Annotated in this window: 52 protein-coding genes; 20 read left to right on the forward strand and 32 right to left on the reverse strand. The window is 52.9% G+C overall.

Annotated elements, in window-relative coordinates:
- Positions 1-231 precede the first annotated feature (231 nt).
- Entirely contained in the window at positions 232-834 is a 603-nt protein-coding gene (locus NNN64_RS09955) for a helix-turn-helix transcriptional regulator (RefSeq protein ID WP_271441274.1), read from the forward strand.
- Positions 835-846: 12 nt separating this feature from the next.
- Here NNN64_RS09955 and NNN64_RS09960 read toward each other — a convergent pair whose 3' ends face one another.
- Positions 847-1203, reverse strand: a complete 357-nt coding sequence (locus tag NNN64_RS09960; protein ID WP_271441319.1) for a glycoside hydrolase family protein — start codon at positions 1201-1203, stop codon at positions 847-849.
- Between the two features lie 412 nt (positions 1204-1615).
- Here NNN64_RS09960 and NNN64_RS09965 point away from each other — a divergent pair, with 412 nt between their 5' ends.
- Positions 1616-3205, forward strand: coding sequence for an STY4199 family HEPN domain-containing protein (locus NNN64_RS09965; protein WP_271441275.1), 1590 nt, complete (start codon positions 1616-1618; stop codon positions 3203-3205).
- Positions 3206-3243: 38 nt separating this feature from the next.
- On the opposite strand, the gene NNN64_RS09970 is transcribed toward NNN64_RS09965, so the two are convergent.
- Positions 3244-4893: an alpha,alpha-trehalase gene (locus NNN64_RS09970; protein ID WP_271441276.1), complete on the reverse strand. Its 1650-nt coding sequence runs from the start codon at positions 4891-4893 to the stop codon at positions 3244-3246.
- Positions 4894-5319: 426 nt separating this feature from the next.
- On the opposite strand from NNN64_RS09970, the gene NNN64_RS09975 reads away from it, so the two are divergent.
- Entirely contained in the window at positions 5320-6714 is a 1395-nt protein-coding gene (locus NNN64_RS09975) for a cytochrome-c peroxidase (protein ID WP_271441277.1), read from the forward strand.
- A 110-nt stretch (positions 6715-6824) separates the two neighbouring features.
- Here the strand turns inward: NNN64_RS09975 and NNN64_RS09980 are convergent, their stop codons facing one another.
- The gene (locus NNN64_RS09980) at positions 6825-7547 is read right to left on the reverse strand and encodes a hypothetical protein (RefSeq protein ID WP_271441278.1); all 723 of its coding nucleotides are present in this window, start codon (positions 7545-7547) and stop codon (positions 6825-6827) included.
- 191 nt (positions 7548-7738) lie between these two features.
- Here NNN64_RS09980 and NNN64_RS09985 point away from each other — a divergent pair, with 191 nt between their 5' ends.
- Complete coding sequence (locus tag NNN64_RS09985; protein ID WP_271441279.1) at positions 7739-8167, forward strand: hypothetical protein; 429 nt, start codon at positions 7739-7741, stop codon at positions 8165-8167.
- Between the two features lie 18 nt (positions 8168-8185).
- On the opposite strand, the gene gorA is transcribed toward NNN64_RS09985, so the two are convergent.
- Both gorA and NNN64_RS09995 read right to left on the reverse strand, forming a co-directional pair.
- Positions 8186-9538, reverse strand: a complete 1353-nt coding sequence (gene gorA, locus NNN64_RS09990) for a glutathione-disulfide reductase (RefSeq protein ID WP_271441280.1) — start codon at positions 9536-9538, stop codon at positions 8186-8188.
- A gap of 104 nt (positions 9539-9642) precedes the next feature.
- Positions 9643-10485, reverse strand: coding sequence for a 23S rRNA (adenine(2030)-N(6))-methyltransferase RlmJ (locus tag NNN64_RS09995; protein ID WP_271441281.1), 843 nt, complete (start codon positions 10483-10485; stop codon positions 9643-9645).
- A gap of 207 nt (positions 10486-10692) precedes the next feature.
- Here NNN64_RS09995 and prlC point away from each other — a divergent pair, with 207 nt between their 5' ends.
- Both prlC and rsmJ read left to right on the forward strand, forming a co-directional pair.
- The gene (prlC, locus tag NNN64_RS10000) at positions 10693-12735 is read left to right on the forward strand and encodes an oligopeptidase A (protein ID WP_271441282.1); all 2043 of its coding nucleotides are present in this window, start codon (positions 10693-10695) and stop codon (positions 12733-12735) included.
- An 8-nt stretch (positions 12736-12743) separates the two neighbouring features.
- A complete protein-coding gene (rsmJ, locus tag NNN64_RS10005; protein WP_271441283.1) occupies positions 12744-13493 on the forward strand; it encodes a 16S rRNA (guanine(1516)-N(2))-methyltransferase RsmJ in 750 nt (249 codons plus the stop codon).
- A 274-nt stretch (positions 13494-13767) separates the two neighbouring features.
- Here rsmJ and NNN64_RS10010 read toward each other — a convergent pair whose 3' ends face one another.
- The gene (locus NNN64_RS10010; protein WP_271441284.1) at positions 13768-14967 is read right to left on the reverse strand and encodes an NAD(P)/FAD-dependent oxidoreductase; all 1200 of its coding nucleotides are present in this window, start codon (positions 14965-14967) and stop codon (positions 13768-13770) included.
- Between the two features lie 231 nt (positions 14968-15198).
- On the opposite strand from NNN64_RS10010, the gene NNN64_RS10015 reads away from it, so the two are divergent.
- Entirely contained in the window at positions 15199-15702 is a 504-nt protein-coding gene (locus tag NNN64_RS10015) for an RrF2 family transcriptional regulator (protein ID WP_202037490.1), read from the forward strand.
- Between the two features lie 86 nt (positions 15703-15788).
- Here the strand turns inward: NNN64_RS10015 and dtpB are convergent, their stop codons facing one another.
- Both dtpB and uspA read right to left on the reverse strand, forming a co-directional pair.
- Positions 15789-17261: a dipeptide/tripeptide permease DtpB gene (dtpB, locus tag NNN64_RS10020; protein ID WP_271441285.1), complete on the reverse strand. Its 1473-nt coding sequence runs from the start codon at positions 17259-17261 to the stop codon at positions 15789-15791.
- A 281-nt stretch (positions 17262-17542) separates the two neighbouring features.
- Positions 17543-17980, reverse strand: a complete 438-nt coding sequence (uspA, locus tag NNN64_RS10025; protein WP_137382013.1) for a universal stress protein UspA — start codon at positions 17978-17980, stop codon at positions 17543-17545.
- 393 nt (positions 17981-18373) lie between these two features.
- Between uspA and uspB the strand changes: the two genes are divergently transcribed.
- The gene (gene uspB, locus NNN64_RS10030) at positions 18374-18709 is read left to right on the forward strand and encodes a universal stress protein UspB (RefSeq protein ID WP_003023371.1); all 336 of its coding nucleotides are present in this window, start codon (positions 18374-18376) and stop codon (positions 18707-18709) included.
- Between the two features lie 64 nt (positions 18710-18773).
- On the opposite strand, the gene pitA is transcribed toward uspB, so the two are convergent.
- Positions 18774-20273 (reverse strand): inorganic phosphate transporter PitA, encoded by a 1500-nt coding sequence (pitA, locus tag NNN64_RS10035; protein WP_137382012.1) that lies wholly within the window; start codon positions 20271-20273, stop codon positions 18774-18776.
- Positions 20274-20502: 229 nt separating this feature from the next.
- Between pitA and NNN64_RS10040 the strand changes: the two genes are divergently transcribed.
- A complete protein-coding gene (locus NNN64_RS10040) occupies positions 20503-21696 on the forward strand; it encodes an NAD(P)/FAD-dependent oxidoreductase (RefSeq protein ID WP_271441286.1) in 1194 nt (397 codons plus the stop codon).
- Between the two features lie 143 nt (positions 21697-21839).
- Positions 21840-22511, forward strand: a complete 672-nt coding sequence (locus NNN64_RS10045) for a FadR/GntR family transcriptional regulator (RefSeq protein ID WP_271441287.1) — start codon at positions 21840-21842, stop codon at positions 22509-22511.
- 10 nt (positions 22512-22521) lie between these two features.
- On the opposite strand, the gene NNN64_RS10050 is transcribed toward NNN64_RS10045, so the two are convergent.
- From NNN64_RS10050 to NNN64_RS10065, 4 genes are all read right to left on the reverse strand, one after another.
- Positions 22522-23994 carry a fructuronate reductase gene (locus NNN64_RS10050; protein WP_271441288.1) on the reverse strand — a complete coding sequence of 491 codons (1473 nt, stop codon included), beginning with the start codon at positions 23992-23994 and terminating at the stop codon, positions 22522-22524.
- Between the two features lie 105 nt (positions 23995-24099).
- Positions 24100-25284 (reverse strand): mannonate dehydratase, encoded by a 1185-nt coding sequence (gene uxuA, locus NNN64_RS10055; RefSeq protein ID WP_271441289.1) that lies wholly within the window; start codon positions 25282-25284, stop codon positions 24100-24102.
- A 20-nt stretch (positions 25285-25304) separates the two neighbouring features.
- Positions 25305-26330, reverse strand: a complete 1026-nt coding sequence (locus tag NNN64_RS10060; protein WP_202037499.1) for a zinc-binding dehydrogenase — start codon at positions 26328-26330, stop codon at positions 25305-25307.
- Entirely contained in the window at positions 26302-27591 is a 1290-nt protein-coding gene (locus NNN64_RS10065; RefSeq protein ID WP_048213619.1) for an MFS transporter, read from the reverse strand. The genes NNN64_RS10060 and NNN64_RS10065 overlap by 29 nt, the downstream gene beginning before the upstream one ends.
- A gap of 563 nt (positions 27592-28154) precedes the next feature.
- On the opposite strand from NNN64_RS10065, the gene NNN64_RS10070 reads away from it, so the two are divergent.
- The 10 genes from NNN64_RS10070 (at position 28155) to NNN64_RS10115 (ending at position 41806) form a co-directional block, all read left to right on the forward strand.
- Positions 28155-29630 (forward strand): MFS transporter, encoded by a 1476-nt coding sequence (locus NNN64_RS10070; RefSeq protein ID WP_271441290.1) that lies wholly within the window; start codon positions 28155-28157, stop codon positions 29628-29630.
- Positions 29627-31171, forward strand: a complete 1545-nt coding sequence (locus NNN64_RS10075) for an FGGY family carbohydrate kinase (RefSeq protein WP_271441291.1) — start codon at positions 29627-29629, stop codon at positions 31169-31171. Before NNN64_RS10070 ends, NNN64_RS10075 begins: the two co-directional genes overlap by 4 nt.
- A complete protein-coding gene (locus tag NNN64_RS10080) occupies positions 31168-32847 on the forward strand; it encodes a glycerol-3-phosphate dehydrogenase/oxidase (RefSeq protein ID WP_271441292.1) in 1680 nt (559 codons plus the stop codon). Before NNN64_RS10075 ends, NNN64_RS10080 begins: the two co-directional genes overlap by 4 nt.
- Positions 32844-34403 carry an FAD-binding oxidoreductase gene (locus NNN64_RS10085; protein ID WP_271441293.1) on the forward strand — a complete coding sequence of 520 codons (1560 nt, stop codon included), beginning with the start codon at positions 32844-32846 and terminating at the stop codon, positions 34401-34403. The genes NNN64_RS10080 and NNN64_RS10085 overlap by 4 nt, the downstream gene beginning before the upstream one ends.
- On the forward strand, positions 34400-34975 hold the full coding sequence (locus tag NNN64_RS10090) for a glycerol-3-phosphate responsive antiterminator (protein WP_271441294.1): 576 nt from the start codon (positions 34400-34402) through the stop codon (positions 34973-34975). Before NNN64_RS10085 ends, NNN64_RS10090 begins: the two co-directional genes overlap by 4 nt.
- An 18-nt stretch (positions 34976-34993) precedes the next feature.
- Positions 34994-35308 carry a putative quinol monooxygenase gene (locus tag NNN64_RS10095; RefSeq protein ID WP_271441295.1) on the forward strand — a complete coding sequence of 105 codons (315 nt, stop codon included), beginning with the start codon at positions 34994-34996 and terminating at the stop codon, positions 35306-35308.
- Positions 35309-35341: 33 nt separating this feature from the next.
- Positions 35342-36508, forward strand: a complete 1167-nt coding sequence (locus NNN64_RS10100; RefSeq protein ID WP_271441296.1) for an iron-containing alcohol dehydrogenase — start codon at positions 35342-35344, stop codon at positions 36506-36508.
- 362 nt (positions 36509-36870) lie between these two features.
- Complete coding sequence (locus NNN64_RS10105; RefSeq protein WP_202037506.1) at positions 36871-37938, forward strand: HlyD family secretion protein; 1068 nt, start codon at positions 36871-36873, stop codon at positions 37936-37938.
- Positions 37935-40682, forward strand: coding sequence for a ribosome-associated ATPase/putative transporter RbbA (rbbA, locus tag NNN64_RS10110; RefSeq protein ID WP_271441297.1), 2748 nt, complete (start codon positions 37935-37937; stop codon positions 40680-40682). Before NNN64_RS10105 ends, rbbA begins: the two co-directional genes overlap by 4 nt.
- Positions 40682-41806 carry an ABC transporter permease gene (locus tag NNN64_RS10115; protein ID WP_271441298.1) on the forward strand — a complete coding sequence of 375 codons (1125 nt, stop codon included), beginning with the start codon at positions 40682-40684 and terminating at the stop codon, positions 41804-41806. The genes rbbA and NNN64_RS10115 overlap by 1 nt, the downstream gene beginning before the upstream one ends.
- Positions 41807-41889: 83 nt before the next feature.
- On the opposite strand, the gene nikR is transcribed toward NNN64_RS10115, so the two are convergent.
- From nikR to NNN64_RS10210, 19 genes are read right to left on the reverse strand one after another with little or no spacing between them, the layout of a single operon-like run.
- Positions 41890-42291 carry a nickel-responsive transcriptional regulator NikR gene (gene nikR / locus NNN64_RS10120; RefSeq protein ID WP_005121550.1) on the reverse strand — a complete coding sequence of 134 codons (402 nt, stop codon included), beginning with the start codon at positions 42289-42291 and terminating at the stop codon, positions 41890-41892.
- A 49-nt stretch (positions 42292-42340) separates the two neighbouring features.
- On the reverse strand, positions 42341-42919 hold the full coding sequence (gene acpT, locus NNN64_RS10125; protein WP_271441299.1) for a 4'-phosphopantetheinyl transferase AcpT: 579 nt from the start codon (positions 42917-42919) through the stop codon (positions 42341-42343).
- A gap of 1 nt (position 42920) precedes the next feature.
- The gene (locus NNN64_RS10130; RefSeq protein ID WP_271441300.1) at positions 42921-44150 is read right to left on the reverse strand and encodes a beta-ketoacyl-ACP synthase; all 1230 of its coding nucleotides are present in this window, start codon (positions 44148-44150) and stop codon (positions 42921-42923) included.
- Entirely contained in the window at positions 44147-44878 is a 732-nt protein-coding gene (locus NNN64_RS10135; protein ID WP_271441301.1) for a 3-ketoacyl-ACP reductase FabG2, read from the reverse strand. The genes NNN64_RS10130 and NNN64_RS10135 overlap by 4 nt, the downstream gene beginning before the upstream one ends.
- Positions 44875-45351, reverse strand: a complete 477-nt coding sequence (locus tag NNN64_RS10140) for an ApeP family dehydratase (RefSeq protein WP_271441302.1) — start codon at positions 45349-45351, stop codon at positions 44875-44877. The genes NNN64_RS10135 and NNN64_RS10140 overlap by 4 nt, the downstream gene beginning before the upstream one ends.
- Positions 45348-46517 (reverse strand): beta-ketoacyl-[acyl-carrier-protein] synthase family protein, encoded by a 1170-nt coding sequence (locus NNN64_RS10145; protein ID WP_271441303.1) that lies wholly within the window; start codon positions 46515-46517, stop codon positions 45348-45350. Before NNN64_RS10145 ends, NNN64_RS10140 begins: the two co-directional genes overlap by 4 nt.
- Before the next feature lies 1 nt (position 46518).
- A complete protein-coding gene (locus NNN64_RS10150; protein ID WP_271441304.1) occupies positions 46519-47187 on the reverse strand; it encodes a DUF3261 domain-containing protein in 669 nt (222 codons plus the stop codon).
- Positions 47184-49502: an MMPL family transporter gene (locus NNN64_RS10155; RefSeq protein ID WP_271441305.1), complete on the reverse strand. Its 2319-nt coding sequence runs from the start codon at positions 49500-49502 to the stop codon at positions 47184-47186. Before NNN64_RS10155 ends, NNN64_RS10150 begins: the two co-directional genes overlap by 4 nt.
- Positions 49471-50076 carry a LolA family protein gene (locus tag NNN64_RS10160; protein ID WP_202037513.1) on the reverse strand — a complete coding sequence of 202 codons (606 nt, stop codon included), beginning with the start codon at positions 50074-50076 and terminating at the stop codon, positions 49471-49473. Before NNN64_RS10160 ends, NNN64_RS10155 begins: the two co-directional genes overlap by 32 nt.
- A complete protein-coding gene (locus NNN64_RS10165; RefSeq protein WP_045448568.1) occupies positions 50073-50495 on the reverse strand; it encodes an acyl-CoA thioesterase in 423 nt (140 codons plus the stop codon). Before NNN64_RS10165 ends, NNN64_RS10160 begins: the two co-directional genes overlap by 4 nt.
- Before the next feature lie 3 nt (positions 50496-50498).
- Positions 50499-52190 carry a glycosyltransferase family 2 protein gene (locus NNN64_RS10170; protein ID WP_271441306.1) on the reverse strand — a complete coding sequence of 564 codons (1692 nt, stop codon included), beginning with the start codon at positions 52188-52190 and terminating at the stop codon, positions 50499-50501.
- Positions 52181-52534 carry an ApeI family dehydratase gene (locus NNN64_RS10175; protein WP_271441307.1) on the reverse strand — a complete coding sequence of 118 codons (354 nt, stop codon included), beginning with the start codon at positions 52532-52534 and terminating at the stop codon, positions 52181-52183. The genes NNN64_RS10170 and NNN64_RS10175 overlap by 10 nt, the downstream gene beginning before the upstream one ends.
- A complete protein-coding gene (locus NNN64_RS10180; protein WP_271441308.1) occupies positions 52521-53882 on the reverse strand; it encodes an AMP-binding protein in 1362 nt (453 codons plus the stop codon). Before NNN64_RS10180 ends, NNN64_RS10175 begins: the two co-directional genes overlap by 14 nt.
- Positions 53879-54460, reverse strand: a complete 582-nt coding sequence (locus tag NNN64_RS10185) for a hypothetical protein (RefSeq protein ID WP_202037516.1) — start codon at positions 54458-54460, stop codon at positions 53879-53881. Before NNN64_RS10185 ends, NNN64_RS10180 begins: the two co-directional genes overlap by 4 nt.
- Positions 54461-54466: 6 nt before the next feature.
- Positions 54467-54718 carry an acyl carrier protein gene (locus NNN64_RS10190; protein WP_005121566.1) on the reverse strand — a complete coding sequence of 84 codons (252 nt, stop codon included), beginning with the start codon at positions 54716-54718 and terminating at the stop codon, positions 54467-54469.
- A gap of 12 nt (positions 54719-54730) precedes the next feature.
- Positions 54731-54988, reverse strand: a complete 258-nt coding sequence (locus NNN64_RS10195) for a phosphopantetheine-binding protein (protein ID WP_048213596.1) — start codon at positions 54986-54988, stop codon at positions 54731-54733.
- A complete protein-coding gene (locus tag NNN64_RS10200; RefSeq protein WP_137381985.1) occupies positions 54969-55784 on the reverse strand; it encodes a lysophospholipid acyltransferase family protein in 816 nt (271 codons plus the stop codon). Before NNN64_RS10200 ends, NNN64_RS10195 begins: the two co-directional genes overlap by 20 nt.
- Positions 55781-56503 (reverse strand): beta-ketoacyl synthase chain length factor, encoded by a 723-nt coding sequence (locus NNN64_RS10205; RefSeq protein WP_271441309.1) that lies wholly within the window; start codon positions 56501-56503, stop codon positions 55781-55783. Before NNN64_RS10205 ends, NNN64_RS10200 begins: the two co-directional genes overlap by 4 nt.
- A gap of 40 nt (positions 56504-56543) precedes the next feature.
- A complete protein-coding gene (locus tag NNN64_RS10210) occupies positions 56544-57605 on the reverse strand; it encodes a class I SAM-dependent methyltransferase (protein ID WP_271441310.1) in 1062 nt (353 codons plus the stop codon).
- Positions 57606-57671 lie beyond the last annotated feature (66 nt).

Genomic DNA, 57671 nt, shown 5'->3' on the forward strand with positions numbered 1-57671 from the left:
ATTAATAAGAGGTTCTGACCCGCGATAAATGAGGAATATCTCAGAAATCTATCCTGTTCTGCCCGCTTTGTGTAATCCTTTTTTTTGAGCTGTAACTATTCATAACTCCTGCTTCTTTATTCTTCTGTTATCGGTAGAATGACCCCTGCCAAATGGTGAGTTCTTATTTTTCCTCGTGAATAATACCCTTTCACGTCTCAAAGCCACTATTTTTCAGACGGAGAGTTAATAATGCAGGTAATAATGTTTGACAGGCAGTCAATATTTATTCATGGAATGAATGTAAGTTTGCAGCAACGAATTCCAGGAGTGAATGTTCAGGGTGTCAGTCAGGCAGATGACCTTTGGCAAAAACTGGAAAACACCCCAGATGCGCTGCTCATGCTGGATGGCGATCTCGACGGTGTGTTTTGCTGCGGCTTGTTGCAACAGATTGCACACTCTTTTTCAACGGTGAAGGTGCTGATCTCTGCCACTGATTGCAGTAAGAAATGGCTGCAGGATGCGATGCAATTAAACGTGCTGGCCATTGTGCCACGTGACTCTGATGCTGAAACCTTTACTCTGGCGCTTAACAGCGTTGCGATGGGCATGATGTTTCTTCCCAGGGATCACTTAGCGACAAACGATAGCAGCAGGCAAAATATAAAAACATTAAGCGCCCGCCAGCGAGAGATCCTGACCATGCTGGCGGCTGGTGAGTCAAATAAACAAATTGGTCGGCTGTTAAATATCAGTACCGGAACGGTAAAAGCCCACCTTGAGTCACTTTATCAGCGCCTGGAAGTTAAAAACCGTACTCAGGCGGCAATGATGTTAAATGAATTTCTATAATTGATATTTATTTCACGGCCAGACGCTATCTGGCTGTGAAATATTAACTGACCACATTTCTGCGTGACAAAAGCGCGTTATCCCAACACTTAGCATCCACGCAATAAAGGCCTCTTGTTGAAACGGGTCGTTAAGCTGAGGTTTATTTGTGCGTATTAATGCTTTGCAGATATCCAGATCCGCGAGCAGCAGAGCCTCTGCCTGCGCCATTGAAATGGGGGTAACAAAGGTTTCATCGGGTGTAATTTCATGCCCGTAGCCAATGACCCATACACCATTTTTATCCTGATACTTTTCCAGCGACAGGCCCTGCCATTGCTTGATAAATGCAATACCGGCGGGGGTAAAATGAGCGGCGCAATGCGGCATAATGATTTCTCTTAAAAGAAAAACAGTATAAAGATAATTATCAGCAGACGTAGTTGCCATATGGCCATTTTTGGCCATAAACGCCTTACGACTTAAGGGGTGGCATTCACGTTTTTACCGGCTGAACATCCTGTCATCTCAGGCACTTTTCCCGATATGCTATTGCGTATCACCAGACATAGCCAGTCACTCTCCGTCATTGTGAGGCGGTCGCGCTGTTTTCAACACAGACACGGGTTTATCTCCAGAATAAATTTCAATGATTTTGCCGTTGTCACTGCAAAACACATTTATTTGTTATATGAATGTGTTCTAGTGTGCTGCGGCGCTATTCTGCGCAGTACCACGTTTATAAAAAGATAACGAAATACATCGTGAGGCCGCACCTTTCTGGGCTCTTTTAGGGAAGATAATGACCAATAGCGCGTTACAGGCGACATGTGCGCCATTTGAACACTGTTTGGGGATCATCCGTCAGGCGTCGGTGGAAATTTTGCTGCTGTTAGGCGTACATGTGGCAGAGGGCAAAGATCCGCGTTGGTTTCTGGAGCAACTCGATCAGGCCAGACTGAATCTGGGCGGTTGGGGGGCTGTCGCCAGACGTTTGCAGATGAATGATGCGCAACTCAGTCAGTTCACGTTGCGCTTACGCCATCTTCAACAGAGTGTGCCTCAGTATGAAAGTGGCCAGGATGTCAGTGAAAACCAGCTGATTTCCGCGCTGCGTTTTGTAGCGGCACTGGAGCAATTACGCCAGCAACAACCGCTCCTGAACTATCAAACCGATATCGAAATCGGGGGGCCAGATGCGCAGATGCGGGCGCAGCGTCAGCTTCGCGCAATAGAGTTAACGCTCAAAGCCCTCGTCGCTCGGGTATGGCCAGATCAGCATCCGCTAAACAGTTTCCTGAAGCAGCACTTTGGCGCTGAACGCTTGCGTCGCTGGTTAAAGCTGGGCGAAGGGCGTGATGCGCTGGACGGCATGTTGTTTAGCGAACTGGCGTTGATGGTGGTCGATAAGAAGCTATTTGTTCGTCACTTTACGCAGATTTTTAATGATACGTCAGTGTTGATGCTGTTTGTTGAACCGCGCTTAACGCTGCGGATGTTTCTGGATGATTGCCGACTGGCGCGAAACGCTGTCATTGCTCAGCAACCGCTGACGTCAGTACAGCTGATGCTGTTAAATTACCAGTATCAACAAATTACGCATTCTGTGCAGCGGGCGTTTGAAGAGCGCCGAACGCGTATCAATCCCGCATCATATCTGGACTCTGATGAGTCGACGGTGCGTCAATTCTGGGAAACGGCAAGGCAAAAAGACGAGCAGGCTGGAGGCGATAAAATGGAAATTGCCGACAGTATCGATCCTCCTGAAAAGCGAGCGCAGCGCACGGCCGAAGAGCGCGAACAGCTGATTTCCGGCATGCTGTGGGCGGCTGTCGGTGTCATGGTACTGGCTATCTCTCTGGGCGCTTTCTGGCTATTCAATGCATCTGCACCGCAAGCATCTTCAGGGCAAACTGTTGAGATAGTACAGGAGGAGCCGCGGCGTGATGCGCCTTCCGCGCGAGAATCGGTGACCCGAATGGGCATTACATGGGATACCTTTAATATGCGGGCGGCTATCGATCGCAACGATACCCGCGTCACGTCGCTGTTCCTGCAAGGCGGTATGGACTGGAAGCTGGCGTGGACGGAGCAGGCATTTTCCGCGGGGAATACCGCCGTTCTGAAGCTTCTGCTGCGATATCCCTCACAGATGGATGAGGCCAGGCCCTGCCAGCAGTTTATGAATACGCTCAGCCATGCCATGTCGAATGGCGCATCACTAACGTCACTGCATAAAAGCTACCTACACAGTTTCTGCTCTACACCGGAGGTCGTTGCTCGTCAGCAGTATGATGTGGAACAGGCCCAACTGCGTGTGCGTGCAGATCCCAATGCAGAGAACAAGAAATGGCAGAAAATCCACACCGCGCTGTACGATGCCATTAACTAACGGCCTGATGCATTTCGTGGCATCAGGCCGTCAGACATTTACGGTTCACCGTACAAACCGATTAATCGGCGCACCACGCCATTCGTCCAGCCAAATCCGTCCTGCAGCGGATATTCCCCACCGCCGCCTTCGCGCGGCGTGCCGTCAGCGATATGGTACTTTTCAATTAGCTTGTGGTGTTCCTGATAAAAAATATTAACCGTCTTCAGCCAGTTACGGGCAATCTCATCGCCGAGATGGTCATCGCCATACAGTTTAAACCCCTGAATCGCCATCCACTGCAACGGTGCCCAGCCGTTGGGTTTATCCCACTGTTCACCGGTTTCATACTCGGTTGCTAAAATGCCGCCTGGCGTGAGTAAGCGACTGCGTACCGTGTTGGCGAGTCGGTCAGCTTGTTCATGGGTCGCCATGCCGACATACAGCGGAACGATGCTGGCAGCAGAGAAGAGGGCCATCTGCTCACGTCGCCAGTCGTAATCGCGATAGCAGCCATTTTCATCGTCCCACAAATAGCGGTTCACGGCGGCACGGCGGTCGCTGGCTTTCTGGCGAAACAGTGCTTCGGTATCTCGCTCTCCCTTTAATGCAGAAATGTTCGCAATCGTACTTTCCAGTTTGTAGAGGAATGCGTTCAGGTCAATCGGGATGAACTGAGTGGTGCGGATGCTGGCGAGGCGACCGGCATCGCGCAACCAACGTGATGAATAATCCCAGCCGGAGGCCGCACCCGCACGTAGATCCCGATAAACCTCATTTGGTGGTCGACCTGAATGCTTAGCCGTTTCTACATCTTCAAGCCAGGACTCATCGCGCGGGGTATCACGATCGTCCCAATAGCGGTTGAGCAGAGAACCGTCCGGCATTCTGATAACATGACGGTACGCCTGATTAAGTACCAGCGAGTCGGCACCATCCATCCAAAACGCGTACTCCATTTTGAGATGATCAAGATAGCGACGAGCGCCGCGTACGCCATCTTCTTCGAACAGTTCGACCATTAGCGCAAAGACCGGTGGCTGGGAGCGGCTCAGGTAGTAGGTGCGGTTGCCGTTCGGGATGTGACCATAGTTTTCGATCATCCAGGCAAAGTTATCTGCCATACATTTCAGTAAGTCTTCCCGGCCACTCTCTGCAAGACCCAGCATGGTGAAGTAGGAATCCCAATAGTAGGTTTCGCTAAAGCGTCCGCCTGGCACGATGTATGACTGCGGTAGCGCCAGCAGCGAAGACCAGGGAATATGATCCTGCGGCTCGCGAGTCAGCACTGGCCACAGTTGATCAATATGCTCTTTCAGCGAGCTTTCAGGGTCGGAAACATATTCGCTGGTGGGGGGGGCCGGCAGCCAAAAGTGGTTCTCGACAAAGCGTTGTAGGTCAAAGTCCCGGTGTCGTTTGACTTTACGATAGCGAATCAAAATATCCAGTGGGTCCATTCTGGGGGCGCAGTCGGGAAAGGTTTTGCTATCAGCAAACAGTTTTGAGGACTGGACGTGCTCGAACAGTTCGAGGTAACGATCGGCGGGGGTTAACGCGTCCGAGGCGGGAAGTCCCTCAATCATTTCCGGTTCAGGCTCCGCCTCAATCATTTCATCCAGCTTTAACTCGCACGGATCCATTTCATAAAGTAGATCGACGTCGATCGTCAGTTCTTCTGAAGGGGCGTGGGGTAGTTTCTGGTTGAGCATAATGAGAAAGACCTCCGGTAACGGTTGAAATGCTAAGGCTATTGCCTGGTCGTCTGTTAAGCGTAGACATTCGCTTCGGTGCCGGGTGAGTAAAGCGTGCGGTCGATCACGTTTTTATGCTTATCAATAATAAAGAAATAAAACTATCCCAATGATAACAATGGGAAAATTATAATTCTTCGCAATCTAAAACTATTTCATTTTCAGAACATTCGATTGCAACGAGGTGTGAATAGAACCAGGTAACGGCTCATTCTTATAATAGGCGCAGGCTATTCTATCGATAGTTCCCGCCCATGTAATTGATTGATACTTATCAAAAAAGTAATCCCTCCATTTCCTATGATGGTCAGGTCTGACAAAGACTGTGCATTAATTATTCTAATTTTCTGGGTCACAATAACTCACAACAGTGAGGGTAAAATAATGAAAATCATTACCCGTCTTACCGCGATTGCTATAGCAGGCATCGTGATTTGTTATTTTGGATTATCCGGTTATGTGTGGTATCACGATAATCAACGTAGTAAACAAGCTGATGTTCAGGCTTCTACGCTGGAAGAAAATAATAAAGTATTAGGGTTTTTACGCGAAAAAGGATGCGATTATTGTCATACCCCTTCAGCGGAATTACCTTTCTATTCTTCTTTTCCTGTCGCTAAACAGTTGATGAATTACGATATTCAACTGGGATATAAATCCTTCAATCTTGAAGCCGTGCGTGCGGCACTGGTCGCGGATAAACCCGTTTCGCAAAGCGATCTGAATAAAATTGAATGGGTGATGCAGTACGATACTATGCCGCCAACGCGTTATACCGCGCTGCACTGGGCCGGTAAGGTTAGTGATGCTGAGCGCAAAGAGATTCTTGGCTGGATCGCAAAACAACGCGAGCAGTACTACGCCAGCAGTGATACGGCAGCTCAACATCGCAACGAACCGGTGCAACCGATACCGGAAAGTATCCCGACAGATGCCCGTAAAGTGGCGCTCGGTTTCTCGCTCTATCATGATCCACGGATTTCCGGCGATAGCACGATTTCTTGTGCGCACTGCCATGCCCTGAATGCGGGCGGCGTGGATGGCAGAAAAACGTCAATCGGCGTGGGGGGCGCCGTTGGACCGATCAATGCGCCGACGGTCTTTAACTCGGTGTTTAACGTGGAGCAATTCTGGGATGGACGTGCGCCGACGCTGCAGGCGCAGGCCGGTGGCCCACCGTTAAATCCGATTGAAATGGCCTCGAAATCCTGGGATGAAATTATCCAGAAACTGGATAAAGATCCGCTTCTGAAGCAACAATTTATCGCGGTTTATCCGCAGGGATTCAGTGGTGACAATATTACTGACGCGATTGCTGAGTTTGAGAAAACGCTCATTACGCCAAATTCGCCATTTGATAAGTGGTTACGTGGCGATGAAACGGCGTTAACTGCCCAGCAAAAACAGGGCTATCAGTTGTTTAAAGATAATAAGTGCGCGACCTGTCATGGCGGTATTATTTTAGGTGGACGCTCATTCGAGCCTCTGGGGCTGAAAAAGGACTTTAATTTTGGCGAAGTCACCGCGGCAGATATTGGCCGGATGAACGTCACGAATGAATTACGTGACAAGCTGCGTCAGAAAGTACCGGGTCTGCGTAATGTTGCGCTAACTGCACCTTATTTCCATCGTGGCGATGTACCGACGCTTGATGGCGCAGTGAAACTGATGCTGCGTTATCAGGTGGGTAAAGAACTGCCACAGGAAGATATCGACGATATCGTGGCGTTCCTTGAAAGCCTCAACGGGGTATATACGCCGTATATGCAGGGTAAATAATTCCTGGCGTTATCCAGCCTGACACGTTATGCAGGCTGGATAATTTTCCTCAATGAACGGGTATAACATGCCCGCTCGGTTGCAACAGCACGTCGATATCAGGCGATAAGTTAAGCTATTTCTTGCTCTTCTTCCTGCACGTAGCCTTCCTGTGCTTGTGCAAATATTTCGTTGGAGGAAACGAGAGCATGGTATCCCTGACCTTCAGGTTGAATAACAATCTTCAACGATTGAGAAAGGGGAACGCCGTTGTCTTTTTTGTTCTGGCCGATGATTGCGCCGGGCGCAAAAGGCGCGACGGCAGCAGCGAAAGCCTGAACCATTTTCTCGCGACTAGCGTAATGTGATTTCTTGATGCTGAGGGCGTTACTGATGATAGCGCAGTCAATCATCGTTCCGGTCAACCAGTCGCATGATGAAGAGTAACCTGCACACCAACGCAAACCACTTCCCTGAGTGTGCTCTTTCAACAGTTGAGTTTTGGTTCCTGCAAAACACGATCCCAGCATCAACCCGCTGATGTTATTGTCTGCGGCTTTTTCTCTGACTGCTTGAAGAATATCTTTGAGCAGAATGCCACTGATGTGTGATTCGCTACCATGTGCTGCCACGTAAACAATCGTATTGCGAAAAACCTGCATACAAAGGCATTCAAGGGCAATTTCGAAGCTCTTTTTATTGTAGAAATTCAGAAAATAGACCTCAGTATCGCCCTGAAGTCTGGCGATCCCTTGAATAAAGGGAACGACCGAAGAACGATTTGAATCATGATCATCCAGTTTCCAGGGGGATTCAATGACCAGGATACAATTGCTGCTTTTACTTTTTGGCATGAAATATACACCTAAGTGAAATTATTCTTTTTTATTTGTGTAATAACTGTGTTTTTGAACTTTTATCTCGCCAGGCAACTCTGCAAATAATTGGACAAAAACGGTCTTGTTTCCAGGTAGTTAAACAGGTCATTTAAAGGTCCCTCTTATTTGTTATCCGTCCGGATAACGTCACAATTATTGGAATCTTTATGAACCTTAACGCTAAGCGTCAGGGGGCTACCCCTTTGTATTTGCAAAATACTCGTGAGAAGAATACTTTGCAACATCAAGGAGATAAACCCACGAAATTTGCTGTGTATGGCTTGCAAGAACACCAGCAATTTATAGACCAGCATATTCAGAGTCAGCCCGTAAAAGCGATTTTCTTTCGCAGTAATTTAATTAACAGTAGTTTCAAAAATATTCTTTTCGCAAATTTAACACTTAATCGTTGTTATCTCGAAAATCTTATTTTCGAAGATTGTGTCATGCGAAATGTTTGGTTTTCATACTGCGTGATCACACAGCCTGTGGTTTTACGACGTTGCAATGTGGCGGGAATGCGTCTGCTGAATGTGCATCGGAGGATGTTTGTTTTTGAAGAGTGTACCGGTGTCGGGGAATTACTCATTTCCTGACACCGGCCATTCGGGCGGTTAACGCATAGTGACGAATTCTTCAGCCGCAGTTGGGTGGATCGCTACGGTGTTGTCGAAATCTTTCTTAGTCGCGCCCATTTTCAGTGCTACCGCGAAGCCTTGCAGCATTTCGTCCATGCCAAAGCCGATACCGTGAATACCGACAATCTTCTCTTCTGGTCCAACGCAGACCAGCTTCATGCGGCACGGTTGGCGGTGAGAGGTAACGGCGGTATACATCGCGGTAAACGATGATTTATACACTTTTACCTGATCATCACCGTGCTGTTCGCGCGCCTGCTGCTCGGTTAACCCTACAGTACCAATTGGCGGATGGCTGAAGACCACGGTTGGAATGTTGCTGTAGTCCAGATGCTCGTCCGGCTTGTTATTAAACAGACGTTCGGACAGACGACGGCCTGCGGCAACCGCAACCGGCGTCAGTTCAACGGCACCGGTATTATCGCCGACCGCATAAATACCAGGAACGCTGGTATTCTGGTATTTATCAACAACGATGTACCCTTTTTCGTTGGTTTTCACACCTGTTGCCGCCAGGTTGAAGTTGTCGGTTGCCGGTTCACGACCAATCGCCCAGATCAGGCAATCTACCGTTTCGCTACGACCATCTTCCAGTTGCAGAGTCAGGCTGCCGTCTGCATTTTTAACCACGGCTTTTGGAATAGCGTGGGTATGCAGAGTTGGACCTTCAGTGTTCATCACTTCAACCAGTGTCTCGACAATCATCGGATCAAAGCTACGCAGCGGTGCGTGTTTACGCACAAAGAGATGTGTTTGCGCGCCCAGACCGTTGATGACACCCGCCAGTTCAACGGCAATGTAGCCTGCGCCAACGACTGCCACGCGTTTCGGCAGTGCCGGCAGTTCAAAGAAACCATCGGAGTCGATACCGTATTCCACACCCGGAATGTCTGGATGGCTTGGGCGGCCGCCGGTGGCAATTAAAATATGATCGGCAGTGATCGTTTCACCGTTCACTTCAATGGTTTTAGCATCAACGAAGCGGGCAAAGCCTTTAATAACATCGACATTATTTTTACCCAACACATTATCGTAAGAGGTATGAATGCGATCGATATAGGCGGTACGGCTGGCGATCAGTTTATCCCAATCGAACTTATTAATAGTGGTGTCGAAACCATAATCCGGGCCATACATATGAATAGCTTCGCGGATCTGCGCGGCATGCCACATCACTTTCTTCGGTACGCAGCCAACGTTGACGCAAGTGCCGCCTAACGCTTTGGCTTCAATCAGTGCGCATTTCTGGCCGTACATTGCCGCACGGTTAATGGAGGCAATACCGCCGCTGCCGCCGCCGATAGCGATGTAATCATAGTGCTTGGTCATGACCGCTCCTTCATGTTCATTGTAGGGCGGAGAAGCGTTATGCCATCCGCCAAAATATTCGCGATTGTATACCTGAAATTAAAAGGTTCCACCGATGGCTGCGATTACTCCGGCACGATCCAGCTGACGGAAGTGTGCCCGGTTCCTGCCGGAACCAGTTTGCTGTGTAGCCACGGCAGGACGTTGTTCATCTGCTGTTCCAGCTTCCACGGCGGGTTAATCACAATCATGCCGGAAGCCGTCATACCGCGCTGATCGCTGTCCGGGCGAACCGCCAGCTCAATTTGCAGGATGCGACGAATGCCGGTGTCTTCCAGATCATGAATCATACGTTTGATTTGCTGACGCAGGACTACCGGATACCACAGTGCATAGGTACCGGTTGCGAAACGTTTGTAACCTTCGCTGATGCCGGCAACGACGGCCTGATAGTCGGACTTAATTTCGTATGGGGGATCGATAAGGATCAATCCGCGGCGAGAAACCGGCGGTAATTTTGCTTTTAACTGCTGATAGCCGTCGGCTTTAGCGACGCGCGCACGTTCGTCTTTCTGGAACTCGGAACGCAGTAGCGGAAAATCGCTCGGATGCAGTTCTGTCAATTGCAGGCTGTCCTGCTCACGCAATAACTGGCGGGCAATCAGCGGAGAACCCGGGTAGTAGCGCAGCTGACCACTCCGGTTGAAATGTTGCACGACCGAAATATAGGGTTCCAGTTCAGCAGGTAAATCGTCCTGCTGCCAGATACGGGCGATGCCTTCCAGATATTCACCGGTGCGTTCGGCATGCTCACTGCTCAGCTGATAACGGCCAGCCCCGGCATGGGTGTCCAGATAGAGAAACGGTTTTTCTTTCTCTTTGAGCGATTCAATGATCAGGCTCTGAACGGTGTGTTTAAGGACGTCGGCGTGGTTGCCTGCGTGATAACTGTGGCGATAACTGAGCATGGGTAATGAAATTCCGCTGAAATGACGATTTGCCACAGTTTACAGCAGATCGGCACAGATTACCCGTAGGCCCGGTAAGCGCAGCGCCACCGGGCGTCTTTCCATCACGGTTAGCATTGAAATCCTCTACACTTAACCCCATTCTACAAATAATATGCACAGCGCCGGATACGCGCTTCATTCACTCTTTTCAACAGGACCGCGCTAATGACCAATCCATTGCTGACTCCCTTCGAACTGCCGCCGTTTTCTAAAATTCAGCCTGAGCACGTCGTGCCCGCTGTGACTAAGGCGCTAAACGATTGCCGCGAAAACGTTGAACGCGTGGTTGCGCAGGGCGCGCCGTATACCTGGGAAAATCTTTGCCAGCCATTGGCGGAAGTGGACGATGTCCTGGGGCGTATTTTCTCTCCGGTCAGTCACCTGAATTCGGTGAAAAACAGCCCGGAGCTGCGCGAAGCCTACGAACAAACGCTGCCGCTGCTGTCTGAATACAGTACCTGGGTTGGGCAACATGAGGGGCTGTACAAAGCCTACCGCGATCTGCGCGATGGCGATCATTACGCCACCCTGAATACCGCACAGAAAAAAGCGGTCGATAACGCACTGCGTGATTTTGAGCTGTCTGGCATTGGTTTGCCGAAAGAAAAACAGCAGCGCTATGGCGAAATCGCGACCCGTCTGTCTGAACTGGGTAACCTGTACAGCAACAACGTGCTGGATGCGACTATGGGCTGGACCAAACTCGTCACCGACGAAACTGCGCTTGCCGGGATGCCGGAAAGTGCGCTGGCCGCCGCTAAAGCTCAGGCCGAAGCCAAAGAGCAGGAAGGTTATCTGCTGACGCTGGACATCCCGAGTTACCTGCCAGTAATGACCTACTGCGATAACCAGGCTCTGCGTGAAGAGATGTACCGCGCTTATTCCACCCGTGCATCTGACCAGGGGCCAAACGCGGGCAAATGGGATAACAGCCCGATAATGGAAGAGATCCTCGCGCTGCGCCACGAACTGGCTCAACTGCTGGGCTTTGAAAGCTACGCCTTTAAATCTCTCGCCACGAAAATGGCGGAAAACCCGCAGCAGGTGCTCGAGTTCCTGACGGATCTGGCCAAACGTGCGCGTCCGCAGGGTGAGAAAGAGCTGGCCCAACTGCGCGCCTTCGCGAAAGCGGAATTTGGCGTTGATGAGCTGCAGCCGTGGGACATCGCGTACTACAGCGAGAAGCAAAAACAGCACCTTTACAGCATCAGCGACGAGCAGTTGCGTCCTTACTTCCCGGAAAACAAAGCCGTTAACGGCCTGTTTGAAGTGGTTAAGCGCATTTACGGGATTACCGCGAAAGAGCGTACTGACGTAGACGTCTGGCATCCGGAGGTTCGCTTCTTTGAACTGTACGATGAAAACAACGAGCTGCGCGGCAGTTTCTATCTGGATCTGTACGCGCGTGAACACAAACGCGGTGGGGCGTGGATGGACGACTGTGTCGGCCAGATGCGTAAAACCGACGGTACGTTGCAAAAACCGGTCGCTTATCTGACCTGTAACTTCAACCGTCCGGTGAACGGTAAACCGGCGCTGTTCACCCACGATGAAGTGATCACCCTGTTCCACGAGTTTGGCCACGGCCTGCACCACATGCTGACCCGCATCGAAACGGCCGGCGTTTCGGGTATCAACGGTGTGCCATGGGATGCCGTTGAACTGCCGAGCCAATTTATGGAGAACTGGTGCTGGGAGCCACAAGCGCTGGCGTTTATCTCCGGTCACTATGAAACCGGTGAACCGCTGCCGAAAGAATTACTGGATAAAATGCTGGCGGCGAAAAACTACCAGGCGGCGCTGTTTATTCTGCGTCAGCTGGAATTCGGCCTGTTTGATTTCCGTCTGCACGCTGAGTTTAACCCGCAGCAGGGGGCCAAAATCCTTGAAACACTGGCAGAGATTAAAAAGCAGGTTGCTGTGGTGCCAGGGCCGACATGGGGTCGTTTCCCACACGCTTTCAGCCATATTTTTGCCGGCGGCTACGCAGCGGGTTATTACAGCTATCTGTGGGCTGATGTCCTGGCGGCTGACGCGTTCTCTCGCTTTGAAGAAGAGGGGATTTTCAACCGCGAAACCGGACAGTCGTTCCTGGATAGCATCCTGACTCGTGGGGGTTCTGAGGAGCCAATGACGCTGTTCAAACGCTTCCGTGGCCGCGAGCCGCAACTGGATGCGATGCTGGCGCATTACGGCATCAAGGGCTGATTGTTCGCGTGAAAATTTGTTTACTGGATGAAACGGGCGCCGGAGACGGCGCCTTATCTGTCCTGGCCGCCCGCTGGGGGCTGGAGCATGATACAGACAACCTGATGGCGCTGGTGATGACGCCGGAACATCTGGAACTGCGCAAGCGAGACGAACCTAAACTCGGCGGCATCTTCGTTGATTTTGTCGGCGGGGCGATGGCGCACCGACGTAAATTCGGCGGCGGTCGCGGCGAAGCGGTGGCGAAGGCTGTCGGCATTAAAGGCGATTATTTGCCGGACGTGGTCGATGCGACCGCCGGACTGGGACGCGATGCGTTTGTGTTGGCCTCCGTTGGCTGCCATGTACGGATGCTGGAACGTAATCCGGTGGTGGCGGCGCTGCTCGACGATGGCCTGGCCCGTGGTTATGCCGACCCGGAAATCGGGCCGTGGTTGCAGGAGCGATTACAACTGATCCATGCGTCCAGTCTGACGGCGTTGACCGATATCACGCCGCGCCCGCAGGTGGTGTATCTCGACCCGATGTTCCCACATAAGCAGAAAAGTGCGCTGGTGAAAAAAGAGATGCGCGTGTTTCAGTCGCTGGTGGGGCCAGACTTAGATGCCGATGGGTTGTTGATGCCAGCACGTCAGCTGGCGACTAAACGTGTTGTGGTGAAGCGCCCGGATTACGCGCCGCCGCTCGCGGATGTGGCGACACCCAATGCGGTAGTCACCAAAGGGCATCGCTTTGATATTTACGCCGGGACGGCGTAACGTGTTGGCCGCATCCTGTTTGATGCGCTGAATCGCCTGATGGCGCTACGCTTATCAGGCCTACGGCTGAGTGTGGTTTGAAAGCCGGATAAGGTGTTACCGCAGTGGTGTCGATAATCGCCTGATAGTTTGTAGGCCGGATAAGGCGTTACCGCAGTGGTGTCGATAATCGCCTGGTAGTTTGTAGGCCGGATAAGGCGTTACCGCAGTGGTGTCGATAATTGCCTGGTAGTTTGTAGGCCGGATAAGGCGTTAGCCGCATCCGGCGATTCGACTACACGAATGGAGCCAGCGGATCGGCAATCTCAAACGCCACGGTCTTGTCAGCCTTCGGTGGATATATCAACTCACTGACAATTGAGACCTTCAGTTTTTTCGCCTCTGCACGCGTCAGTTTCACTTGCTGATCCCACCCTTCGGTATACACCGCGCCCCATGCACCAAGATCCAGACAGGTAACGTAGTTTTCCTGACGGTACGGCAGTGGCGCAACGTTTAGCAAGCTGGCTGCCGCGTTATTTCCGGCAAATTTGCCCAGTAAAATAGCGTGCTGACAGGTCATTAGCGCGTGATTGCCTTTGTCATCGGTGGCGGCGTAAGCCACATCGCCGGTGGCATAGATATCATCATGGCCGATGACCTGAAGGTTAGCGTCCACATGCAGGCGGCCCTGGCGATCGCGCGGTGCGTCAATTTGCGCCGTTAACCCGTTTGCCTGGACGCCAACCGTCCAGATAACGGTCTGTGAGGCGATGGTCTGCCCATCTTTCAGCGTGACGCCGGAGGCATCCACGCACTCCACTTCCGCATTGACCCGCCATTCGACGCCCAGTTCAGCGGAGGCTTCGATAATGACGTCACGTAATTCCGGGCTCCAGCGCCCGCCTGGTTGAGCGCCGCGTTCAACTACGACAACTCTGGTCTTAGCATCAGCACCCAATATTTCGCGCAAACGCCCCGGCAATTCCAGCGCCATCTCAATCCCGGTAAAGCCGCCGCCACAGACTACCACGGTATTGCGCGCGTCACTTTCCGGTTTCTGTGCCAGATCTTTCAGGTGTTGTTCCAGTACAGCTGCACTTTCCAACTGATCGAGGTCGAAGGCGTGTTCGGCAGCACCGGTAACCCTGGTGCGGTCGACATGGCTACCGCTGGCGAGAACCAAACGGTCGTAATGGCGCAAGTGGGTTTCACCGTTGACGTCTTTCCAGCTGACTTCTTTAGAGGCCGGGAGGATCTGCTCAACGTGACCTTGCAGGAAGTTAACGCCGGTAGCGTCGAATAAGGGTTGCAGCGGGGCGACCAGCGTGTGGACCGCGCTTTCATAAAAACGCGGGCGTACACGCAGCTCTGGCTGTGGCGCAATCACCGTAATATCAATGGTCTGCTGGTTTTTCTCCGCCAGACGTGCGGCGCTCAATGCTGCCCACATACCGGCAAAACCGGCACCCACGATCAGAATTTGTTTCTGCATTAGTTTTATCTCACTGGTGACTACGATTTATTTACTCGGATTTTATTGGTCGTAGTTATGAATTGCAATGCGATCCTGATCCTTTTTTCATTATTGTGCCGGGATGTTTTGTTATCTATTTGATAAATATCTATTTATATTTTTATTCTCATGCGAGGTTACTCTGTTCTCTGGAATGCATTAGATGAAAAAGCTACAATAAACTCAGATTCATTTTGGCTGAGATAAAAAATGGCATTTTACAGTTCCGGGGTTGAGTACGGCATCCATAGCCTGATGTGTATGGTCGACAGCAAAGGCGACGCGCGGGATATGAGCGTGCGAGAAATTGCCGAACTACAAAGCGTGCCGTATGACTATCTGGCAAAAATCTTCACTCGTCTGTCGAAAGCAGGTCTGGTGCGCAGTATCGAGGGTAAGGGCGGCGGGTTCCAGTTGGCCAAACCCGCGGAGGACATCACTGTGCTGGATGTGGTCAATGCCATAGATGGCGATAAGCGTATTTTTGAATGTCGTGAAATTCGTCAGCGTTTAGCCGTTTTTGAGGAGCATCCGCCACAGTGGGCTTGTGAAGGCATTTGCGGCGTGCGTTCGGTAATGGACATGGCGCAACAGCGCATGGAAGAAGCACTTGGCCAGCATACCATTCTGGATTTGGCTCGTAAGATGTACCGCAAAGCGCCGGACACCTTCGTAGTGGAAGTACAGGAGTGGATTGCCGCGCGCAAAGGGTAATGCATTGAAAATGCCCAATAGCGAAAAGCGATCGGGCATGTTGAATGTAGGCCGGATAAGGCGTAAGCCGCATCCGGCACTGAAGATTATTGCTCGGTACTCGGCGTATTAATCATCCGGTTCAGCCATGGCACCATAATCGCCATCACAACCGTTACCGCCAGGGTCACCAGGCCTATCTTACTGAACACGTTGGTGTAGATAGGCAGGGTCTGGAGTGGATCGGTAATGTTTTCCGGTACCGCGGTGAACGTTGCGACGTAACCCCCCATCAGGAAGGCTGCTGCCTGCGTCAGGAACCACATCCCCAGAATAAAGCCCATCAGGTGCTGTGGCACCAGCGCGGCGACCATTGCCAGTCCCAGGGCGCTAATCAGCAGTTCACCCAGACTCTGGAACAGATACACCAGCACGATAAACCACGGAGACGTCAAACCCTGAGCATCGGCAAACCACATTCCGGCTGCGGCGGCAGTCAGGAAGCCTAGTGAGCACAGGAACATGCCAAGCGTAAACTTCATCGGCATGGTCAGATCTTTGCCTTTGTTACCCAGACGGGTATAAATCGCGGCCAGGACCGGGCTTGCCAGTACTACCCAGAAGGGGTTCAGCGCCTGGAAGCTCACCGGGTTGATGGTAATACCGAGAATTTCATGGTGCACGTTATTGATGGCAAAGAAGTTAAGTGACGTAGGCATCTGTGCGTACAGCACATAAAACACTACCGCTTCCAGCATCAGGATAAAGGCCACGAACATCTTATTGCGCCCGGTTTTATCCAGTTTGAAGGCCTGACGAAAGAAGATGATCGTCACGGCAATCGACAGGACGATCAGCACCAGGTTGGCAACTTTAACGTTGTGCATCAGCCAGGCGCAGATAAATACCATCACTATCGTACCGGCCAGCACGTAGAATAGATTACGGAAATTCAGCGGCTTATGATCGGGTTCAGAACCGATATTCTTTACCATTCCACGGCAGGCAAAGTAGACCAGTAGTGCAACGATAAGCCCGGCACCGCACAGGTTATAGGTAACGGCGTAGCCAAACTTATCGGCAATCACCGGTGCCAGCGACAATGACAACAGCGAACCGATGTTGATCGACATATAAAACAGGGTAAAAGCACCGTCCAGACGTGCGTCTTTCGGGGGATAGCATTTTGACAGCAGGCTTGCCGGGTTGGCTTTAAACAGCCCGTTACCCACGGCAATGGTACCCAGTGCGACAAAAATCAGGTCGGGCTTGAGCAGTGACATCCCGGTCATGAAGTAACCAAGTGCCAGCACGATAGCGCCAAGCACCAGCGTGCGTTTGGTCCCTAAAAGATGGTCGCCGACATAGCCGCCGATGGAGATCAGGCCGTATACCAATGCAGCAAACGCGCCAAAGGTGACAAATGCCTGTTCCTGAGAAAATCCGAGTTGCTTAACAAAAAATACCGCCAGGATGCCCTGAACGCCGTAATAGCCAAATCGTTCCCATAATTCCACAAAGAAGATCATGAAGAACGGACGAGGTTGCTGCAGCAAGCCCGTAGGTGCAGTTTTATTCATATTCCATCGCCTTTCAAAGCCATCCCGAAAAGTATGAACGCGTATGCTTAAACGCGCCGAAAAAGTCTTGTTTTGTTATAGACTGCGGCGATTAGCCGTAAGGGTAGATTATTATAGAGATAGTTTTCGATCCAATTAGTTGATCACACTAATTATGATTTATTTGTTGGATTGATGTACTAATTGTGTCCGAATGATAAAAACAAAAACGCCCGCATAGGCGGGCGTTTACAGGCTTTAATGCTTGCAGTGGGCCGGGTTATTCCCCGGCAGCAAGTATTTTATGCTTCTTCTTCGTCACGCAGCGGAACAATCAACATGTCGACGTGAACGGTGTTGATCAGTTGACGCGCGGAGGACATCAGTTTGCTCCAGAAATCCTGGTGGTGGCCACAAACGACGAGATCCATGTCGTATTTTTTGATGGCATCGACCAGGACCTGGCCCAGGTCACCGCTACCGCTCAGGGTTTCGGTGATTGGGTAGCCTGCATTGGTGGACAGCTCGGTTAACGCGTGGTGGGTTTCTTCAGAAATGCGTTTCTGCATGTCGCCCAGATTCACGTCGATTAGCCCGGTGTACAGGTCGGAATAGTTTACGTCAACGTGGATAAGGGAGACTTTCGCATTGTAAGGCCGCGCCATAGAGACCGCTTTTTCAACCAGAACTTTGCTTTCTGGAGAAAGATCAACCGCGATAAGAATGTGTTTATAAGCCATAGTGTTACTCCTTCCATAAGTTGTCGATGACTAGCCTGCTGGCGTTCATTTGCCGCCGCGTCATCCGCGTCCTGCGAACTTTGTGCGCGGGGCTAGCCCAGTCGTAAAAACGTACCTTTTAAGGACTATCCTTACATTATAGCGACCGGGATAATCCGTCAATCCGCCTTGCTTGCCAAGTAGTTAAACAAATTTTTTAGTTAATTGCATTGATAGTGATTAACCTTCTGGCAAAAAAATTAACTAATCTCCTACACTATTTAGAGAGGCGTTCGGATGCGTGACACTAACACGAGCGGTTTCGGTTGTACTCTTCACTGAATGGTTTGGCAGGGTATCGGGGAGCGGTAGTCCCGGAAAGGAGTTCCGTGGGCGGGTCGCCGGGGAGGAGATATGATAAGCACCATTGCGTTATTCTGGGCTTTATGTGTCGTTTGCATTGTTAATATGGCGCGTTATTTTTCTTCGCTACGCGCACTGTTAGTGGTACTTCGTGGTTGCGATCCATTACTTTACCAGTATGTCGATGGGGGCGGCTTTTTTACCTCGCATGGGCAACCTAACAAGCAGATGCGTCTGGTGTGGTATATCTACGCTCAGCGTTACCGTGATCATCATGACGATGAGTTTATTCGCCGCTGTGAGCGGGTTCGCGGTCAGTTCATCCTTACCAGCGCGTTATGTGGGCTGGTGTTAATCAGTATGGTCGCGCTGATTATCTGGCACTGATTTCTACGACAGATATAAAAAAAGCGGGTCAGTTTCCTGACCCGCTTTTTTACTGTGCATGCGCTTAGATTAGCTTCAGGGAGAGCCAGTACAGCACCCCGGAAAGGATAATCGCTGCTGGCAGGGTGAAGACCCAGGCCATCAGAATGCTGGTTACCGTTTTACGCTGCAAACCGCCACCGTCAACAACCATCGTCCCTGCAACAGAAGAGGAGAGAACGTGTGTGGTGGAAACAGGCATACCGGTGTAACTGGCGAGACCGATAGAGACTGCGGCAGTCATCTGTGCCGACATCCCCTGAGCATAGGTCATGCCTTTCTTACCGATTTTCTCACCGATAGTGGTCGCCACGCGACGCCAGCCAATCATCGTACCGCAGCCCAGAGCCAGGGCAACAGCCATGATAATCCAGACGGGGGCGTACTCGATGGTGCTCAGCATGTCGGTTTTCAGTTTCTTCAGCAGACGCTGATCGTCGCTGCTTACGCCAGGCAGTTTCACGACTTTATCGGTCGTATCAGAAATGCACAGCATAATGCGACGCAGCTGGCTACGCTGCTCAACGCTTAACTTGTCGTAGGTTTCCAGGTTCGCCAGCATACCTTTCGCACGCTCAAGCGCGTTGATGGTATTTGCCGGGTGACAATGGAACTCTGCCGGTGTCGTTGTCGCCGTTTCCGTCGGAGACGGAATCAACTGATCAACACCGGTCGCCTGTTTGAGCAGATCAGGACGCTGCTGGAAGTAGGTTTCGACGTTATTGATAGCATCACGGGTACGCGTAATTTCGTAACCAGAAGCATTCATATTCACCACGAAGCCTGCAGGCGCTACGCCAATCAGTACCAGCATTACCAGACCAATACCTTTCTGCCCATCGTTAGCGCCATGAGAGAACGCCACACCAATAGCGGAGAGGATCAGCGCGATACGCGTCCAGAACGGCGGCTTTTTCTTACCGTCTTTCTTTTCACGCTCTGCTGGAGTCAGGTGAATACGCGCCCGCTTCTTGGTGCCGTTCCAGTAACGACGCAGCAAGAAGATCAGACCGCCAGCGAACACCAGACCGACAATAGGGGAAATGATCAGTGAACCGAAAATATTGAGCACTTTCGGGATGTTAAGTGCATCCACCACTGAAGTCCCGTTCATCAATGCATTGGTTAAACCAATACCGATGATCGCGCCAATCAGCGTGTGGGAGCTGGATGCAGGCAGACCAAAGTACCAGGTACCGAGGTTCCAGATAATTGCCGCCAGCAGCATGGAGAACACCATGGCGAGGCCATGTGAAGAACCCATGTTGAGCAGCAGATCCGTTGGTAGCATATGCACGATGGCATAAGCTACGCTGAGACCACCCAGCAAAACACCAAAGAAGTTGAACAACGCAGCCATGACCACCGCCAATTGCGAACGCATTGCACGGGTATAGATCACGGTTGCGACAGCATTGGCTGTATCGTGGAAGCCGTTAATTGCTTCGTAGAACAGCACAAAAGCCAGAGCAAGCAATAATAAAAGCCCGGTATGTAAATCCAGGCCAGCAAACAAATGTAGCATAGGACGTTACGCCATTTTGAGGACATGAACGCGGCGCATTATCAGTGACTTTGGCGGCGCGGGCAAAGTGAAATATAGAGTTTTTTTGATTTGTCTCCTGCTTTGTTTTACACCACTAAAGAATTATCCTATAGAATTCAGATAAATACCTATTATTGATAGTTTGGTGCTGGTGCGACCACTGAGGAATCTTTACAATTCACGCCCGCTTTTTAGAGAGGATCGCAACGTGGAAAGGTTTGATACCGTTATTATAGGCGCTGGCGCAGCGGGTATGTTCTGTGCCGCGCAGGCAGGGCAAGCAGGCAGTCAAGTACTGCTGATTGATAATGGTAAAAAGCCTGGACGTAAGATCCTCATGTCCGGCGGAGGGCGCTGCAACTTTACCAATCTTTATGTGGAACCTGCCGCATATTTGAGTCAAAACCCGCATTTTTGCAAATCGGCGCTGGCTCGCTATACGCAGTGGGACTTTATCGATCTGGTGGGGAAACACGGCATTGCCTGGCACGAAAAAACGCTCGGTCAGCTGTTCTGCGATGATTCGGCCCAACAAATCGTTGATATGCTGGTTGCCGAGTGCGAAAAAGGTAACGTTACGATGCGGTTACGTAGCGAAGTCCTGAGCGTCGCACGAGATGATGACGGCTTCATTCTGGAACTGAACGGGATGACGGTCGGGGCGAAGAAATTGGTTATTGCCTCCGGTGGACTTTCCATGCCGGGTTTGGGGGCAACGCCGTTTGGTTATAAAATTGCCGAACAGTTTGGACTGAAGGTGTTGCCGACGCGCGCAGGCCTGGTGCCCTTTACGTTGCATAAGCCACTGCTGGAGCAGCTTCAGGTGCTCTCTGGTGTGTCTGTTCCCTCCGTTATCACCGCTGAAGATGGCACCGTATTTCGTGAAAACCTGCTCTTTACGCACCGTGGGCTTTCAGGTCCGGCCGTTTTGCAAATTTCCAGTTTTTGGCAGCCCGGCGAATTTGTCAGCATTAATTTGTTGCCGGATGTTGACCTTGCGAGCTTTCTCGACGAACAACGAAGCGCACATCCAAATCAGAGCTTAAAGAACACGTTAGCGATGCAGTTGCCGAAACGTCTGGTGGAGTGCCTGCAGCAATTAGGGCAAATCCCGGATGTGACGCTGAAACAACTTAACGTACGCGATCAGCAAACGCTGGTGGAGACGCTAACTGAATGGCGGGTGCAGCCGAACGGTACCGAAGGGTATCGCACAGCGGAGGTCACGCTGGGTGGTGTAGATACCAACGAACTGTCTTCGCGCACGATGGAAGCCCGCAAAGTGCCAGGGCTGTACTTTATTGGTGAAGTGATGGATGTCACCGGCTGGTTGGGTGGGTATAACTTCCAGTGGGCGTGGTCGAGCGCCTGGGCATGCGCACAGGATTTGGGGTCTGCATAAGTGAAAGATTCTGTCTGCACACAATAAGAAAAAATATCATAGTGATGTGTGATACATGAACTGACTCTGACGTGCGTTTCTTAACTCCAGGAATGATATGATAAATCAGTTAAAAATCGCACAGATAAGAGAACGGGAGACACATGGTTATTCCTGAGGTAAAACAGGAGCGGCTCTATCAAAAGATAGCCAATCTCATCATTAAGCTCATCAATGATAGTATTTTTCCGCCGGGAAGCTTCTTACCACCCGAACGTGAGCTGGCGAAGCAACTTGGTGTAAGTCGCGCATCGCTCAGAGAAGCGCTGATTGTGCTGGAGATTTCCGGGTGGATCACCATCCAGTCAGGTAATGGTGTGATTGTTGCGGATAAAAAGCATTCCACCAGTGATTATTCGATTGAAGAAATTCTCTATTCACGTGAGTTGGTCGACAGCCATTGCGCGCGTCTTGCTGCTCAGGCCGGGAAAGATGATCTCATTAGCCAGCTTGAAGCACTGCATCTCAGCATGGAAAAGGCCATTAGCGAAAACAATGTGCATGGTTTTTATTCCCTCGATAAGCAATTCCATCTGACAGTATCAGAAGCCAGCCAGAACCGCGTACTGCTTGATATGTCGCGAATGCTGTGGGAACAGCGCGTTAATATCCCGTATGCCGGACTGGACAAACGTTCCGGCAATCGGGATGTATTAACCAGCATGAATACACAGCATAAAGCGATTGTGGATGCGATCCGCCAGGCTGATGCTGACGGTGCTTACCAAAAATCGTTGGAACATCTGGCCTATGTCAGACAGATCGTGGGTCTTTAATAACACCACGCTATTGGCTTAGAGCGGCTACCGCTGCACGTGCGCCTACGCTGTGCAATTGCTGACAGGCAGCGGTTACGCGTTCGATAAAGTCTGCGTTATCGCAAAGGTCTCTCCCAAAGATAGTGTCAATGGCTAACAGCGCCCGGACACGTTCTTCTATTGATGGATACTGTTGATAAATAGCCTGATACTGTGCTGACAGCGGATCTATCACCTCAATCGGATGACCTTGTTCATCCACACCGCTGATGTAGCGCATCCAACCGGCGACTCCCAACGTCAGATGGCGAGCGTCTTCGCCTTTTTTCAGATGGAGTCGAATGGGGTCCAGCAAGCGTTGCGGTAATTTTTGGCTGCCATCCATCGCAATTTGCCAGGTTCGGTGCTTCAGTGATGGATTAGTAAAGCGCGCGATCAACAGCTCAGCATAAGCCGCAAGGTCTGTTCCTTCCGGCATTGACAGCGTCGGCGCTTGTTCATTGAGCATCAAAGCCAGCGCAGCGTTGCGATACGCCGGGTTGGTCATCGTATCGGCAATCGTTTCATAACCGCCCAGATAACCAAGATAGGCCAGGAAAGAGTGGCTGCCGTTGAGCATGCGTAACTTCATCATCTCAAATGGCACCACATCTGCTACAAACTGTGCGCCCACGCGATCCCAGTCAGGGCGTCCATTGACAAAGTTATCTTCAATCACCCACTGACGGAACGGCTCACAGGCAATGGCACAGGGATCATCTACCCCAAGCTGTTCAGCGATTTGCGCTAACGTCTCTTCTGTTGCTGCCGGAACGATGCGGTCGACCATTGTGCATGGGAACGTTGCCTGTTCGGCAATCCACTCAGCCAACTGCGGATCGCGCTCGGCGGCTAAACCCAGGACCGCGGTTTTTGCGACGCGGCCATTTTCTCGAACGTTGTCGCAGGACAGCACAGTAAAAGCGTTCAATCCCTGCTGACGGCGAAGAGCGAGGGCTTCGACGATATAACCCATTGCTGATTTGGGGGACTGTGGGTGAGCAATGTCGTGCTGGATAAACGGATGATTCAGATCCAGCTCGCCGCTGGCGGCATCCGTGCAATATCCTTTTTCGGTGATGGTCAGCGAAACGATGGCCGTTTCTGGACGGGCCATTGCGTGGATAATGGCTTCACAACCGTCAAATTCAGGATGCAGCGCTTCTTTCATCGAGCCAATGATTTTAAGCTCTGTCGTTTGTGCTCCGCGCTCGGCAACGGTGTACAGCAGATCCTGCGCCTTCAGGTTTTGAATCAGTGTGGCATCGTTTCCGGGCATCAGGTTGACCTCACAGATACCCCAGTCGCTGTCACTGCTTTCCAGCAAATGATGTGTATAGAGCGCCTGATGAGCGCGGTGAAAAGCACCGCAACCAAGATGTACGATGCGCGAAACAAGGCGTGAACGATCCCAGCGTGGGCGTGGGGTGGAAATCTGGGCGGTGGCGAGATTCTTGTCCATGACAAACTCCTGTCATTGATGATCTTCTTTGATAATGCGCTATCAAAGACCGGTCCTGACTGAAAGTGAAAAACCGCATGGCGGGGATACCATGCGGCAATGTGGTTACTGATTGAAGAAGGCGCGCTGGATAGCCAGTTCAACGCCGCGTACTTCAGCCAGGCCTTTAAGGCGACCAATAGCGGAATACCCTGGGTTGGTTTTCTTTTTCAGATCATCAAGCATTTGATGACCATGGTCTGGTCGCATGGGGATAAGTGAGGCGTTGCCTTCCGCTTTACGTCGCTGTTCTTCTTCGACTATCGCTTTCACGACGCTGTACATATCGACATCCCCGGAAAGATGCGCCGCCTCATGAAAGGTTTTGGGATTATCTTCGCGTTGTGTGGAACGCAGGTGCGTAAAGTAAATCCGCGGGCCGAACTGTTTGATCATATCAACCAGATCGTTGTCTGCGCGTACGCCGTAAGATCCTGTACACATCGTAAAACCGTTGGCAGTACTGTTTACGGTATCCACCATCCACTGCATATCTTCTACAGTAGAAACGATGCGCGGCAGGCCAAGAATTGGGCGCGGCGGATCGTCCGGATGAACCGCCATACGTACACCTACTTCTTCCGCTACCGGGATAATGGCTTTCAGGAACCAGGCAAAATTTTCCCGTAAGGCCGCTTTGTCGATATCTTTATAGGTTGCAAGGTGGCTACGGAATTGGTCCAGCGTATAGCCTTCCTCGGCACCTGGCAGACCGGCAATGATATTTCGCGTCAGCCGGGCTTTGTCCTCTTCGCTCATATCCGCAAAACGCTGGTGAGCCTGTGCAATTTCCTCCGCGCTGTAGTCCGCTTCCGCACCGGGACGCTTGAGGATATGCAGTTCAAAGGCGGCAAACTCAATCTGGTCAAAACGCAGAGCCTTTGAACCATCGGGTAGCACATACTCCAGGTCGGTACGGGTCCAGTCCAGAACCGGCATGAAGTTGTAGCACACGGTAAAGATGCCGCAGTGGGCGAGATTGCGCAGCGTCTGCTGGTAATTCTTGATCCACAGGTCGTACTGGCCCGTGTGGGTCTTGATGTCTTCATGGATCGGCACGCTTTCCACGACCGACCAGACCAGACCCGCTTTTTCCACGATCGCTTTGCGTTTGAGAATTTCTTCTACGGACCAGACTTCACCGTTTGGAATATGGTGCAGCGCAGTTACCACACCCGTTGCACCGGCTTGACGAACATCGGACAACGACACGGGATCGTTCGGGCCATACCAACGCCAGGTTTGTTCCATCGCTTTATCTCCTGGAAAAATTAATGAAAGGTCGCATTGATCTTCAGATAGCGTTCCGGATATTGATCGAGTTCCTTCACGGCGTCAGGCACATCATCAATATTCACCACCTTGCTGACGACATCCGCAGGATTAATGTTCAGCGTAGCCAGCATCTGTAACGCTTCTTCGAATTCGCCAGCACTGGTACGTGATCCGCGCAGATCCAACTCTTTAAACGTGATCAGGTTAGTGGGTAACGATGTCTCCTGTTTTGGCCAGCCGGTGAAAGCAATACGACCCGCAAACGAAGCAAGATCCAGCGTTTCGCGAATTGCACTGTTGGCACCAGATGCTTCGACGACAACCTGTGCCATCGTCCCTTGCGTGATATCTTTTATCGCCTCAACAACCTGGGTGTTCGACGGATTGATGACGTAAGGCACGCCCAGCGATTTTGCGTACTGAAGTCGTTCGTCCACGATATCGATCAGAATTGGCGTCGCACCGTAGCGCAATGCGCTCAATGCAGCCATCAGACCAATCGCACCGGCTCCAATAATGGCGATATGCTCCCCGGCCGTCAGTTTGGCGCGATGTAACGCATGCAGTGCGATAGTCAATGGTTCAGCCAACGGAGCCATCTCAGTGGCGACGTCATCCGGGATTTTGTGAATCAAATGCGCGGGGTGAGCAACCACCTCCTGCATTGCACCATCAATATGTACGCCAATGACCTTCAGGTTTTCACAGCAATTTGTTCTCCCCACTGAACAGGGGTAGCAATGACCACAATAAATATAAGGATCAACAATAACGCGGTCACCTTCCTTAATATTTGCTGGCATGCCCTTGCCTTGTTTAATAACAATACCCGTGACTTCATGTCCAATAATACGTGGATAGGTCACCAGGGGGTTAGTACCGCGAAATGCACCTATATCAGATCCACATATTCCAGCAGCATCAACTTTTATTAATACTTCATTATCTTTCTTTTCTGGGTAATCAACCCAACGGGTTTCAATTTCACCAGGTTTATTGATGTAGACAGCTTTGACTTTCATTTGTTTTTAATCCTTTATTTTTGACAAATACGAATACCAGACAGCTGGAAACAATCGCAATAGCACCAGCCAGATAGAATGCGTAATCATATTTACCGCTGAACTGAACAATAAACCCGGTGACCAGAGGGCCAATAATTCCGGATATATTTGCCAGCCCATGCATGGCGCCACCGACGCTACCCACTTTATCTTTGTGCACGACATCCTGAATAACTGCCCAATAAATAGGTCCAGTCAAATACAGCAGGAATAACGAGACTGACATCAATCCAACGGCACTGCCGATAGTGGTAACCGTTCCAGAAACCGCCACACAGATTGCCGCTCCAGCCAGGCAAACACCGAGAATGAGACGGCGAGAAAGCAGGGCGTTGCCCGTTACCCGATAGATAAAGTCAGAGCATACGCCACCCAATACCATGCCGATTGCACCAATTACCCAGGGGATCACCGTTGCAATACTGATTTCTTTAATATCAAGGTGTAGCGAGTGGTTCAGATAGCTTGGGAACCAGGTCAGGAAGAAAAAGAGTATGTAGTTATAGCTGAAGAAGGCCAGCGTCGTTGCCCACACCATCGGTTGCTTCATGTAGTAGCCGAGAGAAGGCATCGCTTTACCGTCATCCGCTAAAATGATGTCATCATGGTTTTCAAAATCGACACGTTCTTCCGGGGCGAGGTGTTTACTTTTTGAGGGTTTATCACTGGCAATGAAATACCAAAGTAATACCCAGGCTAAACCAAACAGGAAAATAATACCGAATGCCGGACGCCAGCCTAATGAAAGAGCCAGCAGGCCAACTACTGGACCGGAAATTGCGCCGCCCAACGGCGAGCCTGCGCTGAAAATACCGATGGCAGTGGCAGATTCTTTACGCGAAATCCAGTTGTTGATAATTTTATTACCTGCAGCACTGACCGGTCCTTCAGCCATGCCGAATAATACGCGAACAGCCAGCATAGTCCATAAGCCAGTAACCAGACTGGTCATCCCACAAAATACTGACCAGAGTAATGCGGCGACCAGAAATACTGTTTTGGGGCCAAATCGGTCACTGGCCCAGCCACCGATAAAGTTAAATAGTGCATAACCAACAAAGAATGCGCTGAATATCATACCCATCTCAGCAGCATTGAATCCTAATTCCTTTTCGATGAGTGGAGCGGTGATCGACAATGCTGAACGATCCATATAGTTAAGCATGTAAACTATAAAAAGAAGAAAAACGATAAGCCATCCCATTGTTTTTCTTTTCATGATATATCCTCTTATTGTGGTCTAGCGGCCTGACCACAATATTTAAAACCTATTTTAAGATCACCATTCTTTTGATACGAATGTGATCAACATAACGAAAAATTAGCGCGTTAAATAATCACGATCAAATGCGCGTTTGCATATCTTTATGAATTTTAAGGTTTTTAATGTTAGCGGTGAAATTTAGGATAAGAACGAGCTTCGTATTCAACACCTATTTTGGGTGGATATTGCAATAGCGTCGTACAGGGAGAACGGCGAACGTTCAGCGCAAATCAGTCAACCAGCGCAGCGGCCAGGTACAGTCACAGTGGTATCCCACCCGCTGAGAACGGAAAAAGGGTTCATAACGACCTCTTTTTGTAATGTTTCATTAACATTTGAGCTACATGTCACAGAATCAACGATGGGACTAAAAGTCGCTTTGACACGCTTTGGGTTACCTTCTAGAGTGGAAAAATACAGATTTTAGATAAGAGACTATCTGTGAAATTAAGATGGTCTCTTATTGCATTTTTTTAGCTAATGGCGACCTTCTTCCGAATATTATGAAGGGGAAAGCCATGTCCGCATGTTCATTCTCAAATCCGATAAAAATCCGTGGTGTAGATGATGTTATTAATTGCATCGATGCCAGGGGAAAAATCAGTGGCAGAGCTGGTGTTATTTGGTGGTTGGCACTAGGCGGTCTTTTTCTTGATGCTTTTTCAAATTCAGCCCTCAGTGCTGGATTAAACCCAATGACCCGCAATTTAAATCTTACTGCGACCGAAGTTGCACTACTCACCTCATTTTCATCCTGGGTCGCCATATTATTTAACCCGATTGGTGGCTGGATAGCCGATCGCTGGGGTCGTGTGCCACCGCTGATTATTGCCAAAATAATGGCGGTGATTGGTGCTTTGTTGGTGATGTCATCTTCCAGTTTTAGCACGATTATCGTAGGTCGCTTCTTTGTTGGTGTCTCTTACGGGATGGACTTTGCTGTGGCAATGGCCATGCTGGCAGAGTTCACGCCTGTGAAACTCAAAAGCCGTCTAAATACCTGGCAGGGTGTCTGGTATGTTGCCGTTTGTTTAAATTTGGTATTAGCGCTGATGTTTTACTCATGGGACGTAGGTGATGCCATCTGGCGTTATTCTATTGCTGTAACGGCGTTATGTGGACTCATCGTTCTATTTTTCCAGTTCCGCTATTTAGTGGAAAGCCCGGTTTGGCTGGCAAGGAAATCCCGATTACCTGAAGCTATCGTTGCCATGAATAAAATATACGGTGACCAATTTATTCTGGCGCCGAAAGCAGAACAGAAACCCGTTATTGGGCAGGCTGAAAAAGGTGCAAAAAATGTGCTGTTAATATTTCGTGGCGTCTATTTACCACGTACGATTCTGGCTTCGACCGTTCAAATCTGTCAGTCGATCCAATATTTCGGTGTGGGCTGGTATTTGCCGGTTATTAGTGCTGCGATGTTTGGTAAAAACTTTGTTTATGCAACCTTGTGTTCACTATTTTTTAACGTTTTCGGTATCGTCGGCGGTTTCTTATCTCCCGCGATTGGCCGCCGTCTGGGGTTGCGCCGCTCCTCGGCGATCGGCTTTGCCGTGGCCTTCCTCGTGCTACTCACGCTGGGTCTGTTCAGTGACACTATGCCACTTTGGGCCTCTTTGTTGGTCCCTGCACTGTTTATTCTTTGCCACTCTGGCGGACCTGGTGCAAACGGGAAAAGCCTGTCGTCACTCTCTTTTCGCAGTGAACTGCGGGCTGGTGCGAACGGCGTGGTCGGTGCGCTCGGAGCAATAGGTGCGGCGCTTGGGCTGTTTATTTTCCCGGTCTTCCGTGATTTGTATGGCCTGCAAACGACCTTCCTGATCATGTCTGCCGTGCCGCTGTTTGCGAGCATTATCTGTTTTGTTATTCCGTGGGACCCCACTCGCACCACTATTCAGCCGGATAACGAGCCAGGTGCACCGCAGTTCGAATCACCCCATTCACCTTATCCAGAGTCGATGGCCCCAGAATCAAACAGGAGTACGAAATGAGTGAATACGAAGATGTCATTCTGGCTATCGATGAAGGTACATCGGGGACCCGTGCGGCAGTTGTTGCACAAAATAGCCAGGTTCACTGCCTGGAATACCAGCCGCTTCAGGTCAGTAGTCTGCGTCATGGTGTGGTGGAACAAGATGCTGATGAGGTCTTGCAGGCCACTATTGAGGTTTGTCGCAAAGCGATAGCGAGCGCGCAATGCAACAAGATGCGCATTGTGGCGCTGGCGATTGCGACCCAACGCTCAACGGCAGTGCTGTGGGATGCGCAAACGGGCAAGGCATTAACTCCGGCGATGGTCTGGCAGGATGCGCGTTTCACGGATGAACTGGCCCAGCTAGCCCCTGAATGGGATGCAAAACTGCTGCCGCTGATTGGGCGACCGGTTGGGATACGCTCTCCTTATCTTTGGGCGTCGCACCATCTTGCCAATACGCCTGCGGTGGCGAAGGCGTATCAGGCTGGAACACTGGTCTTTGGTACCGTTGATAGCTGGTTGCTTTGGCATTTGGCGCAGGAGAAAAAAAGTGTCACCACTCCGACAAATGCCACCTCTGCTGGCGCGTATTGCCTCAAAGAGCATCACTATCATTTGCCATGGCTACAGACGCTGGGCTTTCCGGCGTCATTGCTGCCTGAATTACATGATGATGCCGATGACTTCGGCACCACGCGTGAAGATATTCTGGGGATTAGCGTGCCAATCCTGGCCTGTGCAGGGGATCAGTTTGCAGGGGCAATTGGGCTGGGGTGTACCGAGCGAGGGCAGGCTTTTTGTATGCATGGCACTGGCAGCTTTGTTGATTTAATGATGGGGCCAACGGTACCAACATTGCAAAAGGGTTGTGAAAGTACGCTCACCATGACGGCGCGTCGCCAAAAAGGGCTTTCGCATTTCTCTGTCGAAACCTTTGTCCCCACTACCGGTTCGGCGCTCAACTGGGTGTGCGAAAAGCTGCATTGGTTTGACTCACCTGAACACATCAGCGAACTGGCCGCGCAGGCTAGCGACGCGGGTGGCGTAAGTTTTATTCCGGCGCTAACGGGGCTACGCGTACCCCATCTCCAGCCTCATGCCCGTGCGTCCCTGAACGGTATCTCAATTTCGACCACGCGCTCGCAGGTGGCCTACGCGATTCTGGAAGGGATTGCGCATTCGGTCGCGGCCTGTATTCGCGCAAATGAAGCGGCAACTGGGATCCCCACAAAAGAGTTGGTGGTCGGGGGAGGGTTATCAAATAGCGATACGTTATTGCAAATCCAGGCCGATCTTAGCGGTATTCCCGTGCGGCGAATGGCCGAAACGGCGCGGGCAAGTTTACGTGGCGTTGCGTTTTTGGCCGGTGCCGATGGGCTGCTGTGGGACTCGCTGTCGGATGCCTGCGCCATGCTAAAAACCGCGCGGCTATTTGAGCCAAAAATCAGTCATGACCTTCGCGAACAAAAAATTAATCGCTGGGCGATGCGTATTGCACTCGAAATGGAAGCCGCCGACAGCCTCACCTCAGCTAATCAGGAGCACACTTACTCATGAAGTTTTTCCCTTCGCGAAAGCCCAACAAAACCTGTAGTGAGATGTACGGTGCAGAGCCATTACGTCTCCAGCGTGCTGAACAACTGGATCGACTGGAAAGCGACACCTACGACATTCTGATTGTCGGTGGTGGCGTAACCGGAGCCTACGCGGCGTTGGATGCCAGCCTGCGTGGCTACCGGGTGGCGCTGATTGAGAAAAGTGACTTTGCCTCAGGCACTTCATCAAAGTCATCGAAAATGGTACACGGCGGTCTGCGCTATATCGAACAAGGAAATCTGGGACTGGTTCGCCACTCTTTACTCGAACGCCAGCGTATGCGGAGGAATGCCCGTCATCTGGTGCAACGGTTACCCTTTTTATTCCCGGTGCTCGATAAAAATGGCGTATTCGACAAGCGGATGTCCGCTGCATTTGAAAGCCTGCTCTGGACCTACGACCTTGCGGGAGGATGGCGGGAAGGCATCCTTCACCAAAAATTGACCCCTGCGGAAGTGCTGTCGCATTGCCCGACGCTCAAAGAAGAACAGCTATCCGGTGGTTTTATGTATTTCGATGCCCGCGTCGACGATGCCCGACTGACGTTGGCATTGGTGCGCACGGCGGCGTTTCATGGCGCGGTGGTGACCAACCACGCGGAAGTCATCGAAACCACGCGTGACCGGCACGGCAAAGTGAATGGGGCCATCGTTTATGCCGATGGCAGAGAAATTCAGGTCAACGCGCGGGTTGTCATCATGGCGACGGGCGTCTGGCTGCGTGACTGGAATGGACTGAAAAAAGGTGATGCATCGCCGCTGAATATCCGTCCTGCCAAGGGGGTACATGTTGCTATTCCGTGGATGAAGATCCGCAATGATTGCACGGTGACGATCCCGGTTGCCGGGCGCAGTCGCCGTGCGACGATCACCCGTTGGGGCAACGTTTCCTATTTGGGTACCACGGATGAAGATTATCAGGGCGATCTCAATGATGTTCACTGCAATCGCGCTGAACTGGACTTTCTGCTGGAAGGGGCGAATTCGGCATTGAAAACCGATCTCCGCCCGGAAGACGTGGTGGGAAGTATCGCCGGTTGCCGCCCTCTTGTGGGGACGGCGGGAGGCAAGACCGTTGAGATGAAACGTAATCATGAAATCACGGTTGCGGCAGATGGTCTGATTACGATTGTCGGCGGCAAACTGACGACATCACGTCATATGGCAGAAGAGACCATCGATGCCGCCAGCAAAATACTCGGCCGTAAAAAGGCCTGCTCAACCAAAACCGCCTGGTTGCTGGGGGCGGCGGGCTATGACCCGCAGGCGATTCTGGCATCGGGCGGTTTGTCTGCGCACCTGGGGGAGCGCTACGGGACTGAAGCGCATTTTGTCAGTGACCTTATCCAGTCCAATCCCTTACTGGCAAAGCCAATTGTGGAAGGTCTCCCCTATACCGAAGCGGAGGTGGTGTATGCCGTGCGCCATGAACTCGCCAGTACCATTGATGATGTGTTATCGCGCCGAATTCGTGCCCGTCTGATGGCTCGTGATGCGTCAGCGAATGCTGCGGAACGCGTGGGGGAAATTCTGCAACAAGAGCTCAAGCTTCAGCCTGAACAGGTGGCCCGGCAGGTAGCCAGCTATCAGGCGGCAATTAAACATGAAAAATCAACACTTATGGGGACATCCGAATGATCAGTAAAGAAGCGATTAAACGCGGTTACAACCGTGGAAATTATACGGTAGGTGCACACACACGCCCGGCATGGGCGACGGATATCAAAAGCAGCGGTGGCGCGAAAGGGATGCAGATTGATCCGGTGGCGATGAGCGAGGCAACGTTTGATCGGCTGCGGGTCATTGCAGATGAGGTGCTGACGTCGGAGTCTGATGTGATTACCTGGACCCGCGACTGGTGGGCCGGATCGATGATTGCGGAAACCCAGGGCGCACCGGCCACGTCAAAAGGGGCGATTGTACGTGTCTCTACGGTAGAACAAATTCAGGATGTGATGCGTCTGGCGAATGCGTTGGCAATCCCGGTTACGGTTTCCGCTGGGCGCAGTAACGTCACTGGTGCCGCATTGCCGTTGCGGGGGGGCATTGTGCTGGACGTTTGCGAACTCAACAAACTTATCGACTTCGATCCACAAAGCCAGATTGTTGACGTTGAAGCCGGCATGTTCGGCGACATTTTTGAACAAACTATCCAAAAAGAGTACGGCATGACGATGGGCCACTGGCCGTCATCGTTTGGTATCAGTACCGTGGGCGGTTGGGTGGCCTGTCGTGGCGCGGGACAGCTGTCGACCCGCTACGGCAAAATTGAAGATATGGTTTATGGGATGGATGTCGTCCTTGCCGATGGCCGCTTAATCACCGTGGGTGGCTATGCGCGTAGCGCAACGGGGCCTGATTTACAGCAGATTTTTATTGGTTCTGAAGGCACATTGGGTGTGATTGTCCGTGTGCGTCTGAAACTGCATCGATTACCTGACTATGGCCGTGCCATCGCCTGGGGATTCTCCAGCTTCGCCAGTGGACTGGAGGCATGCCGTGAAATTTTACAGCATGGCGCGAACCCCGCAGCGTTGCGCCTGTACGATAACCTGGAAAGTGGCGTGCAGTTTGGTCTGCCAGAGACCAATGTCCTGTTGATTGCGGATGAGGGGGAGCCTGAGATTGTCGATGCGGTGCTGGCTATCAGCGAACGTGTGTGCCAACGCAGCGGACAACAACTCGACGGCGAGGCTATTTTTGAACGCTGGCTGGACACCCGATATCTGACCGGAAAAAGTGCTGAAGGCTTTAAAAAGAGCCCGGGTCTGGTGGCGGATACACTGGAAATGGTGGGACGTTGGCGCGATCTTAGCGACGTGTATGATGATGTGGTGGCTGCGATTAACGCCGTACCCGGCACGCTGGCCGGTTCAGCGCATCAGTCTCACGCCTACATCGACGGTGCATGCCTCTATTTCTCATTGCGCGGTGATGTGGCGATTGAGCAACGTGCGGCCTGGTATCGTGCAGCATGGGATGCAGCGAATGCGGTGCTAATTAAGCACAACACCTCCCTTAGCCACCATCATGGTGTGGGTCTCCTGCGTTCGCCTTATATGCAGGCTTCTTTAGGCGAATCGCTTTCCGTTCTGGCGGATATCAAATACGCGCTGGATCCGAAAAATATCCTTAACCCTGGCAAACTGGGGTTAAGCGTCGATCTTCCTTCACATCAGGCAGGTCAAAAATGATCAAAAATCTTGGCGTGCTCCTGGCACGCCAGCCCGTCATCATGGCGATTTACGGTATTGAGCAATTGAAAACCGCGCTGTCCAGCAAGGCAGAAGTCTGCATTATTGCCAATATTGACCTGATTAAGCTCCATCCGGTGATAGAACTGCTGTCGAAGGCGGGGAAGTACGTCATCGTGAATATCGACAGCTGCAATGGGCTGTCCCAGGATAAGGGCGGCATTGATTATGTGGCCGAAATGGGAGCGATGGGGTTGCTTTCGACGCGTTTACAAACCGTGCAGCGTGCGAAAAAGTGTGGACTGGTGACGATGCAGAAAATCTTTGTCACCGACCGTTCCACCTGGTTACGTAGCCTGAAAGTCGTAGAACAAAGCGAACCCGATTACGTGCAACTGATGCCTGCGCAGATGTTGCCGTTACTCTCACAGGCTGACCGTAATGTGTTGCCGCCGATAGTGGCATCAGGCTTCGTCTGTAACGAGGAACATGCTCAAACGGCGCTGTTACACGGCGCGATAGCTGTTTCGAGCAGTGATAGCGCGTTATGGGATATAGACCTTCACCGTTAGAACACCGGGAGCCCGACTATGGAGAATTCACAACTTTTTGTTATTGCACATTATTTTTCTCGTCAGGGAATGGGGGACAAGGTCAATGATGCGCTCAGACTGCTTGCGGATGCCTCGCGTCAGGAGCCTGAAAACATCACCTATGAGTTTTTCCGTTCCACGGAAGACGGCGATCGCTTTGTGATTATTGAGACTTATCGTTGCGCACAAGGTCTCGAAATTCACCGACAAACGGAGCATTTTCAACGTATTGGCGTTGGGATTATCAACCCGTTGCTTGAGCGTAAAGAGGTGAAAAGCTTTCTCACTCATGCCGATGCACCGCGTAGTTAAAAGCTGGCCATTTTTACTACCAGGAGTACATCAATGAACACTGTCATGAAGGATTTTACGTTTTCAACTGTACCGGAAATTATCGTCGGGTGGGCGGGAGCATCACGAGTAGGGGAGATTATTCAGCCGCGATTTAGCGCGCGTCGCGTGTTGTTGGTGACCGACCCCGGACTGGTCAAAGCCGGGATTCTGCCGCCTGTTTTGCATAGCCTGCAAGAGGCAGGGTTTCAGGTGACGGTCTATGATCGGGTCCAACCCGATCCGCAGGAACGTCTTGTCCGGGAAGCTTTACAGGTTGCTCGTGATGACCATTGCGACATGGTCATTGGTCTGGGCGGCGGCTCCTCGCTGGATGTCGCGAAGCTGGTGGCCGTGTTAATCCACTCAGAGCAAGATCTGCAGGCGCTTTACGGTATTGGCAAAGTGTCCGGGCAGCGTCTGCCGTTGATTAACATCCCTACCACGGCAGGGACGGGATCAGAAGTCACTAATATTTCGATTTTGACGACCAATGATGACAGCAAAATGGGGATTGTCGCACCACAGCTATATGGCGACCTGGTGCTGCTGGATGCGCAATTGACGCTTGGACTTCCTCCGGTTCATACGGCGGCGGCTGGCATCGACGCGATGGTTCATGCCATTGAGGCTTATACCGGTAAACATAAGAAGAACCCGATTTCGGATGCGCTGGCACGGGAAGCATTACGCTTAATTAGCCGCCATCTGGTGACTGCCTGCCATGATGGCCACAATCGGGAAGCCAGAGAGTGTGTGTTGTTGGGGGCAATGCTGGCAGGTCAGGCTTTCGCTAACTCTCCCGTGGGGGCGGTGCATGCGTTGGCTTATCCATTGGGGGCTCGCCATCATATTCCACATGGTTTGTCGAATGCGCTGATGCTGATTCCGGTGCTGCAGTTTAATGCGCCAGTCGCTGCGCCGTACTATGCCGAGCTGGCTGCTGTCATTGGCGAGGAGGTGTCGGGGGATACGGAGAAAGATGCCGCGACATTTATTGCTGCGATGGTACGCATTGTTGCTGAGTCTGGTGCACCGAAAAGGCTGCGCGATGTCGATATACCTGCTGAAACGCTGGTGATATTGGCTCAGGATGCCATGCAGCAGACTCGTCTTCTGGATAACAACCCCGTTCCGCTCACGGCAGACGATGCGTTGCGGCTATACCAACACGCGTTTTAAACAGAACACTCGCCAGAAGCGTGTCCGGCGAGCGGATTGCCGGACACTGTTTTGGCCGATGACATCACGAGAACAACCGAATAGACATATCGAATCCAGGTGTTAGTATTCAATAGATAGCAGTTATGAGTATGCGTGTTTCATTTCCGGCCAGGAACGCTGATGATGACAACATTACTACCCGATTTCACAGCATTTTCGTCATTCACTTCCTTCGCGGTAAGCGTTGCCTTAACGCCTGTCCGCTCCTTGGCCATCGTTTTTCATTCCTTCTCATCCCGGATGGAATCTCTCACTGAATAGCGGTTCAGTGGGTTTTGTGACACGCATCGTTTGATAACAGGGATTACGGCGGGTCGAATATGGATAAGTTTAAGCGTCATTTGGTGTGGTGGGGTGCGGGCATCCTGGTGGTGGTGGCCGCGATAGCATGGTGGATGCTACGTCCTGCGGGGATACCTGAAGGGTTTGCAGCCAGCAATGGCCGAATTGAAGCCACTGAAGTGGATATCGCCACCAAAATTGCCGGGCGTATTGATACGATCCTCGTGTCGGAAGGGCAGTTTGTCCGCCAGGGCGAGGTGCTGGCGAAAATGGATACCCGCGTGCTGCACGAGCAGCGACTGGAAGCGGTCGCGCAAATCAAAGAAGCGGAAAGTGCGGTGGCGGCGGCACGGGCGCTGCTGGAACAGCGGCAAAGTGAAATGCGCGCTGCGCAGTCGGTAGTCAAACAGCGTGAAGCAGAGCTGCAGTCGGTCTCTAAACGCCACGTGCGCTCCCGTTCACTGTCCCAGCGTGGTGCGGTGTCTGAGCAACAACTGGATGACGACCGCGCCGCCGCTGAAAGTGCGCGTGCTGCGCTGGAATCGGCAAAGGCGCAGGTCTCTGCCGCGAAAGCGGCGATTGAAGCCGCCCGCACCAGTATTATCCAGGCGCAAACCCGGGTCGAGGCTGCACAGGCCACCGAACGACGCATTGCGGCAGATATCGATGACAGCGAGCTTAAAGCTCCGCGCGATGGTCGCGTGCAGTACCGCGTGGCTGAACCGGGCGAAGTGCTGTCCGCTGGCGGGCGCGTGCTGAATATGGTCGATCTCAGCGATGTCTACATGACATTCTTCTTGCCGACCGAACAGGCTGGCCTGCTGAAGATTGGCGGTGAAGCGCGACTGGTGCTGGATGCCGCGCCGGATCTGCGAATTCCGGCGACCATCAGCTTTGTCGCCAGCGTCGCGCAGTTTACGCCGAAAACGGTTGAAACCAGTGATGAGCGGCTAAAACTGATGTTCCGCGTGAAAGCGCGTATCCCACCGGAGCTGTTACAACAGCATCTGGAGTACGTGAAAACCGGTCTGCCGGGCATGGCCTGGGTGCGTCTGGATGAAAGCCGCGCCTGGCCTGACTCCCTGGTGGTGAGGTTGCCGCAATGACGCATCTGGCGCTGGTTCCCGTTCCTCCTGTGGCGCACCTTGACGGCGTGAGTCAGCATTACGGGACAACGGTCGCGCTGAACAATATCACGCTGGATATCCCCGCCCGCTGTATAGTGGGCCTGATTGGCCCGGATGGCGTCGGAAAATCGAGCCTGCTGTCGCTTATTTCCGGTGCGCGGGTGATTGAACAGGGTAACGTGATGGTGCTGGGTGGCGACATGCGCGATCCGAAGCATCGTCGTGATGTCTGCCCGCGTATTGCCTGGATGCCGCAAGGGCTGGGTAAAAACCTGTACCACACGCTGTCGGTGTATGAGAACGTCGACTTCTTTGCCCGGCTGTTTGGCCATGACAAAGCAGAGCGTGAAGCGCGCATTACCGAACTGCTGAACAGCACCGGGCTGGCGCCGTTTCGCGACCGCCCAGCCGGGAAACTCTCGGGCGGGATGAAACAAAAGCTGGGGCTGTGCTGTGCGTTAATCCACGACCCGGAATTGCTCATTCTTGATGAACCCACCACTGGGGTAGACCCGCTGTCACGTGCCCAGTTCTGGGATCTGATTAACAGCATTCGCCAGCGTCAGACCAATATGAGCGTGCTGGTTGCCACCGCCTATATGGAAGAAGCCGAGCGCTTTGACTGGCTGGTGGCGATGAACGCGGGTGAGGTATTAGCCACCGGCAGCGCGCAGCAGTTGCGCGAAAAAACGAACAGCGCCACGCTGGAGCAGGCGTTTATCGCGCTGTTACCGCAAGCGCAGCGTCAGGCGCACAAGCCGGTCGTGATCCCGCCTTATCACGCCGAGCAGGAAGAGGTCGCCATTGAGGCGAAAGATTTGACCATGCGCTTCGGCAAGTTCGTCGCCGTTGACCACGTTAACTTTCGCATTCCCCGCGGGGAGATCTTCGGCTTTCTCGGCTCCAACGGCTGCGGTAAATCCACCACCATGAAGATGCTCACCGGACTGCTGCCCGCAAGCGAAGGTGAGGCGTGGCTATTTGGGCAAGCAGTTGACCCGAAAAATATCGATACCCGCCGTCGGGTGGGCTATATGTCGCAGGCGTTTTCGCTCTACAGCGAACTGACCGTGCGGCAAAACCTTGAGCTTCATGCTCGGCTGTTCCATATCCCCGAAGCGGAAATCCCCGGACGCGTGCAAGAGATGAGCGAACGCTTTTCGCTGACCGATGTTGAAGACGTGCTGCCTGGTGCCTTACCGCTGGGTATTCGTCAGCGCCTGTCGCTGGCCGTGGCGGTGATTCATCGCCCGGAAATGTTGATTCTCGACGAACCGACCTCCGGGGTTGATCCGGTGGCGAGAGATATGTTCTGGCAACTGATGGTCGATCTGTCGCGGCAGGATAAAGTCACCATTTTTATCTCTACCCACTTTATGAATGAGGCGGAGCGCTGCGACCGTATGTCGCTGATGCACGCCGGAAAAGTGCTCGCCAGTGGTACGCCGCAGGAGCTGGTGAAACAACGCGGCGCAGCCAACCTGGAAGAGGCGTTTATCTCCTGGCTACAGGAAGCAGCAGGCCCGGCGCCGGAAGCGACGCTTTCGCAAGCGGCGGCCCCGGTGGTGCATGAAAACAGTCCGCCGCCACGCCAGGGCTTTAGCCTGCGGCGATTATTCAGCTACAGCCGACGGGAAGCGCTGGAGCTGCGGCGGGACCCGGTGCGTTCAACGCTGGCGCTGATGGGGACGGTGATTCTGATGCTGATCATGGGCTACGGCATCAGCATGGACGTGGAAAATCTGCGTTTCTCCGTACTCGACCGTGACCAGACCGTCAGCAGCCAGGCGTGGACGCTGAATCTGGCGGGATCGCGCTATTTTATCGAGCAGCCGCCGCTTACCAGCTATGACGAGCTGGACAAGCGAATGCGTTCGGGCGAAGTGGCGGTGGCGATAGAAATTCCACCTAACTTTGGCCGCGATATTGCGCGTGGCACGCCGGTGAAGATTGGCGTCTGGGTTGATGGCGCGATGCCGAGCCGGGCCGAAACGGTAAGGGGTTACGTACAGGCCATGCACCAGACCTGGCTGCAGGATGTGATGGCGCGTCAGCCCAATGCCAGTGGTCAGAACGGGCTGATGACCATTGAGACGCGTTATCGCTATAACCCGGATGTGAAGAGCCTGCCGGCGATTGTTCCGGCAGTGATCCCGCTGCTGTTGATGATGATCCCTTCCATGCTCAGCGCACTCAGCGTGGTGCGCGAAAAAGAGCTGGGATCGATTATCAATCTGTACGTTACCCCCACGACCCGCAGCGAGTTTTTACTCGGCAAACAGTTGCCGTACATCGTGCTGGGGATGCTTAACTTCCTGCTGCTGTGCGCGTTGTCGGTGTTTGTGTTCGGTGTGCCGCATAAGGGGAGCTTTTTAACCCTGACGCTGGCCGCGCTGCTGTACGTCACCATTGCTACCGGACTGGGGCTGTTAATCTCCACGTTTATGAAAAGCCAGATCGCCGCCATTTTTGGTACCGCGATTATCACGCTGATCCCAGCAACGCAGTTTTCCGGGATGATCGACCCGGTGGCTTCGCTGGAAGGGCCGGGCCGGTGGATTGGTGAAATTTACCCGACCAGTCATTTTCTGACCATCGCGCGTGGAACGTTCTCTAAAGCGTTGGATCTGATGGATCTGTGGCAGCTGTTTATCCCGCTGGCAATCGCCATTCCGGTGGTGATCGGTCTGAGCGTGTTACTGCTGAAAAAACAGGAGGGGTGATGCGCCGATTACGTAATATTTATAATCTTGGTATCAAAGAGTTGCGCAGCCTGCTGGGCGACAAAGCGATGCTGACGCTGATTGTCTTCGCCTTCACGGTATCGGTTTACTCTTCTGCGACGGTGCTGCCTGGGTCGCTGCATCTTGCGCCGATTGCTATCGCCGATATGGACCAGTCGCAGCTGTCGAACCGCATTGTGAACAGCTTTTATCGCCCGTGGTTTTTACCGCCGGAGATGATCACTGCCGATGAAATGGATGCCGGGCTGGATGCCGGACGCTATACCTTTGCTGTGAATATTCCGCCTGATTTTCAGCGCGATGTGCTGGCAGGACGACAGCCGGATATTCAGGTTAACGTGGACGCCACGCGAATGAGCCAGGCGTTTACCGGTAACAGCTATATCCAGAATATCATCAGTGGCGAAGTGAACAGCTTTGTGGCGCGTTACCGTGATAACACTGAGCCGCCGGTGGCGCTGGAAATGCGCATGCGCTTTAACCCGAATCTGGAACCTGCCCGTTTTGGCGCGGTGATGGCGATCATCAACAACATTACCATGCTGGCGATTGTGCTCACCGGGTCGGCGCTGATCCGCGAACGTGAGCACGGGACGATAGAGCACCTGCTGGTGATGCCGGTGACACCGTTTGAAATCATGATGGCAAAAATCTGGTCGATGGGGCTGGTGGTGTTGATCGTTTCCGGGTTGTCGCTGATGTTGATGGTGAAAGGGGTACTCGGCGTGCCGATTGAAGGCTCGATACCGCTATTTATGCTGGGTGTGGCGCTGAGCCTGTTTGCCACTACCTCGATCGGTATTTTTATGGGGACGCTGGCACGATCGATGCCGCAACTGGGATTGCTGATGATTCTGGTGCTGTTGCCGTTACAGATGCTCTCAGGAGGCTCTACGCCGCGTGAAAGTATGCCGCAGGCCGTGCAGGACATCATGCTAACCATGCCAACCACCCACTTTGTCAGCCTGGCGCAGGCGATCCTTTATCGTGGGGCTGGGTTCAGCATCGTCTGGCCGCAGTTCCTGACGCTACTGGCGATTGGCAGCGCGTTTTTCCTGATAGCGTTGTTACGCTTTCGCAAGACGATTGGCACGATGGCGTAATCATCATTGCCGGGGGCGCTTCGCTTGCCCGGCCTACGTAGGCCGGATAAGGCGCAGCCGCCATCCGGCAACGAAACAGGCAATTACTCTTCTTTCGGCAGGCACTGCAAATGACCATGACGTACGCCGCGTTGGGAAATCACATCATCGGCAAAATGCTGCACATCGCCCATATCGCCTTTCAGCACGGCGATTTCCAGGCAGTCGTCATGGTTGATGTGAACGTGTAGCGTAGCGACCGACAAATCATGGTGATGGTGCTGCGTCGAAACAATGCGGCTGGCCAAATCACGCTTCTCATGTTCATAAACATACGAGAGTACCGCGAAGCCCTGAGTGCCATGCTCCTGGGTCGTTTCCTGCGCCAGTGCGCCACGCAAAATATCGCGAATCGCTTCAGAACGGTTGTTGTAACCACGGCGCTGGCTCAGGCTATCCAGCGTTTCCAGTAAATCGTCATCGAGAGTAATGGTGACTCGTTGCATCTGCAGTTAACCTTTCATGTCGCGCGTCGGCGCACAGGGAATGCGGGAGTTACAGCCTCTGCACGGCGTCGGCTGTCAGGGTAAATGGCGTTGGCGTGCACACGGCCAGACTCAGGGTGTCGAGCTGGCACTGGCTAACGGAGAGCGAGGTTGTCAGCGTAGTGCTATCGACGCTGACAATTTGCCAGGCGCTGCCGCCACGCTGCTTAACGATGGCTTCTTTGCGCGTCCAGATGCGCCAGAAAGCCGCCAGTTGGTGTTCCGGATGTTCTGCTTCGATTTCGGCATGTTCCCCGAGACTGAACACCGTATTTGCCAGTGTCTTCCAGTTTTCGCGCGGGCGCACGACTTCAATATCGCAGCCCACTTCCCCTTCGTCGCTAAGCAGCAGAGCAATGTCATCACCGCTGTGGCTAAGATTGAACCACAGCGGCGTGTCGGCTGAAAAGGCCGGTTTTCCTTGCTCGCCGTAGACGATATCAGGCAATGGCGAAAGGGCATGGGAAAGCAGCACGCGGCCCGCCAGCCAGCGTGCGCGGCGAGCACCCTGCGGTGCCTGCTCATAGAGCGCATGAGGCAGTACGCCGGTGCTTAAATCAGAAACTTTCCCTAGAACGATCCGGTACATATCACGGCCAACGTTTGATGATGATAGAAGTATTGATGCCGCCAAACGCAAAGTTATTGCTCTGCAAAAACTCGCAATCAATCTTGCGGGCTTCACCCATAATGTAATCCAGCGCGCCACAATTGGCATCTGGCTGACTCAAATTCAGCGTAGGCGCAAACCAGCCTTCACGCATCATTTGCAGACTCATCCAGGCCTCCAGTGCGCCACAAGCGCCAAGGGTATGCCCAAAATAGCTTTTAAGCGAGGATAGCGGCACATTATCACCATAAATTGCGGCAGTCGCCTGACTTTCTGCAATATCGCCACGATCGGTTGCGGTACCGTGCGCGGAAATATAGCCGATATCCTGGGCGCTAATACCGGCCATGCTCAGCGATTTTTCCATGCAAATCTGCATCGTTTCGCGCTGTGGCTGGGTGATATGGGCTGCATCGCAGTTAGTGGCAAAGCCGACGATTTCACCGTAAATCGTTGCTCCGCGTGCTTTAGCGTGTTCCAACTCTTCCAGCACCAGCGTACCAGCACCTTCTCCGATGACCAGACCATCGCGTTTTTCATCGAATGGGGAGGGGGTGGTTTTCGGTTCGTCATTGCGCTGGCTGGTGGCGAACAGCGTATCAAATACGGCGGCTTCGGAAGGGCACAGTTCTTCTGCACCACCGGCAACCATCACCGTTTGATAGCCGTGACGGATGGCTTCCCATGCGTAACCAATGGCCTGGCTACCGGAGGTGCAGGCGCTGGATGTCGGGATGACTCGCCCACGCAGGCCGAAAAATAATCCGGTGTTAACGGCCGTGGTGTGCGGCATCATTTGCACGTAGGTCGTGCCGGTGATGTTATTGGTGTGCTTCTCGGTCAGCATGGTCGCGAACTCACTCACCGGCCCGGTGCTGCCTGTGGAGGAACCGTATGCTATTCCGGTTTCACCGTTGGTCAGTACCCGATCGCCAATCAGTCCGGCCTGTTCTAACGCCAGTTCTGATGCGCGAGTGGACATCAGCGACACGCGACCCATGGCGCGAATGCGCTTGCGGGTATAGTGTTCCGGCAGCGTGAAGTTGTCGATCGGCGCACCCAACAGCGTGTGCAGTCCGTCATAAACCTGCCACTCCGGCATTTTGCGTACCGCATTTTCATACGCCAATAGCCTGGCGGAGACATCCTGCCAGTTTTCCCCAAAGGCGGTGACTCCGCCCATGCCTGTAATCACGACACGACGTGTCATAACATCCCTCCATTGATGGAAATCACCTGGCGAGTGACATAGCCCGCCACATCCGACATTAAATAGCTGGCAAGCCCGGCCACTTCTTCAGCCTGACCTATCCGTTTCATGGGGATCATCGACATCGCCTCTTTCAATGCGGCTTCTTCCATCTCGATCATCCCGGTATCAATCAGTCCTGGTGCAATGCAGTTTACGGTAATTTTGCGTTTTGCCAGTTCGATGGCCAGCGCTTTGGTGGCGCCAATAATACCGGCTTTTGCTGCACTGTAATTAACCTGACCGCGGTTGCCCATCACGCCGGATACCGAAGACAATGTGATGATACGACCACCCTGGCGTGCGCTAATCATTGGCATAATGCACGGATGAATGACGTTGTAAAAGCTGTCGAGGTTGGTGTGGATCACCGCATCCCAGTCGTTATCACTGAGTGCAGGGAAGGCGGCATCACGCGTCACCCCGGCGTTGCTGACAATACCGTACCATGCGCCGTTAACCTCAATATCGTGCTCCAGTACTTCACGGCACTGCTCGCGATTGGCAACGTCAAACGTCAACAGACGCCCTGTGCCGCCCGCGGCGAGGATAGCCTCCAGCGTGTCTTGTGCACCTTGCGCATCGCGATGATAGTGCACGCCGACCACAAAGCCGTCTGCCGCCAGTTGTCTGGCGATGGCGCGACCGATACCTTTGCTGGCACCCGTAACTAAAACTGAACGACTCATGTGGACGCTCCTTGTTGAAATAGCGTGTTAATTTCTTCTGCTGTTGGCTGGAAGGTGTTGACGCGACCGGTTGCCAGCGTCTTGTTGTCTGCCTGAATGGCGCATTCAAAGCTACCGAATCGTGCATCCTGCATCAGCAATTTGACATGGATGCTCAGCTTTTTCCCGGCAGGCAGAACACCCGCAGCACAGACTAACTCGCGTGCGCCCAGCACCATACCTAACGCAATACTCGCCTGACCGTGTTGCTGGCGGTGCCAGCCAGACCAGACGCCAATGGTCTGCGCCATTAATTCCAGTGCGAACCAGCCGGGCAAATTGCCATCAGGGTCGAGGAAAGGGGCCAGTACGCTGTTTGCTGATACCGTCACGTGGCAGGTGGCGGTTTCGTCCGCCACACTGACGACCTCTTCAAGGAGCAGCATCGGTGCATCATGCGGTAAATAATCGCCCGGTGATAAATAGTGGCTCATGAGATTCTCCCGAGCAGGATGCTGGCATTATTACCGCCGAAGGCGAACGAGTTAGATAAGATTACTGGACGAGTCAGCGGCTGCGGCTGTTCAATGATGCCGCAGGGGGGCAATGTTTCATCGCGCGGTGACTGGCTGAAATCCTGCGGTGGCAGTGGCAGGTTGCGTTGCAGAATCAGCATACTGATCGCGACTTCGGTGATCCCCGCAGCGCCCAGCGTGTGGCCGGTCAGGTGTTTGGTCGAGCTGCATGGGACCGTGTCGCCAAATAGTGTGCTCACGACGTTGGATTCAATTTGATCATTTAACGGAGTGGCCGTTCCGTGCAGATTGATATAGCCCACGTGTTCCGGTGTCATTCCTGCGTCGTTAAGCGCCTGGCCTATGGCGCGAATGGCACCTTCTCCCTGTGGGTGGGGAGCCGAAATATGGTACGCATCGCTGGATTCGCCGACACCCAGGAGTGCAATGGGCTGTGGCTCGCGGGTTAATACCATCAATGCGGCACCTTCGCCGATGGTGATCCCGTTGCGGTCGCGGCCAAACGGCTGGCATCGTGTTGGGGAGAGCGATTCCAGACTGTGGAATCCGTTGATTGGCATTCGGCTTAGCGTATCCGCACCGCCGACAATGGCGATATCGACCAGACCAGATTCGATTAAGCGACGTCCGCTCATGATAGCCCGCGCACTGGACGAGCAGGCGGTTGAGAGCGTAAAGGCCGGGCCATCCAGCGCCAGCCAGTGGCTAAGAAAACGCGACGGATCGCCCAGTTCCTGCTGCGGGTAGCGCCAGTCGGTGCTCTCTTTGTCGTTGAGTATTAGATCAACGTGAACGTCACCTTCATCCAGACCGGAGGTGCTGGTACCGAGAACGACAGCAATACGATCGCGGCCAAACCGGGCGATAGCGTCGTCCACCTGCGGCTGGATTTGTGCCAGTGCGGCCAGCAGTAGCTGGTTATTGCGCGAACGATGTGCGCTAAATTGCTGAGGGATCGCGGGCAGATCACCGTCTACGCCTGCTAATACGGCGGGTGGGTGTCCTTGCAGCCAGTTCGCGCGCGGGCGCATTCCCGGCGCGATGCCACGTGTGAGGTTGGCTGCTATTTCATCGGTGTTATTGCCCAACGCGTTAATCATGCCAACGGCAGAAATGTAGATCATCTCAGTCACCCAGGTATTGAATGGTGATGTGGTATTTAAATACGTGCTGCTCAATGCTGATCGGTTCGCGTTTTCCTTTTCGATTCAGATACGTGATTTCCGTGACCAGTTTGCCGCGGCTATTGCGCAGTTCACGCGTATCACCCGTATCGACGAGCCTCCAGCCTTGAGGTAATTGCGGTTGCCAGGCGCTAATTGGCCAATGGCTGAGCATCACGTCAGCCAGCACCTGACTGGCGGGCGGCAGTTGCGGAACGATGATCGATTGCTCGGTGTGCAATCCTTTTTCATCGTAAGTCACGAGGAACAGGCGAATGCCAACTGATGACAAGCCGGCCAGTGTGATTTTCTTATCATCAGCGTTAAGCATGACCAACAGCGACTGAGTTTTGCCGTTAAAACTTCCGGTCAGCAGCTGTTGTGAATTCACCGCGGGAGAAATCCCCGGAGCAGGTAGCGTCACACGAGCGCCCGGCTCTAACCAGGCTTGCGGACGGCCTTGCTGTTCCGGCTGCGAGTGGCCGCATCCGGCCAGCAGTAACGTGGCGACGAGCAGGCCCCGCCGGATGGCGCTGTGCTTATCCGGCCTACAATTGATGCGCTGGTGTTGACCGACAATGCCGCCATCCGGCAAAAGCCCACTCAACCAACGAAATATCGGTTTACTCATCGTTTTTTCTTCTCTCTTTTCGTTGGCATCGCCAGCGGTGACAGCAGGAAGGCGGTGAAAATGCCGCTTACCAGCACAATGCCAAAACTGCTGATTGCCTGAGTGGCGCTAAAGACCAGCATGCCGAGCGTCAGGAGCGTGGTCATCATCGCCAGCGTGATAGCCAGTAGTGACGTCAGTGGCGTACCGCGTGGATTACTGAAAAACAGCGTGTAGTTAATGCCAATTCCCAGTACCAACACCAATGCCAGCAGTGAGAACAAGTTGAGCGCATGGCCACTCAGGGCCAGTACCGCCAGACCACAACCTAAAGATAACACGGAGGGGACCAGGCTAATTAAGCCCTTACGCCAGCCAAGTCGAATCACGGCACCACAGGCAATTACTGCCAGTGCAACACACAGCAAGCCCGTCAGAATATGGCGATAAAGGGCAAACAGATTGTCAAAGCTGCTCTTACGATCCACCCACGCCACGCCGGAATATTTCGTGCTGAGTGTGTTTAAAGCATCACTTTGTTTCACGCCTTCAACGGGAACCAGTACGCTGCTTTCGCCGTCCGCCAGCGACAGCCACAGCAAGCGCCAGCCCTCACTGGCCGGGCTGGAAAGCCAGGCATCGACGGTGACCGGCATGGCGCTAAGATCGGGGTTCACCGTTGCCAGTCCGGCGCTGTTTAAGGCCTTTGTGACGGCGGGCGCGGCATCTTTTAACAGGGTGAGATCCTGCTGCTGCCGGGTGAGTGAATTGAGCGGAATGGTGCGATACCCGCTGAGTAATCCGTCTTTTTTTGCCTCTTCCAGCGCGGGAGTAAAGGCTTCCAGTCGCTCCAGCGTTTGCTGAGCGGATTTGCCGTACACGACAAACCACTTCTGGTCGACGCTTTGCCCGGTCAGGGCGGTAATCGCTTTTTCCTGAGCGAGAATGCCCTGCGGCAGCGCCTGTAACTGGGAGATATCATCGTCTACGCGTAGCGTCGCCATGCCTGCCAACGAGAACAATGCCAGCGCCACCGGCAGGCCAACGGATACTGTCTTATTCCGCCGCCAGGCGGCAAGCCAGCGTAGCATGAGCACCATTGCCGGAACCGGGCGCACCGGCAAGCGACGACACAACCAGGGGTGCCAGAAAATGACTGTCAAACATGAGGCACTCAGACCCACCGCCGCGAATACCGCCATCTGGCGAATACCGGGGAAGGGGGCGAGCATCATAATCAGATACGCCGCCACGGTGGTCAGTAGTGCCAGGAGCAGGGCATTGCGTACTTTGGCAAGGCTTTGCCATGGCGATGTTTCTGCACCGTGCACCATCCGCTCGGTCAAATAGTAGAGCGTATAGTCGGCGGAAATACCGATAATGCTCATGCTCATCACCAGCGTCATCAGATGGAGCTCGCCAAAAATCAGCAGCGTGACGACGGTTCCCGCCAGCGCGCCAATACCAATTGAAATCAGGCACAGCAGCAGCGGACGCAGCGAACGAAACACGGCCACGATGAGCAGGATCACCCCGATCACGGTCGCTATGCCGAGGGTCGAGATATCCTGTTTCGCCTGCTGGCTGGCGTAATCGCTGTAGAACAGCGTCCCGCGAGACAGCAGTTGTGCCTGCGGATAGTGGGTTTTGAACTCACCTTCCAGCGTATTCAGTGTAGTGACCAATTGGTGCGTCTGTTGCATATCAAACGATGAACCGGTCAGCTCGCCATGTAACAGATACCAGTAGTTGCCTTGCTCGTCCTGCGTGACCAACCAGCCGTCCATCAGGCGTAAACGCTGCCCATTTTTAGCCATGGCCAACTGCGAGCCGCGCATCAGCATGAGAGGGTCGTTTTGTAGCTCTTTGCCGCTGACGCCGGAGAACGCCGAGTAAAGCTGGGACAGAATCCACTGGGCCTGCGCTTCGCCGCCGTTTTGCAGACGGGCGCGGGTGTCGTTATCTATCAGGCCGTTACGATGTTGCCAGAAGAAAGCCCCCCAGGCCTGCTGGCTGTTGGCATCCATCGGGCCTTTCACCTGAGCCAGCGCGTGCGATTTTTGCAGTCGCGCCAGCCAGTCGCGCGCCACCGTCGGGTCCGGTTGTTTACCGGGGCTCACCAGCCAGACCAATTGCCGGTCAAGGCGCTGCATAAAACCCTCGTTCAGACTCGGCGGGATGGCCCCCAGTGTCTGCTTTGGCAACATGGCCAGCACGCTGCTGTTAAGCCGGGCCTGAGGTAGCAGCGTCAGCAGGACGCCCAGCAGAATCAGGCAGGCGGCTCCCCATAGCAGCGCGGGGCGTTTACTGGGCGGCAAAGCGTTGGCGTTCGTCATCGGTCAGTTGCGCTGGCGTGAGTTGGTGTTGGGAAAGCGCGATATCGGTACGATCGCCCTGCTTATCATTGAGCTGAATACTCTCCAGGTAGGTCTTGCCGGCTAAATCAATCGTCGCAAAAATCTTATCCAGCGGGGTGGTGATTGGCGTCAGGCGTAGCGTCCAGCGACCGTCCCCTAAGTCTGCAAACGCCACGCGGAAGTTTTGTTCCAGCACCTTACGATCCGCCTGGAATAGCGCCCGTAGCAGATGGTTAAACTGGAACATTTGCGGGTTATTCTCCGCGGTGATGGTCTGCGGAGGTTGACCGTTAATCGCCTGAACCATCCGTTTGTCATCCAGTAGCAACTGCATCGGGAACGGCGCGGTTTGGTCCCATAACAGCCCCTGGTCGCGGGCGATCAACATGTTGCCCTGAGATCGCAGCGGCTGCGGCAGATCCTTTATCGTCCGGGTTTGATCGAAGTGGGCGCGAACCACCGGTTGTTCGGTAAAACGCTGTTGCAGGGCGTCAAGCGTCAGGGCGCTGACGAAAGGGCTGACGAGCAGCAGGAGCAATGGCCATAATTTCATGGTGTCACTCCCATCCGTTCAAACAGAATATCGGGGCTGACAAAGCACAGTTCACGGCTTTTTTCGTCTACGGCGACCTGGATGGTGTAGCCTGTTGTGGCGCGTTTCCCTGTTTCAGCATCAAAAATTTCGTAGCCGATACGCAGGCGATTTTCGAACTCTTTAATTTGGGCGCGTACACGGATACGCTGCTCGAAAGTCAGGGCATTGCGATACTTCACGCGAGTGTCGACCACGGGCCACAGATAGCCAGATTCTTTCATCTGCCGATAACCGTAATCGAATTGGTTCAGCAGTGCCTCACGGGCAATCTCGAAATAGCGGAAGTAGTTGCCATGCCACGCTACACCCATCATATCGACGTCGTGAAACGGAATAGTCAGCTCGACTTCAGCCGTAAAGCGGGGATCGTTAAGCACCCTTTACTCCTTGTCTTTGGTGTCCGGCAGTTGCCAGAAATCGAAAAAGTTAAACCAGTCGAGTGGCGACTGAAGTGCATAGTGCTCAAGGCGTTCGGCGTAGCGATCGACGGTATGTTGTAATGCCTGTTGTCGGGTGGCGCGTGGCAAGAGCAGCGGGTCAGCAAACGGTTCGCAGTGGATATGTAGCTTCTCCTGCTGGCGCAGGGCGAAAATCAGATCCACCGGGCAGCGTAAAATAGACGCAAGAATGAACGGGCCCTGTGGGAATGGCGCAACGTGTCCCATAAAGCGGCTCCAGCAGACACGCCATTCGCCGCCACGTTGGGTAGTGACGGCGATGCGATCGCCGACGATGGCTATCCATTCGCCACGATCCAGTTTCTCTTTGAGCAGAATGGCGGTATCCGGGCCGATATCGTTCACCGGAAGCAGGTTTAACCCAGCCTGCGGGGCCATTTCTTCCATAATTTGTTTAAAGCGTTGGGCGTTATCGCTAAATACCAGCGCATTGATTGTCTTACTGCCCTGTAGTTGGGCCAGTGCCCGACAGGCTTCGACATCACCCAGATGCGAAGCCAGCAGCAGTTTTCCTCGCGGGTCGCTGACATTTAGCGTTTCTTCTGCGCCTGGTGCAAAAACAACATCGCGGCCAACGTGCAGCTCACCGCGCCAGCTGGCAATCTTATCCAACATCGCGCCGCCAAAACGCAGGAAATGCTGATAACTGGTCAGGTTTGACGGTACTGGCATCCGGCGTGCGATCAGTTGCGCCCGTACGCGGCTAATCCAGCTCTGAGAGGCTTTTCGGGCAGCTGATGCGGTGAGCCAGTAAACGCCGACTACCGGATACAGTAGCAGGGAGAAGGCTTTGCGACCGAGTAAACGCCAGACCAGCAGCATCAGACGCATTCCCCACAACCCTTTGACTTCCTGCTGCTGCGCCCAGTGTGTTGATGAACGACGAAAAAGCAGGGAGGGGATACGCGGCAACATGCCAAAAAACAGGCGAGTGTGCATTAATGAAATGCGCAGATTGTCTTTGAGCGCGTCGAAATGGGATAGCCCGTCCTGCGGATAGGTGACTCGCGTTGGGATAAAATAGCTGGTGTTGCCTTGCCAGTAGAGGCGCACCATCACTTCGGTATCAAAATCCATCCGTTTGCCGAGCGTCACGCGCTGTGACAGTTGCAGTGTAGGTGCCACCGGATACACCCGGAAACCACACATGCTGTCTTTTAGCTGCAACGAGAGCGTTTCTATCCACACCCAGATGTGGGTTACCCAGCGTCCGTACAGGCGCGAGCGAGGAACAGAATCATCGTAAATCGGTTGCCCGGAAATGAGCGCTGTCGGATGTTCTTTTGCCAATGCAAGCAGCCTGGGAATATCTTCAATGGCATGCTGCCCGTCGGCATCGACCTGCACGGCATGACTAAACCCGGCATCTACCGCCGCCTGTATTCCGCTAATCACCGCCGCGCCTTTGCCTGCGTTGACCGGCAGGCAAATTAACGTCAGATTGCGGTATTCTGCCGCCAGGCGTGCCAGTTCATCTCGTGTGGTTTTGTCGCTGCCATCGTCCACTACAATGCAGGGGAGATTGAACGGCTGAAGACGCTCCAATACGCCCGACATCATCGCGCCGTGGTTATAGCAGGGGATCAACACGCACGGGGAAAACGTCAGCGGCATAACCGAATCTTCCCACTGCTGGCGGCATGGCGCGCTTCACCGTCGTGGCGCTGGTAACTAAAAGAGAGCATCTGACGTTCTTCCTGCCAGCTCAGACTCAGGGTGACGGTGGTTCCAGGCAATAGCGGTGACTGGAACTTCACGTTCTGAATACTGTGAAAACGCCAGCCAGGGACCAGCAACGTGGTGGCGTAATGCATCGCCCAATCCAGTTGTGCAACGCCTGGCAGCAGTGGCTGCACGGCAAAATGCCCGCTAAACCAAAACAGCGAAGGGTCGAGATGTAAAATAATCTCAGCCTGTTGAGGCTGTGCCTGATGGCGCTCGATTTCATGGGGTTTCATGAAATAACTCCTGTAATTGCGCATAGACACGCTTGTTCATACTGTTGACCGGAATTTCATCAATCACCCGCCAGTAGCGGGGAACGGCGACCGGCTCCAGCCAGGGCAACAGCGAACGTCGCCAGGTCAGTTCTTGCGGTTTTCCTCCGCACTCGATCCAGCGTTGATGGGCTTTGTCATCCAGTACCAGAAGGACGCCAACGCCCTGGCGCCCCCCGCGTGAGACCGGCAATGCCGCGACATCGCAGATACCGTCCAGTGCCAGCAAGCGTTGCTCCACTTCGCTGAGTGAAATGCGTTTCTCTTCAATCTTGACGACTCGCCCACGCCTGCCCATCAGGCGAAACTGACCGTTTTCAGTAAATTGCAGAATATCATCCAGCAACAGGCCATCATCAGCGGCAATTAGCGGTGAAAATACGCGAAACGCGTCATTTTCTGGTTGAAATCTGACGCCGGGAAAAGGCAGCCATGCCACATCATCTTGACGGCGATAACGCCACGCAAGGATGCCGGTTTCAGTGCTGCCGTAGATCTCATCGGGCCAGACATTCAGCCAGTCAGCAGCCTGGGTGACGTCTTGCCAGGGCAGCATACCGCCCGCAGACAGAATCAGTTCGACCGGCGGCGGTGCCAGGTGGTGGTCGAGGCGTTTCAGAAACGCCGGACTGCTGATAAATGCATACCGATGCTCATGGCTCAACGCCGCCAGTTGTTCGGCATACCAAAGCATTGCCGCGTGCAGCGGCAGACCTAAGGCCATCGGCAAGAAGATACGGAACGTCAGACCATACAGATGTTGCGGAACCACAGACGCGACCACCCGGCAACCTGCCAGACGATCGGCAAAGCGCGTCGCGAGTAATGCCGCTTCGCTATCCAGACGAGCGATCGGTTTGATCACGCGTTTCGGCTGGCCGGTCGAACCGGAAGTGAACAGCTCCACAAAGGCGTCGCTGCGTATTGCCGGAAACGTGATGTCGTGGGTCACGGGTGTCATGGCAGAACTGACCACCCGCAGCACTCCCTGCCACTCCAGCGCTTTATCGCTCAGTACGCCGTCAAACAGCCTGTGCTGCTCGTTTAACAACGAAACGCGACAATGCCCAGGGATCACCGGCGTTTTGCCAGCATGTAGCGTGGCCAGTAGCGCGACGATAAATAAATAGCTGTTCTCGAAGCACAATGCCCAGCGCTCACCTTCCTGCTGCTGCAGGTACGTTATCAACTGGGCCACATCGTGGCGCAGATGACCCAGCGTCCAGGTATGCTCTTCCTGCCACGCAACAGGAACGTCGTTTGGGCGTAGGTCACAGAGCCATTGAGCAAGTGTGAGGGGCTGCTTCATTGGGTATCTCGTTTTATCACTAGTTGGCGAACTAACCACTCGCCGACCATCAATGTTCCCATCAGCAGATAGGAAACCATACCGTTCCAGGTCGTCCACAGGGTCATATCGCCATTCAGTGCGGTAAAGAGCGCAACGCTGCCATTGATGATGAAAAAGGCGCACCAGATTTGTGTCACACGGCGTGTGTAGCGTACTCCTGCCTCGGGCAGATTTGGGTCGCGCAGCCGCGCCAGGCGTTCAACAATGGGCATCGCGGACCACAGAGAACCACCAAATACCGACAGCATGACGCCGTTTACCACTACCGGGTAAAACAGCAGCAACTGATGCGTTTTGAGCAGATAACTGGCAATGCACAACGTGATACCCGCGACCGCCACGACCTGTGTCACGACGCGCAACGGCCCCGCCTGTCGCCGGGTCTGGCGAAAGCGTAAAAAAAGGAGTAGCGCCATCAACGGTAGCAACCAGTGCAGACTGTTATGCGCAAGGCCAAACCAGATCAAAAACGGCCAGGCCAACAACAGTAGGCCTGTTAGCAGTTGTACGACTGGCAGCGAGCGAGTGCCCGACACGGTGAATTACGCTTCTTTGAGAAGGCGTTCTACCGCGTCGACGACATCTTGTACGGTGCGTACTGCTTTGAACTCTTCCGGCTTGATTTTCTTACCGGTTTTCTTTTGCAGATGCACGATCATGTCGACGGCGTCGATGCTGTCGAGCTCCAGATCTTCGTACAGGCGCGCCTCAGGCTTAATGTCCTGCGGGTCGACTTCAAACAGCTTGACCAGCAGTGAGGAGACTTCTTCGTAAATGGCTTTTTGTTCGGTCATAACGGACTATCCTCAGGCACGTTGCGCGTGAATGAACGATGCCAGCGTGGCGACGGAGAAGAAGTGCTGACGCATTTCTTCGCTCTCTGCTGAGAGGACCACGCCATACTCGTTTTTCACCGCCAGCCCCAGCTCCAGGGCGTCGATTGAGTCCAGACCTAATCCATCGCCAAAGAGTGCCGCTTCGGTATCAATATCGTCAGCTGTCAGTTCGTCGAGATTCAATGTCGTTATAATGAGATTTTTGATTTCAAGATAAAGCGCTTGCATCATTAATTCCTGAAAGAGGTAAAGTACCTGGTTGTAATTGAAGCAAAAGATGCCGGTTCAACTGCCTTGCGGCCAGCGCCGGTTCTTGTGAATTTGCGTCGTAAAATTGGTCGATCTTAACCCGTTCGTGTACTGAAATGGTGAACATGGGCTTTATCGATGGGACGTCGTACCATTTGCTTTCTTTATCCAGCATTTGTTCGCTGCAGTTAATGGTTACGATGCGTAAATCGCTGCTGCAGCGTACGGCGATATTCGCCGCACCACGCTGTAACGTCATTTCCTCTCCGGGGCGTGTACGGGTTCCCTCGGGGAAAATTAAAATGGTATCACCTTGTTCCAGACGTTGCTGGCACGCGGGTAACAGCGCATCAGCCTGACTGTTAATCAGATAATCTGCTGCCCGGACCACGCCGCCGAGAAACGGGTTTTTCAGTAATGCGCTTTTTACCAGACAGTCGGTTTCTGGCATGACCGAGGCCAGTAACACGTAGTCGATGAGCGTCGGGTGATTGGCGACGACCAGGCACCCTTGTTCGTTGCGTAAAATGTCTCGTCCTGCAATCTGGTAATCCAGCACGCCAAGTCGCTTCACCACCGTTAAAAAGAGGCGAAAACTGGCAGCAATGCTGCGTCTGGCGATACGCCGACGCCGGGCTTTATCCCATACTGCGATGAGCAATACGTTAAACCAGACGGTAGAAAGGAGCAGTCCGCCGAGGCCAAACAGGGCAAAGCAAAAACCGGTCATCACCAGTCGCCATACCCAATTAAGCCGCAGGAAAATCGTGTTCATCCCTGACTCCACTGCCACTGTACGCGTTCGCCTGGCAGGGTAAACGCCGTGGTATCTTGCAAATAATGTTGTAAAAACAACAGACTCTGTGGCAATGGCGTCTCACCTTGCGCGCGTTGTGGACGGGTTTCGCATTGCCAGCGATCGCCGGATTCAATAACCAGAGCAACGGCAAACGGCCATGTCGGCATATCAGGCGGCAACTGTGGATGATAAAACTCGGGCAGAAAACCGTCGAAATCGACCATCAATACACGCTGATATCCCGCCTGCAACAGCCCGATGATTTCGCACAGCCCCTGCTGGAACGTATCCCTGCCAGCAGAAAGCGAGGAGGAGACAATCGGTTTTTTCGCGGCAATGGTCAGGTTTCCCACCGCAGAGTTATGCACAGAGAGGGCAAAATCGGTTGGTGAGAGTGCCTGCTCAGTCGCCAGAGCGTGCAGGATCCTGTAGTTACGCTCCAGTTCACCATGGCGGCTGGTGTACAACACGGCATCGATATCATGACGACGTAGCATCGCCAGCCCGCAATCAACGGCCAGTTTACTACCGGAGCTGAGGCGGCGAGCCGTCATCATTGGTAACTCGCTGAGTTTAGCCAATGGCGCGGTGGGATCGATGGCGTGCGAAAACCGTGACCATTCATGCCACTGTTCTGTTTCGCTTAACCCTGGCGCCTTGGCCTGCCAGTCGATAATGTTGAATGCAAATTTCATCAACGCGTATCCGCGGTAAATCGGTTGTTCCGATTGTTTCTTATTTTTTCTTCTGACATATCAGTAAAGTATGCCCAACACCTAAGTTGTCGTGGCGTTCATTTACCTGAAAACCTGCCTGATTCAGATAGTGATAAAACTTCTCTACGCTGTAGAAACGGCTGTTGCCATTCGCCATACAGGTAAAATAAAGCGAAGACGCATTCAGGCTAAATGAGGCCGCTTCAAATTTTTGGGCATCCCAAAACAGTTCCATAATGCACAGCTTCGCGCCCGGTTTCATCACCCGAGCAATGTTGCTCAGTATGGCAATAATTTGTTCCGGGGAAAAACAGTCCAGAAATTGGCTCATCCACCAGATATCTGCCTCTGCGGGTAAAGGCGAGTCGCTAAGCATATCCACAGCATGGAAATTTATGCGATGGGATAATCCCGCATTTTCGATATTTTCGCGGGCAAGTGCAATTTGTTGCGGCAAATCTAATAGAGTGACTGCAATATTGTCATCATGTTGACAACAACGTAACGCCCATTTCCCGGTATTTCCGCCGACATCGTACAGGGTTGCAGGGGCGCTGGCGAATACATATGGCAATGCGGCATCAAATGCGCCATCTGAATAGTAATGATCGAAAGCGAACCAGCTTTCACGCGCAGCCAGGGGTAATTGCGACAGTGCAGGATAGATTGTTGGCCAGTCGCCAAAAATTTTTAATCCCGCGGGTTTCCCTTCTTTCAGCGCATTCTCCAGATAGAACAGTCCCTGATAACAAACATCCTGGGTGAAATCCATATTCACACGCGTCATTGTGTCATGTAAAAGGAAGTGGCCGACTTTTGCGAGGTAATAATATCCTTCTTTGTGGGTAATGATTCGCCCACTTAACCCCATATCCAACAGGATGCTGGCGGCATATTCGTTTATGGTGCTGTTCTCGGTAATTTCGTCGAGCGTGGCACCGCGTTTACCTTGCTTGTCCAGCCAGGTGAGTACTCCCGCATTTCGCAGACACAACGCGGTTTGAAAAAGCATAGGGGCAAAGGCGATACGTTGTGCTTCAGTAATGGCATCCAGTGCGCTAAGCGAATCCTGTTCGTACATGTGGGGACAACCTGTTAAATGGCAGAGAGTAAGAGTATCGGGCCTTTTCGGCCCGACTTTAGGCGT

This window comes from Citrobacter sp. Igbk 14, assembly GCF_028069825.1.
Taxonomy (GTDB): domain Bacteria; phylum Pseudomonadota; class Gammaproteobacteria; order Enterobacterales; family Enterobacteriaceae; genus Citrobacter.

Bases quoted from the DNA above. Each gene is read 5' to 3' on its own strand.
- NNN64_RS09955 (WP_271441274.1), top strand. From the start codon at position 232: ATGCAGGTAATAATGTTTGACAGGCAGTCAATATTTATTCATGGAATG.
- NNN64_RS09960 (WP_271441319.1), bottom strand. From the start codon at position 1,203: ATGCCGCATTGCGCCGCTCATTTTACCCCCGCCGGTATTGCATTTATC.
- NNN64_RS09965 (WP_271441275.1), top strand. From the start codon at position 1,616: ATGACCAATAGCGCGTTACAGGCGACATGTGCGCCATTTGAACACTGT.
- NNN64_RS09970 (WP_271441276.1), bottom strand. From the start codon at position 4,893: ATGCTCAACCAGAAACTACCCCACGCCCCTTCAGAAGAACTGACGATC.
- NNN64_RS09975 (WP_271441277.1), top strand. From the start codon at position 5,320: ATGAAAATCATTACCCGTCTTACCGCGATTGCTATAGCAGGCATCGTG.
- NNN64_RS09980 (WP_271441278.1), bottom strand. From the start codon at position 7,547: ATGCCAAAAAGTAAAAGCAGCAATTGTATCCTGGTCATTGAATCCCCC.
- NNN64_RS09985 (WP_271441279.1), top strand. From the start codon at position 7,739: ATGAACCTTAACGCTAAGCGTCAGGGGGCTACCCCTTTGTATTTGCAA.
- gorA (WP_271441280.1), bottom strand. From the start codon at position 9,538: ATGACCAAGCACTATGATTACATCGCTATCGGCGGCGGCAGCGGCGGT.
- NNN64_RS09995 (WP_271441281.1), bottom strand. From the start codon at position 10,485: ATGCTCAGTTATCGCCACAGTTATCACGCAGGCAACCACGCCGACGTC.
- prlC (WP_271441282.1), top strand. From the start codon at position 10,693: ATGACCAATCCATTGCTGACTCCCTTCGAACTGCCGCCGTTTTCTAAA.
- NNN64_RS10010 (WP_271441284.1), bottom strand. From the start codon at position 14,967: ATGCAGAAACAAATTCTGATCGTGGGTGCCGGTTTTGCCGGTATGTGG.
- NNN64_RS10015 (WP_202037490.1), top strand. From the start codon at position 15,199: ATGGCATTTTACAGTTCCGGGGTTGAGTACGGCATCCATAGCCTGATG.
- dtpB (WP_271441285.1), bottom strand. From the start codon at position 17,261: ATGAATAAAACTGCACCTACGGGCTTGCTGCAGCAACCTCGTCCGTTC.
- uspA (WP_137382013.1), bottom strand. From the start codon at position 17,980: ATGGCTTATAAACACATTCTTATCGCGGTTGATCTTTCTCCAGAAAGC.
- uspB (WP_003023371.1), top strand. From the start codon at position 18,374: ATGATAAGCACCATTGCGTTATTCTGGGCTTTATGTGTCGTTTGCATT.
- pitA (WP_137382012.1), bottom strand. From the start codon at position 20,273: ATGCTACATTTGTTTGCTGGCCTGGATTTACATACCGGGCTTTTATTA.
- NNN64_RS10045 (WP_271441287.1), top strand. From the start codon at position 21,840: ATGGTTATTCCTGAGGTAAAACAGGAGCGGCTCTATCAAAAGATAGCC.
- NNN64_RS10050 (WP_271441288.1), bottom strand. From the start codon at position 23,994: ATGGACAAGAATCTCGCCACCGCCCAGATTTCCACCCCACGCCCACGC.
- uxuA (WP_271441289.1), bottom strand. From the start codon at position 25,284: ATGGAACAAACCTGGCGTTGGTATGGCCCGAACGATCCCGTGTCGTTG.
- NNN64_RS10060 (WP_202037499.1), bottom strand. From the start codon at position 26,330: ATGAAAGTCAAAGCTGTCTACATCAATAAACCTGGTGAAATTGAAACC.
- NNN64_RS10065 (WP_048213619.1), bottom strand. From the start codon at position 27,591: ATGAAAAGAAAAACAATGGGATGGCTTATCGTTTTTCTTCTTTTTATA.
- NNN64_RS10070 (WP_271441290.1), top strand. From the start codon at position 28,155: ATGTCCGCATGTTCATTCTCAAATCCGATAAAAATCCGTGGTGTAGAT.
- NNN64_RS10075 (WP_271441291.1), top strand. From the start codon at position 29,627: ATGAGTGAATACGAAGATGTCATTCTGGCTATCGATGAAGGTACATCG.
- NNN64_RS10080 (WP_271441292.1), top strand. From the start codon at position 31,168: ATGAAGTTTTTCCCTTCGCGAAAGCCCAACAAAACCTGTAGTGAGATG.
- NNN64_RS10085 (WP_271441293.1), top strand. From the start codon at position 32,844: ATGATCAGTAAAGAAGCGATTAAACGCGGTTACAACCGTGGAAATTAT.
- NNN64_RS10090 (WP_271441294.1), top strand. From the start codon at position 34,400: ATGATCAAAAATCTTGGCGTGCTCCTGGCACGCCAGCCCGTCATCATG.
- NNN64_RS10095 (WP_271441295.1), top strand. From the start codon at position 34,994: ATGGAGAATTCACAACTTTTTGTTATTGCACATTATTTTTCTCGTCAG.
- NNN64_RS10100 (WP_271441296.1), top strand. From the start codon at position 35,342: ATGAACACTGTCATGAAGGATTTTACGTTTTCAACTGTACCGGAAATT.
- NNN64_RS10105 (WP_202037506.1), top strand. From the start codon at position 36,871: ATGGATAAGTTTAAGCGTCATTTGGTGTGGTGGGGTGCGGGCATCCTG.
- rbbA (WP_271441297.1), top strand. From the start codon at position 37,935: ATGACGCATCTGGCGCTGGTTCCCGTTCCTCCTGTGGCGCACCTTGAC.
- NNN64_RS10115 (WP_271441298.1), top strand. From the start codon at position 40,682: ATGCGCCGATTACGTAATATTTATAATCTTGGTATCAAAGAGTTGCGC.
- nikR (WP_005121550.1), bottom strand. From the start codon at position 42,291: ATGCAACGAGTCACCATTACTCTCGATGACGATTTACTGGAAACGCTG.
- acpT (WP_271441299.1), bottom strand. From the start codon at position 42,919: ATGTACCGGATCGTTCTAGGGAAAGTTTCTGATTTAAGCACCGGCGTA.
- NNN64_RS10130 (WP_271441300.1), bottom strand. From the start codon at position 44,150: ATGACACGTCGTGTCGTGATTACAGGCATGGGCGGAGTCACCGCCTTT.
- NNN64_RS10135 (WP_271441301.1), bottom strand. From the start codon at position 44,878: ATGAGTCGTTCAGTTTTAGTTACGGGTGCCAGCAAAGGTATCGGTCGC.
- NNN64_RS10140 (WP_271441302.1), bottom strand. From the start codon at position 45,351: ATGAGCCACTATTTATCACCGGGCGATTATTTACCGCATGATGCACCG.
- NNN64_RS10145 (WP_271441303.1), bottom strand. From the start codon at position 46,517: ATGATCTACATTTCTGCCGTTGGCATGATTAACGCGTTGGGCAATAAC.
- NNN64_RS10150 (WP_271441304.1), bottom strand. From the start codon at position 47,187: ATGAGTAAACCGATATTTCGTTGGTTGAGTGGGCTTTTGCCGGATGGC.
- NNN64_RS10155 (WP_271441305.1), bottom strand. From the start codon at position 49,502: ATGACGAACGCCAACGCTTTGCCGCCCAGTAAACGCCCCGCGCTGCTA.
- NNN64_RS10160 (WP_202037513.1), bottom strand. From the start codon at position 50,076: ATGAAATTATGGCCATTGCTCCTGCTGCTCGTCAGCCCTTTCGTCAGC.
- NNN64_RS10170 (WP_271441306.1), bottom strand. From the start codon at position 52,190: ATGCCGCTGACGTTTTCCCCGTGCGTGTTGATCCCCTGCTATAACCAC.
- NNN64_RS10175 (WP_271441307.1), bottom strand. From the start codon at position 52,534: ATGAAACCCCATGAAATCGAGCGCCATCAGGCACAGCCTCAACAGGCT.
- NNN64_RS10180 (WP_271441308.1), bottom strand. From the start codon at position 53,882: ATGAAGCAGCCCCTCACACTTGCTCAATGGCTCTGTGACCTACGCCCA.
- NNN64_RS10190 (WP_005121566.1), bottom strand. From the start codon at position 54,718: ATGACCGAACAAAAAGCCATTTACGAAGAAGTCTCCTCACTGCTGGTC.
- NNN64_RS10195 (WP_048213596.1), bottom strand. From the start codon at position 54,988: ATGCAAGCGCTTTATCTTGAAATCAAAAATCTCATTATAACGACATTG.
- NNN64_RS10200 (WP_137381985.1), bottom strand. From the start codon at position 55,784: ATGAACACGATTTTCCTGCGGCTTAATTGGGTATGGCGACTGGTGATG.
- NNN64_RS10205 (WP_271441309.1), bottom strand. From the start codon at position 56,503: ATGAAATTTGCATTCAACATTATCGACTGGCAGGCCAAGGCGCCAGGG.
- NNN64_RS10210 (WP_271441310.1), bottom strand. From the start codon at position 57,605: ATGTACGAACAGGATTCGCTTAGCGCACTGGATGCCATTACTGAAGCA.